At 30.7% G+C, this 57,671-nt stretch carries 58 protein-coding genes, 1 tRNA gene and 4 pseudogenes (2 of these 63 running past the window's edge); 13 read left to right on the top strand and 50 right to left on the bottom strand.

Going from position 1 to position 57,671, the window contains the following annotated elements; translation table 11 throughout:
• The 14 genes from B8869_RS01995 to B8869_RS01930 form a co-directional block, all read right to left on the bottom strand.
• Positions 1 to 1,052: the 5' portion of an ATP-dependent Clp protease ATP-binding subunit gene (locus B8869_RS01995; protein WP_084230079.1), read on the bottom strand. The gene continues 1,396 nt to the left of window position 1, outside the view; 1,052 of the gene's 2,448 nt are visible here — the first part of the coding sequence; its start codon is at positions 1,050 to 1,052; its stop codon lies beyond the left edge, outside the window.
• 2 nt (positions 1,053 to 1,054) lie between these two features.
• Positions 1,055 to 2,026, bottom strand: a complete 972-nt coding sequence (locus tag B8869_RS01990) for an ATP--guanido phosphotransferase (protein ID WP_084230078.1) — start codon at positions 2,024 to 2,026, stop codon at positions 1,055 to 1,057.
• Positions 2,023 to 2,523, bottom strand: coding sequence for a UvrB/UvrC motif-containing protein (locus B8869_RS01985; protein ID WP_084230077.1), 501 nt, complete (start codon positions 2,521 to 2,523; stop codon positions 2,023 to 2,025). Before B8869_RS01985 ends, B8869_RS01990 begins: the two co-directional genes overlap by 4 nt.
• A 10-nt stretch (positions 2,524 to 2,533) precedes the next feature.
• Positions 2,534 to 2,989, bottom strand: coding sequence for a CtsR family transcriptional regulator (locus B8869_RS01980; protein WP_084230076.1), 456 nt, complete (start codon positions 2,987 to 2,989; stop codon positions 2,534 to 2,536).
• A gap of 156 nt (positions 2,990 to 3,145) precedes the next feature.
• A complete protein-coding gene (locus B8869_RS01975) occupies positions 3,146 to 4,189 on the bottom strand; it encodes an ABC transporter substrate-binding protein (RefSeq protein ID WP_084230075.1) in 1,044 nt (347 codons plus the stop codon).
• 10 nt (positions 4,190 to 4,199) lie between these two features.
• Positions 4,200 to 4,979 (bottom strand): ABC transporter permease, encoded by a 780-nt coding sequence (locus B8869_RS01970; protein ID WP_084230074.1) that lies wholly within the window; start codon positions 4,977 to 4,979, stop codon positions 4,200 to 4,202.
• The gene (locus B8869_RS01965) at positions 4,976 to 5,803 is read right to left on the bottom strand and encodes an ABC transporter permease (RefSeq protein WP_084230073.1); all 828 of its coding nucleotides are present in this window, start codon (positions 5,801 to 5,803) and stop codon (positions 4,976 to 4,978) included. Before B8869_RS01965 ends, B8869_RS01970 begins: the two co-directional genes overlap by 4 nt.
• Positions 5,800 to 6,831, bottom strand: a complete 1,032-nt coding sequence (locus B8869_RS01960; RefSeq protein ID WP_084230072.1) for an ABC transporter ATP-binding protein — start codon at positions 6,829 to 6,831, stop codon at positions 5,800 to 5,802. The genes B8869_RS01965 and B8869_RS01960 overlap by 4 nt, the downstream gene beginning before the upstream one ends.
• A gap of 9 nt (positions 6,832 to 6,840) precedes the next feature.
• Entirely contained in the window at positions 6,841 to 7,371 is a 531-nt protein-coding gene (locus B8869_RS01955; RefSeq protein WP_084230071.1) for a helix-turn-helix domain-containing protein, read from the bottom strand.
• Between the two features lie 175 nt (positions 7,372 to 7,546).
• Positions 7,547 to 8,224: a DNA alkylation repair protein gene (locus B8869_RS01950; RefSeq protein WP_084230070.1), complete on the bottom strand. Its 678-nt coding sequence runs from the start codon at positions 8,222 to 8,224 to the stop codon at positions 7,547 to 7,549.
• Between the two features lie 88 nt (positions 8,225 to 8,312).
• Positions 8,313 to 9,143, bottom strand: a complete 831-nt coding sequence (locus B8869_RS01945) for a TPM domain-containing protein (protein ID WP_084230069.1) — start codon at positions 9,141 to 9,143, stop codon at positions 8,313 to 8,315.
• A gap of 11 nt (positions 9,144 to 9,154) precedes the next feature.
• Entirely contained in the window at positions 9,155 to 9,709 is a 555-nt protein-coding gene (locus B8869_RS01940) for a LemA family protein (protein ID WP_084230068.1), read from the bottom strand.
• 3 nt (positions 9,710 to 9,712) lie between these two features.
• On the bottom strand, positions 9,713 to 10,882 hold the full coding sequence (gene thiI, locus B8869_RS01935; protein ID WP_084230067.1) for a tRNA uracil 4-sulfurtransferase ThiI: 1,170 nt from the start codon (positions 10,880 to 10,882) through the stop codon (positions 9,713 to 9,715).
• Positions 10,882 to 12,027, bottom strand: coding sequence for a cysteine desulfurase family protein (locus B8869_RS01930; protein ID WP_084230066.1), 1,146 nt, complete (start codon positions 12,025 to 12,027; stop codon positions 10,882 to 10,884). Before B8869_RS01930 ends, thiI begins: the two co-directional genes overlap by 1 nt.
• Before the next feature lie 72 nt (positions 12,028 to 12,099).
• Here B8869_RS01930 and B8869_RS01925 point away from each other — a divergent pair, with 72 nt between their 5' ends.
• Positions 12,100 to 13,005 carry a ribonuclease H-like domain-containing protein gene (locus B8869_RS01925; protein WP_084230065.1) on the top strand — a complete coding sequence of 302 codons (906 nt, stop codon included), beginning with the start codon at positions 12,100 to 12,102 and terminating at the stop codon, positions 13,003 to 13,005.
• Here B8869_RS01925 and B8869_RS01920 read toward each other — a convergent pair.
• Positions 12,998 to 14,227, bottom strand: coding sequence for an aminopeptidase (locus tag B8869_RS01920; RefSeq protein ID WP_084230064.1), 1,230 nt, complete (start codon positions 14,225 to 14,227; stop codon positions 12,998 to 13,000). The two genes, B8869_RS01925 and B8869_RS01920, sit on opposite strands and share 8 nt — an antisense overlap.
• 78 nt (positions 14,228 to 14,305) lie before the next feature.
• On the opposite strand from B8869_RS01920, the gene deoD reads away from it, so the two are divergent.
• From deoD to B8869_RS01905, 3 genes are all read left to right on the top strand, one after another.
• Positions 14,306 to 15,001: a purine-nucleoside phosphorylase gene (gene deoD, locus B8869_RS01915; protein ID WP_084230063.1), complete on the top strand. Its 696-nt coding sequence runs from the start codon at positions 14,306 to 14,308 to the stop codon at positions 14,999 to 15,001.
• An 8-nt stretch (positions 15,002 to 15,009) separates the two neighbouring features.
• A complete protein-coding gene (locus B8869_RS01910) occupies positions 15,010 to 15,588 on the top strand; it encodes a helix-hairpin-helix domain-containing protein (protein ID WP_084230062.1) in 579 nt (192 codons plus the stop codon).
• A 101-nt stretch (positions 15,589 to 15,689) separates the two neighbouring features.
• A tRNA-His gene (locus B8869_RS01905) sits at positions 15,690 to 15,766 on the top strand.
• A gap of 229 nt (positions 15,767 to 15,995) precedes the next feature.
• Here B8869_RS01905 and B8869_RS01900 read toward each other — a convergent pair.
• The gene (locus B8869_RS01900) at positions 15,996 to 16,868 is read right to left on the bottom strand and encodes a LysR family transcriptional regulator (protein WP_159445224.1); all 873 of its coding nucleotides are present in this window, start codon (positions 16,866 to 16,868) and stop codon (positions 15,996 to 15,998) included.
• A 110-nt stretch (positions 16,869 to 16,978) separates the two neighbouring features.
• Here B8869_RS01900 and B8869_RS01895 point away from each other — a divergent pair, with 110 nt between their 5' ends.
• Both B8869_RS01895 and B8869_RS01890 read left to right on the top strand, forming a co-directional pair.
• Positions 16,979 to 17,986: a YeiH family protein gene (locus tag B8869_RS01895; protein WP_084230060.1), complete on the top strand. Its 1,008-nt coding sequence runs from the start codon at positions 16,979 to 16,981 to the stop codon at positions 17,984 to 17,986.
• Between the two features lie 73 nt (positions 17,987 to 18,059).
• Positions 18,060 to 18,860 carry a bifunctional 5,10-methylenetetrahydrofolate dehydrogenase/5,10-methenyltetrahydrofolate cyclohydrolase gene (locus B8869_RS01890; RefSeq protein ID WP_084230059.1) on the top strand — a complete coding sequence of 267 codons (801 nt, stop codon included), beginning with the start codon at positions 18,060 to 18,062 and terminating at the stop codon, positions 18,858 to 18,860.
• A gap of 20 nt (positions 18,861 to 18,880) precedes the next feature.
• On the opposite strand, the gene B8869_RS01885 is transcribed toward B8869_RS01890, so the two are convergent.
• From B8869_RS01885 to B8869_RS01850, 8 genes are all read right to left on the bottom strand, one after another.
• Positions 18,881 to 20,485, bottom strand: a complete 1,605-nt coding sequence (locus tag B8869_RS01885; RefSeq protein ID WP_084230058.1) for a potassium/proton antiporter — start codon at positions 20,483 to 20,485, stop codon at positions 18,881 to 18,883.
• Position 20,486: 1 nt separating this feature from the next.
• Positions 20,487 to 21,233 (bottom strand): metallophosphoesterase, encoded by a 747-nt coding sequence (locus B8869_RS01880; RefSeq protein WP_084230057.1) that lies wholly within the window; start codon positions 21,231 to 21,233, stop codon positions 20,487 to 20,489.
• 40 nt (positions 21,234 to 21,273) lie between these two features.
• Entirely contained in the window at positions 21,274 to 22,011 is a 738-nt protein-coding gene (gene lgt / locus B8869_RS01875) for a prolipoprotein diacylglyceryl transferase (protein WP_084230056.1), read from the bottom strand.
• A complete protein-coding gene (gene deoC, locus B8869_RS01870; RefSeq protein WP_084230055.1) occupies positions 22,001 to 22,660 on the bottom strand; it encodes a deoxyribose-phosphate aldolase in 660 nt (219 codons plus the stop codon). Before deoC ends, lgt begins: the two co-directional genes overlap by 11 nt.
• A 149-nt stretch (positions 22,661 to 22,809) precedes the next feature.
• A complete protein-coding gene (locus B8869_RS01865; RefSeq protein ID WP_084230054.1) occupies positions 22,810 to 23,544 on the bottom strand; it encodes a YebC/PmpR family DNA-binding transcriptional regulator in 735 nt (244 codons plus the stop codon).
• Positions 23,545 to 23,673: 129 nt separating this feature from the next.
• Complete coding sequence (gene rpmF / locus B8869_RS01860; RefSeq protein WP_084230053.1) at positions 23,674 to 23,853, bottom strand: 50S ribosomal protein L32; 180 nt, start codon at positions 23,851 to 23,853, stop codon at positions 23,674 to 23,676.
• A 2-nt stretch (positions 23,854 to 23,855) separates the two neighbouring features.
• Positions 23,856 to 24,371, bottom strand: a complete 516-nt coding sequence (locus tag B8869_RS01855; RefSeq protein WP_084230052.1) for a YceD family protein — start codon at positions 24,369 to 24,371, stop codon at positions 23,856 to 23,858.
• Positions 24,372 to 24,505: 134 nt separating this feature from the next.
• Positions 24,506 to 25,708 (bottom strand): acetate kinase, encoded by a 1,203-nt coding sequence (locus B8869_RS01850; RefSeq protein ID WP_084230051.1) that lies wholly within the window; start codon positions 25,706 to 25,708, stop codon positions 24,506 to 24,508.
• Positions 25,709 to 25,808: 100 nt separating this feature from the next.
• On the opposite strand from B8869_RS01850, the gene B8869_RS01845 reads away from it, so the two are divergent.
• Positions 25,809 to 26,966: a tRNA(Met) cytidine acetate ligase gene (locus B8869_RS01845; protein WP_084230050.1), complete on the top strand. Its 1,158-nt coding sequence runs from the start codon at positions 25,809 to 25,811 to the stop codon at positions 26,964 to 26,966.
• A gap of 50 nt (positions 26,967 to 27,016) precedes the next feature.
• Here the strand turns inward: B8869_RS01845 and gloA are convergent, their stop codons facing one another.
• From gloA to queD, 3 genes are read right to left on the bottom strand one after another with little or no spacing between them, the layout of a single operon-like run.
• Entirely contained in the window at positions 27,017 to 27,385 is a 369-nt protein-coding gene (gloA, locus tag B8869_RS01840) for a lactoylglutathione lyase (protein WP_084230049.1), read from the bottom strand.
• A 16-nt stretch (positions 27,386 to 27,401) separates the two neighbouring features.
• A complete protein-coding gene (locus B8869_RS01835) occupies positions 27,402 to 28,034 on the bottom strand; it encodes a 7-carboxy-7-deazaguanine synthase QueE (protein WP_084230048.1) in 633 nt (210 codons plus the stop codon).
• Positions 28,024 to 28,356 (bottom strand): 6-carboxytetrahydropterin synthase QueD, encoded by a 333-nt coding sequence (gene queD, locus B8869_RS01830; protein WP_084230047.1) that lies wholly within the window; start codon positions 28,354 to 28,356, stop codon positions 28,024 to 28,026. Before queD ends, B8869_RS01835 begins: the two co-directional genes overlap by 11 nt.
• A gap of 184 nt (positions 28,357 to 28,540) precedes the next feature.
• Here queD and B8869_RS12610 point away from each other — a divergent pair.
• Positions 28,541 to 29,527: pseudogene (locus B8869_RS12610) on the top strand (IS30 family transposase).
• A gap of 65 nt (positions 29,528 to 29,592) precedes the next feature.
• On the opposite strand, the gene B8869_RS12410 reads toward B8869_RS12610, so the two are convergent.
• The 23 genes and pseudogenes from B8869_RS12410 to B8869_RS01710 all read right to left on the bottom strand — a co-directional run bounded on the left by B8869_RS12410 (position 29,593) and on the right by B8869_RS01710 (position 54,058).
• A complete protein-coding gene (locus B8869_RS12410) occupies positions 29,593 to 29,901 on the bottom strand; it encodes a TnpV protein (protein ID WP_353963049.1) in 309 nt (102 codons plus the stop codon).
• Positions 29,902 to 31,080: 1,179 nt separating this feature from the next.
• Positions 31,081 to 31,641, bottom strand: coding sequence for a type III toxin-antitoxin system ToxN/AbiQ family toxin (locus B8869_RS01815; RefSeq protein WP_002838915.1), 561 nt, complete (start codon positions 31,639 to 31,641; stop codon positions 31,081 to 31,083).
• 300 nt (positions 31,642 to 31,941) lie between these two features.
• Positions 31,942 to 32,928: pseudogene (locus B8869_RS12605) on the bottom strand (IS30 family transposase).
• 112 nt (positions 32,929 to 33,040) lie between these two features.
• Positions 33,041 to 34,747 (bottom strand): DNA topoisomerase 3, encoded by a 1,707-nt coding sequence (locus B8869_RS01805; RefSeq protein ID WP_084230045.1) that lies wholly within the window; start codon positions 34,745 to 34,747, stop codon positions 33,041 to 33,043.
• 62 nt (positions 34,748 to 34,809) lie between these two features.
• On the bottom strand, positions 34,810 to 35,676 hold the full coding sequence (locus B8869_RS01800; RefSeq protein WP_084230044.1) for a CD1107 family mobile element protein: 867 nt from the start codon (positions 35,674 to 35,676) through the stop codon (positions 34,810 to 34,812).
• A 15-nt stretch (positions 35,677 to 35,691) separates the two neighbouring features.
• Positions 35,692 to 38,046, bottom strand: a complete 2,355-nt coding sequence (locus B8869_RS01795; RefSeq protein WP_084230043.1) for a leucine-rich repeat protein — start codon at positions 38,044 to 38,046, stop codon at positions 35,692 to 35,694.
• A complete protein-coding gene (locus tag B8869_RS01790; protein WP_001035536.1) occupies positions 38,043 to 38,300 on the bottom strand; it encodes a hypothetical protein in 258 nt (85 codons plus the stop codon). Before B8869_RS01790 ends, B8869_RS01795 begins: the two co-directional genes overlap by 4 nt.
• A 19-nt stretch (positions 38,301 to 38,319) precedes the next feature.
• A pseudogene (locus B8869_RS12390) lies at positions 38,320 to 41,284 on the bottom strand (C40 family peptidase).
• 9 nt (positions 41,285 to 41,293) lie between these two features.
• A complete protein-coding gene (locus B8869_RS01780) occupies positions 41,294 to 42,259 on the bottom strand; it encodes a DNA-methyltransferase (RefSeq protein WP_004828995.1) in 966 nt (321 codons plus the stop codon).
• Positions 42,231 to 44,726, bottom strand: a complete 2,496-nt coding sequence (locus tag B8869_RS01775) for a VirB4-like conjugal transfer ATPase, CD1110 family (RefSeq protein WP_084230042.1) — start codon at positions 44,724 to 44,726, stop codon at positions 42,231 to 42,233. Before B8869_RS01775 ends, B8869_RS01780 begins: the two co-directional genes overlap by 29 nt.
• Entirely contained in the window at positions 44,723 to 45,061 is a 339-nt protein-coding gene (locus B8869_RS01770) for a PrgI family protein (protein ID WP_002838958.1), read from the bottom strand. The genes B8869_RS01775 and B8869_RS01770 overlap by 4 nt, the downstream gene beginning before the upstream one ends.
• Complete coding sequence (locus tag B8869_RS01765) at positions 45,061 to 45,318, bottom strand: hypothetical protein (RefSeq protein WP_084230041.1); 258 nt, start codon at positions 45,316 to 45,318, stop codon at positions 45,061 to 45,063. Before B8869_RS01765 ends, B8869_RS01770 begins: the two co-directional genes overlap by 1 nt.
• A gap of 17 nt (positions 45,319 to 45,335) precedes the next feature.
• A complete protein-coding gene (locus B8869_RS01760) occupies positions 45,336 to 46,199 on the bottom strand; it encodes a VirB6/TrbL-like conjugal transfer protein, CD1112 family (RefSeq protein ID WP_035110169.1) in 864 nt (287 codons plus the stop codon).
• Position 46,200: 1 nt separating this feature from the next.
• Positions 46,201 to 46,416, bottom strand: coding sequence for a Maff2 family mobile element protein (locus tag B8869_RS01755; protein WP_002838961.1), 216 nt, complete (start codon positions 46,414 to 46,416; stop codon positions 46,201 to 46,203).
• On the bottom strand, positions 46,417 to 46,740 hold the full coding sequence (locus B8869_RS01750) for a hypothetical protein (RefSeq protein ID WP_002838912.1): 324 nt from the start codon (positions 46,738 to 46,740) through the stop codon (positions 46,417 to 46,419).
• A 51-nt stretch (positions 46,741 to 46,791) separates the two neighbouring features.
• On the bottom strand, positions 46,792 to 47,778 hold the full coding sequence (locus B8869_RS01745; protein WP_084229742.1) for an IS30 family transposase: 987 nt from the start codon (positions 47,776 to 47,778) through the stop codon (positions 46,792 to 46,794).
• A gap of 273 nt (positions 47,779 to 48,051) precedes the next feature.
• Complete coding sequence (locus tag B8869_RS01740; protein ID WP_084230040.1) at positions 48,052 to 48,918, bottom strand: Abi family protein; 867 nt, start codon at positions 48,916 to 48,918, stop codon at positions 48,052 to 48,054.
• A 156-nt stretch (positions 48,919 to 49,074) separates the two neighbouring features.
• Positions 49,075 to 50,877, bottom strand: coding sequence for a VirD4-like conjugal transfer protein, CD1115 family (locus B8869_RS01735; RefSeq protein WP_084230039.1), 1,803 nt, complete (start codon positions 50,875 to 50,877; stop codon positions 49,075 to 49,077).
• Positions 50,878 to 50,921: 44 nt separating this feature from the next.
• Entirely contained in the window at positions 50,922 to 51,128 is a 207-nt protein-coding gene (locus tag B8869_RS01730; RefSeq protein WP_049555303.1) for a hypothetical protein, read from the bottom strand.
• A gap of 197 nt (positions 51,129 to 51,325) precedes the next feature.
• Positions 51,326 to 51,817, bottom strand: coding sequence for a PcfB family protein (locus tag B8869_RS01725; protein ID WP_048949727.1), 492 nt, complete (start codon positions 51,815 to 51,817; stop codon positions 51,326 to 51,328).
• 14 nt (positions 51,818 to 51,831) lie between these two features.
• Positions 51,832 to 52,689 carry an ATP-binding protein gene (locus B8869_RS01720; RefSeq protein ID WP_084230038.1) on the bottom strand — a complete coding sequence of 286 codons (858 nt, stop codon included), beginning with the start codon at positions 52,687 to 52,689 and terminating at the stop codon, positions 51,832 to 51,834.
• A gap of 14 nt (positions 52,690 to 52,703) precedes the next feature.
• The gene (locus tag B8869_RS01715; protein WP_084230037.1) at positions 52,704 to 53,681 is read right to left on the bottom strand and encodes a replication initiator protein A; all 978 of its coding nucleotides are present in this window, start codon (positions 53,679 to 53,681) and stop codon (positions 52,704 to 52,706) included.
• Between the two features lie 86 nt (positions 53,682 to 53,767).
• On the bottom strand, positions 53,768 to 54,058 hold the full coding sequence (locus tag B8869_RS01710) for a CD1845 family protein (protein WP_084230036.1): 291 nt from the start codon (positions 54,056 to 54,058) through the stop codon (positions 53,768 to 53,770).
• A 627-nt stretch (positions 54,059 to 54,685) separates the two neighbouring features.
• On the opposite strand from B8869_RS01710, the gene B8869_RS01700 reads away from it, so the two are divergent.
• From B8869_RS01700 to B8869_RS01680, 5 genes and pseudogenes are all read left to right on the top strand, one after another.
• Entirely contained in the window at positions 54,686 to 54,928 is a 243-nt protein-coding gene (locus tag B8869_RS01700; RefSeq protein WP_084230034.1) for a hypothetical protein, read from the top strand.
• A gap of 87 nt (positions 54,929 to 55,015) precedes the next feature.
• A pseudogene (locus B8869_RS12600) lies at positions 55,016 to 56,006 on the top strand (IS30 family transposase).
• 106 nt (positions 56,007 to 56,112) lie between these two features.
• A complete protein-coding gene (locus B8869_RS01690) occupies positions 56,113 to 56,484 on the top strand; it encodes a hypothetical protein (RefSeq protein ID WP_084230033.1) in 372 nt (123 codons plus the stop codon).
• A gap of 218 nt (positions 56,485 to 56,702) precedes the next feature.
• Positions 56,703 to 56,996, top strand: a complete 294-nt coding sequence (locus B8869_RS01685; protein WP_084230032.1) for a transposase family protein — start codon at positions 56,703 to 56,705, stop codon at positions 56,994 to 56,996.
• Positions 56,993 to 57,671, top strand: the 5' portion of a protein-coding gene (locus tag B8869_RS01680) for an ISL3 family transposase (protein ID WP_084230031.1). It continues 227 nt past the right edge of the window; the window shows 679 of its 906 coding nt (coding positions 1-679); the start codon lies at positions 56,993 to 56,995; the stop codon falls past the right edge of the window. Before B8869_RS01685 ends, B8869_RS01680 begins: the two co-directional genes overlap by 4 nt.

Raw genomic sequence — 57,671 nt, 5'->3', positions numbered from 1 at the left:
AATCCGGTGATGATTTTAATTGAATCTTCTATTGAAGGCTCATTTACGCTAATTGGCATAAGCCTTCTTTCGAATGCAGTGTCTTTTTCTATATGCTTTCTATACTCATTTATAGTAGTTGCCCCTATTATTTGTAGCTCACCTCTTGTCAACATAGGCTTTAGTATATTTGATGCATCCATAGCGCCCTCTGCTGCTCCCGCTCCTATAATAACGTGCAACTCATCTATAAATAGAATTGTATTTTTATCCTCTATAGCTTCATTTACTACATTTTTAAGTCTTTCTTCAAAATCTCCTCTGTACTTTGCTCCGGCGATAAGACCGGAAACATCTAAAGTTCTTATGATTTTGTTTGCCATTATTTCAGGTACTTTGCCCTCGTTTATCTTTTGTGCCAATCCCTCTGCTATAGCAGTTTTACCTACTCCAGGCTCACCAATTAAGACAGGATTGTTTTTCTTTCTTCTAGATAAGACTTGTACCACTCTTCTTATTTCAGCTTCTCTGCCTATCACAGGGTCTATTTTACCCTCTTCAGACTTTTTGTTAAGATTTGTAGTATATTTATTTAATGCTGACTCGTTGTCTTCATTTTCATCTAAGTCTTCATCCTCTATTTCAGTGTTTAAAATACTTTCTTCTAATAGTTTAGCATCTATACCGAGTCTTTTTAAAACTAAAACCGCTATACCTTGTCCTTCTCTTAAAATCCCAAGTAGTATGTGTTCTGTACCTATATTCTCAAGTTCATCTTCTTTTGCAGCTTGGTATGATAACTCAAAAATTTTCTTAGTTCTAGGAGTGTATATTAAATTTCCCGTAACTACTTCATTTCCCTTTGTCACTATCTCATAAGTTGCCAACTTTACATTTTCGTACGTCAACCCCAAGCCCTTTAGAATCCTGGCTCCTGTTCCCGTACCTTCTTTTATTATTCCAAGCATTAGATGCTCTGACCCAACATAATTAAGTCTTGCATCCCTAGCTTCATTTTGTGCAAATAATATGGCCTTTTGACTTTTTTCAGTGAATTTTCCAAATATATTCATCTTTAAAAGACCTCCTTCATCATCTTTCTTACTTCTTTAGCTCGTAGTATATTCCTAGATTTCATATCTAAAAGAGAACCACTTTGAATTTGTAGTCTCCCATTCTTAAACTTAGCTATAGTATCAGCTAAATTTAAATCTATCTTTGGTTTTATTATAGATAACTCTATACCCATAAATAAATCAGATAGTTTCTCTATTACTTCTGTTTCACTTATCATTCTACAATAAGATAGAGTACCAAAAGCTCTATTGACTATATCCTCTAATTCTATTGAATGGTCTAGATAAAGTCTCTTTCTGTTTTGTTCCTCCATATCCACAATTTCTTTAGTTATATTATTAAGTTTAGTTATATATTCTGATTCAGTTACGCCTATAGTTCTATCCGGTGATAATTTAAGTATTGAATTTATCATCCCTCTATCACTATTTAACTTACTTACTCTGTATCCAAGGCGCTCCAAACTTCCTATTAAAGAATCATTTCCAAAATATGCAGTAGCCGGCAAATGTAAAGTAACACTTGCATTCATCCCGTTACCACATATATTGGGATTGGATGTTAAAAATCCAAATTTTTCAGAATATGCAAAATTGATTTTCTCAGATAAAAAATCATCTAATTTATCCACATTGTCATATAATCTTTCCAAATTGAGTTCATTTGAAACACTTTGAATTACAATATGGTCCGAATCATTTAGAAAAACTGTAGGTTTCCCATGGCTAGTATATATTCCGGAAATCATTTCATTTTTAAAAAGATCTCCTGTTGCATAATTGACTTCATATAACTTGAGTTTGTCGAGAGAATTCATATTTTTAGTCTTATTGAATTCATATTCAAGAGGATTTAAAGCATCGGTCACTTCTGTCTCTATTTGTTCTGCTGAATCTGAATCCAATTTATCTACAAAATTAAAACCACTTATATTTCTAAAAATTTTAACTTCTGTTTTTAGAACTATCATCTATTCTCCCTTATCTCTTTTAATCTATCTCTATAAATCGCAGCTTTTTCATATTCTTCTCTCTCTACAGCTTCTGCCAAATTTATTTCCAACTCTTCTTCTTCTCTTCTAATCAAGATAGAACTGTCAGCTGACTTTGGTATCTTGCCCTTGTGTTTTGAAGTATATTTTAAGCTGTTTAACATACTTGAAAGCTCTGCGCTAAAAGTTTCATAGCACTCTTCACATCCTAAATGATTCTTTTCAAGTTCATCGAAGGTTGTTCCACACTTTTTACAAGCTTTCTTTACTGCTTCCTTGTCAAAATTACCGGTCAACTTAAAAAGTTCTTTTAAAAATGAATCCACTTGACTGCTTATAGCTTGATTAAATATCAAATCTTCCTTCATCTTCTTTTCAGCGCAAGTTGCACACAAATGAACTTCTTCTACATTGTTGCCAGACATTTTAGTATATGAAATTATAGCTTCATTCTCTTTACAGTTATCACAAAGCATAGATTACCCCCTAACTAAACACAACAAGTACCATATTCTTTAAAATACTTGCTCTGACTTCATTTTTAAAATCTCCACTCATTCCAAGCGACCTATCACTTATGCCGACTTTAATAATTTCGTATTCTCTTCTGTTGATGTATTCTCTCTTTAAAAGTTCATCAATTAATTGGTCGGCCTTGTCCTTTGTTATAGAATCTCCTATCTCTTCTATAAAGACTTGTAGCGTAGATTTCGGATTTTCAACTTGAACCCTTACAATCCGTATATAACCTCCACCACCACGTCTTGACTCGACATAGTAACCTTTGTATGGTGTAAATCGAGTAGTTAGAACATAGTTTATTTGAGATGGAGCACAATTAAACCTATCTGCGATTAAAGCTCTTTGTATTTCAAGAGTTCCATCGCCATCTTCCAATAATGTATTTATAAATTCTTCAATTGAATTTGATAGTTTTGCCATTTTATCATCCTTTGACCATCTTTGCCTTTTTGATTAAAAAAATTTTTACCCATTTTTAATTGTTTAAATATCATAGCACTAAACTATGGATTTGTAAAGTTATCTACTGTTCTAATACATTAAAAAGACCAACTTATCAAAGTTGGTCTTAGATATTTATTTGCTCATTGTAGCTGAAACTTCAGTCCATACTCTATCGTATAAATCTACTGCATCTCCTAAATCTCTGAAAGTTTCCAACTTAGGAAGCTTTGAGTAATCTGGATAAGCTACTTCTGATTTTGAAAGTTCTTCAGGTAAGAATTCTTTAACCCCATCAACTGGTGATGTGTATCCAAGTAAATATTCTGCATTTTTAGCTGAGATTTCTGGTCTAGACATAAAGTCGATAAATTTTTCAGCTGCTTCTTTGTGTTCTGTTCCCTTAGGAATTACAAATGCATCTACCCAAAGATTTGAACCTTCAGATGGAACAACATAGTCTAAATCTGGATTTTCACTTATCATAAGAGCGGCATCTCCTGAGTACATAACTGACATAGCTGCTTCACCTTGCACAACAACATCTCTAGCATTATCTGTTAGATATGCTGAAACAAGAGGTTTTTGTTCTATTAAGGCTTTTTTAGCTGCTTCTAATTCTTCAGGCTTTGTAGAGTTTAAAGAGTATCCTAATTTTGCAAGTGCAACTGCTATAGAATCTCTTTGAGAATCATACATGATTATTTGTCCCTTGTTTGACACATCCCAAAGATCTGACCAAGAAGTTACTGGCTTAGCCACCATAGTCTTGTTATAAACTATCCCTACTGTTCCTGAAAAATAAGGAACACTATATTCATTTGTTGCATCATATTCAGGATTTTTAAATTGAAGATTTATTTTTTCTGAATTAGGTATCTTTGAAAAATCTATTTTTTCAAGTCTATCTTCTTTTATTAAACGTTCTATCATATAGTCAGATGGAACTACAACATCGTATTGATCCGCACCTTGAGTAAGCTTTACATATAAGTCTTCATTTGATGCAAATGTATCATATACAACTTTAATTCCAGTTTCTTTTTCAAACATCTTTATTGTTTCAGGATTAATATACTCTCCTGCATTGTAAACATTGATGGATTCTTTAGTCTCTCCACCACATGCCACTAACAACATCATAGCCATCATTGATAGCAATACCAAAATCTTTTTCATTTAACACTCCTTAAAAATTCATATCTTCCCTGTTTCCGGGATTTCTGTTTATTATTAATAACAATATCAACAAAGCTATAAACATTATTGTAGACATTGCATTAATTGACGGATTTATACCTTTACGTGCCATAGAGTATATAGTTATTGAAAGATTAGACACTCCATGTCCCGTATTAAAATAACTTACCACAAAATCATCTAATGATAGTGTAAATGCCATTAAAGCTCCTGTTATTATCCCAGGTTTTATTTGAGGAATTATAACCTTTGTTACAACTTGTGCCGGTTTAGCCCCTAAATCAAGTGCCGCTTCCACAGTATTCTTATCCATCTGTCCGAGTTTAGGTAACACAGATAAAATTACATAAGGTGTACAAAAAACAATATGCGAAATTGTCATTGTCAAAAGGCCAAATTTTAAATTTAAAAATCCAAATAAACCCATAAGTGAAACAGCTGTAACTATATCAGGATTTAAAACCGGTAAATAGTTCACATCTAAAAGTACACTCTTTTTTAAACCTCTTAACTCATTTATACCTATTGCCGCCATAGTTCCCAATACTGTTGCAACCACTGTCGCTATTAAGGCAACTATTAAAGTGTTTTTTAAAGCTTCTAAAATAACTGGGTCTGAAAATAAATTTTTGTACCATTTCAATGTAAATCCGGCCCACTTACCTTTCAACTTTGAATTGTTAAAAGAAAATACCATCAAAGTCACTATTGGAGCATATAAAAATATAAAAATTAGAACAAGATAAAACTTATCTATTATTTTTCTCAAAATATATTACCTCCTTCGTGATCTTTATCAAACACTTTATTAATTCCCATAATTATAAGGAGAATAAATATAAGTATCATTGAAACCGCTGAACCGAATCCCCAATTCCCAGTGAATGAAAATTGTTGGTCTATCAAGTTTCCAACAAGGTATATATTGTGTCCTCCAAGCAAATTTGAAATTACAAATGTTGATATAGCAGGTATGAACACCATTGTTATACCAGTGTATACTCCCGGTAGAGATAGAGGGAATATTACTTTTGTAAATACTTTAAATTTGTTAGCTCCCAAATCACTTGCAGCATCTAAAAGATTTTTGTCTATTTTTAATAAAATTGTATAGATAGGAAGTACCATAAAAGGCAAGAAGTTATAAATCATACCTATCATTACCGCATTCATGTTATACATTAAATCAAATGGCCCAAGCCCTATCAGTGCAAAAGCTCTGTTTAAAAGTCCATTATTTCCTAAAATTGTAAGCCATGCATAAGTTCTCAATAGGAAATTCATCCACATAGGAATTATAAATAGCAGTATTACATTTTGTCTTACACTCGGTTTTAAACCGGCTATTATATAGGCTACAGGATAACCTATTAAAAGGCATACTATTGTGGAGATGAATGCAACTCCAACAGATATTCCCAAAATCTTTAAATATAATGGTTCGAAGAAATTCTTGTAATTTATAAATGAAAACTCAAAGTTTTCAAATCCCATAGAAGAACTTCCGTTAAATGAATACATAAATATTAAAACTATTGGGAAAACTATAAACATTGCCGCCCATAGTGCGTATATATATGAATATTTTTTCATTTTTCACCCATTACATGTATCAAATCAGGGTCAACGCTTATTCCAACTCTTGAGCCTATCTCTCTGCTATCTGTAGATTGAACAAGCATTATATAATCTCCAACTTGAACTTCTATATCATAGTGAACACCTTTAAATACTTGAGAGATAACAGTTCCATATATCATTCCTGTCTCTGCAAGGTCTATATCTTCAGGTCTCACAACAACTTCTACCGATTGATTCTTTGAAAATCCCATGTCCACACAGTCAAATACATTTCCTAAAAATTCAACTTTATAATCATCTTTCATCACCGCAGAAATTATATTACTTTCTCCAATAAAGTCAGCTACAAAAGCATTTTTAGGCTCATTGTATATATCTATAGGAGTGCCGTATTGCTCAATCCTTCCTTCATTCATTACCACAATTTTGTCGGACATTGAAAGAGCTTCCTCTTGGTCATGAGTTACATATATAAAAGTTATGGCAACTTCTTGTTGTATCTTTTTAAGCTCAACTTGCATCTCTTGTCTCAGTTTTAAATCAAGCGCTCCCAAAGGTTCGTCTAACAATATGACTTCAGGTTCATTTACAAGAGCTCTTGCAATGGCAATTCTCTGTTGTTGCCCCCCGCTAAGTGAAGTAATTTTTCTCTTTGAGAAGTTTGCAAGATTCACAATCTTTAATGTTGCTTCAACTTTCTTTTTTATTTCGTCTTCCGGCATCTTCTTAATTCTCAAACCGAAAGCTACATTATCAAACACATTTAAATGAGGAAATAATGCATAGTTTTGAAATACAGTATTTATATTTCTTTGGTACGGTTCAAGATTAGTTATATCTTTTCCCTCAAATATAACCTGTCCGGACTCCGGAGTTTCAAACCCACCAATTATTCTAAGAGTTGTGGTCTTTCCACACCCACTTGGCCCAAGTAGTGTCAAAAATTCACCTTTTACAACTTGTAAATTGAAATCCTTTAAAATCTGTACATCGCCGTAACTCTTATTGATATTTTTTAAATTTATTACGTATTCGCTCATGAATCCTCCTTAAAAATGTGGCGGAGAACTTACCATTAGTATCTTTGCTAAAGCGTCTCCATTTTCAATATAAAATTCACTATCTGCCTTAAAATAAAAAGTATCGCCTCTCTTTAGCTTATACTTTTTATCTCCAAATATTAATTTAACTTTGCCCTTTTCAACATATCCAAATACTTCACCTTCAAAAGGAGGATTTTTCTTTGACTCCGCTCCCTTTTCAAGTTCTATTACCAATGGTTCCATTAAATTTTTCTGCGCATTTGGAACTACCCAATTAATAATATAATCTTCCTTTTCACTCACAAATTGATCGTCAGCCGTAAAAACAATTTTTTCCTCTTTATCCGAAGAAAAAAATTCAATCGGCGTTGTTCCCAGCGCTTCAAGAATATCAATTAATGTGGCTACTGAGGGAGAAGTCAAATTTCTCTCAAGTTGAGAAATAAAACCTTTTGTAAGTTCAGATCTGTCCGCAAGTTCTTCTTGTGTCAGCTCTTGTTGAACTCTTAAATTCTTTATTTTACTTCCTATATCCATGTACACCACCACTAAACTTTTTACTTATTTTATTAAATTCACACAACCTTGATTATAATTAATATGGATTTTAAAGTCAATGAAATTTAAAAAATTAATTAAAGAGTTTTATAAATTAAACTCAAAATAAAATCATGTACTCTTTTTAATTAGCACATGACTTTTATTCAGCTCATTACTTAATTTTTAATTCTCTTAAATAAACTTTCTGCTCCTTTGTTATCCTAAAACTTTCGCAAGCTTTTTGAATTGTTTTATTATGAACCCAAATACTTAAAGATTTATTTTCTATCAACAATATTGTGCTATCCCATTGTTTAGCTAATGACGTTGCGAATAGCCAAGCTATCATCATATTTACATAGTATTCTTCTGAATGAATAGCTAGTGGAATCTTCAAATATTCTTCTTTAAAATCTTCATCCATAAAGTGTTTCATAATCATCTCAAGACCAAATCTGCAAGTATATACCTTTTTTGAGCTTGACCACTGTCTAATCTTATCCATTAACTCAATTTTATGTTTTGAAAAAGACTTTGGAGATAAACTATCACACACCGCCCAGTTATCTACATACGGCAAAAATTTTTCTACCAACTCTAAACACAAATCATAATCTTTAAGCTCAGATAGAATTATGGAATGCAACATATTTTCATCATAGTATCTATGTGGCAATTCATTTAGGAATTCAAGATGATTTTCGCCATTTATAATTTCTTTGGCAAGCTTTCTAAGCACAGGCACTCTAACTCCTATAAAAAGTTCTCTATCTATTGTTGGCACTAATTTACTTTGAAACTCTGCATATTCTAAATCTTGTAACCCAAACAATTTCTTCGTTATATCCATTGTCATCTCCCTAAAATTATTATTGTATTCATTATAAAGAAAAAGTGGTAAAAATCTCTACCACTTTTCATATTTCATATTTAGTTTTTTACCAACTTCCGCTTGAGCCTCCGCCTCCGGAAGAGCCTCCGCCACCTCTAAATCCTCCACCGAATCCACCGGAACCTCCAAAGCCACCTGAGCTTCCGCCGAATCCGCCAAAGCCTCCACCAGTAAATGGTCCAAAATATGGTGGGAAGTATATTCCTCTTCTACGTCTTCCACCTCTTCCTCCGTCTGAGAAAATAGAGGTTATTATCATGACTATTATGATGATTCTTATTATTTCGCCTATGCTAAATCCATTATCTTCTTCTATTCTCTGTTGCGGTCTATTAGCACTTGAAATTTTAACATCATATTCTTTTTCGTAATATGATATGACTTGATTATATCCTTCTAAAATACCCATTTGATATTGGTTAGACTCAAAGCTGTCTCTAGGAAAATAAGATGTCATTATATTTATAATTTGTCTTGCATATATATCAGGGATAAATCCCTCTGAACCATATCCCGTTTCAATTCTCAGTTGTCTATCTTCAATTGCAAATAGCATTAGAGTTCCATTCATCTTGTTTTTATCTCCAATGCTCAATTGCTTAAACAACTCAACAGAGTAATCTTCAACTGTAGTATCTCCAAGGCTCTTTACTATTACAACAGCTATTTGTCCGCCTGTTTTAGCCTCCAAATCACTATTGGTATTATTTATATATCTAATGTCGTCTTCGTCTAAAATTCCAACTTCATCATAAACATATCCTTTAAACTGACTTGCCTTAGGTAACTCACTATATGCACTCACATCATTTGTAAATACACAAGTAGCCAAGAAAAGAATAAAGAGTAAAACTTTCACTCCAACTCTTCTTTTCATACAATCACCTCTTAAAATGATACTTCTGGAGCGTTTTGTTCTGCTGGTGCAGCTTTAAAATAATCTTTTTGTGAGAATCCCAACATTCCAGCGAATAAATTCATAGGGAATTGTCTAACTGCTAAGTTGAATTCTTTTACAGCGCCATTATATCTTTGTCTTTCTACAGCAATTCTATTTTCCGTTCCTTCTAATTGAGCTTGTAGGTTTAAAAAGTTTTGATCCGCTTTTAATTGAGGATAAGCTTCAACTACAACATTTATGCCGCCTATTGCCTTTGTCAAATTTTGTTCAGCTTCAGCAAGCTCTTTTGGTGTGTTAGCTGAATTCACTTGATTTCTCGCTTGAATTACTTTTTCAAGAGTTTCTTGCTCATGCTTTGCATATCCCTTAACTGTATTCACTAAATTAGGTATTAAATCCGCTCTTCTTTTAATCACAACTTGTACTTGTGAAAATGCTGAATCAACATTGTTTTCAAGTGCAACCAATCTATTGTACTTAGGCACTGCCAATAACCCAACTGCAACCACCAACAGTACTAATATTCCAACTATTTTTTTCATTGATTAATCCTCCTGCTTTATAGTAATTATTTCTAATTCACTCATAGCTTCTTTGACAAGCTCTTCAACTTGTAGTTTTGACTCCGATTTTTCTACACCTTTACGTGTTGGTCTAAGCTTAGGATGTTTTGGTAAGAAAACACTACAGCAATCTTCAAATGGCATTATAGAAGTTTCATAAGTGCCTATGCTTTCAGCTATTTCTATTATGTCTACCTTATCCATTCCTATAAGAGGTCTGAATACTACTCTATCTGGTATTGCATTGGTAACATTTAATCCTCCTATTGTTTGAGAAGCAACTTGTCCCAAGTTTTCACCAGTTATTATAGAATCATATTCATATTGCTTAGAAATTTCTTCAGCAATTCTCATCATAAATCTACGTGATAAAATTGTCATCTCATCTTCTGGACAATTTTTATTTATAGCTTTTTGTATATTTAAAAGATTGCAAGAATACATTCTGATTGTGCCTGTATATTGTCCCAATATTTTAGCAAGCTTTTGTACCTTTTCTTCTGCTCTTTCAGATGTAAATGGATATGAATGGAAATGCACTGCATCTACGCATATACCTCTCTTTGCCATCATATATCCAGCAACTGGTGAGTCTATTCCACCAGATAGAAGAAGTAGTCCTCTGCCATTTGTTCCAAGTGGCAATCCACCTGTTCCCTTAAATCTCTCTGAATATAGATAGATGTGTTCCTTTACATCACAGTAAATATAAAAATCAGGATTGTGAACATCAACTTTGTATTCTGTATTCTTTAAAACTATACCACCTATCATTTGATTTAGATCTGCTGATTGAATTTCAAATCTCTTGTCTGATCTCTTAGCTTTAGCCTTAAAAGTCTTATACCCTTTTTCTGCTTGAGCCTTCGCTACTGCTAACACAGCTTCTTCGAAATTTTCCATATTTCTATCTATTTTCCAAGTCGGCGTAATATATACTATCCCAAATATATTTTTTACTTTCTTTATAACTTCGTCTATATCTTCTTCGTGACAATTTATATATATTTTCCCGAAATCTCGATACACAGATATATCTTGAAAATTTTTGCTTATCTTCTTTACTTGTCCTATTATCTTATTTATAAAAGTTTTACGATTGTCTCCCTTTAACATTACTTCGCCAAGGGATAAGCTTATCAATTTTTCCATTATCTCACCATTATTTCTCTTAATTCTTCTACATATTCTTTGAATTTATCAAAAAACTCATCAATTTCTTCCACTGTATTATCTTTAGAAAAACAAATTCTAACTGTTCCTTCAACATATTTTTGTTCTAACTTTATCGCATCTAACACATGGCTCTTACCTGTTCCGTTAGAAGTACAAGCCGAAGCAACCGAAATATATATATTATCTCTCTCCAAAGAGTGTAACAAAACTTCTCCCCTTGTGTTTAAAACTGAAATAGAAAGTATGTTGTTTACACCTTTGTCTGTAGAATTTATCTTTACATCATCAATTTCTTGTAATCTTTCTAATAATCTATCTCTGCAAGCTTTTATGGACTCTTGTTCTGATTTAAAATTCTTCACAACCATTTCAGCTGCCACTCCAAACCCAAGAATTCCCGGCACGTTTTCTGTTCCACTTCTCATGCCATTTTCTTGCCCACCGCCAATTACCAATGGGTCAATTTTCACTCCATTTTTTAAATACAGAGCTCCTATACCCTTAGGGCCATAAATTTTGTGAGCTGAAATAGAGTAGCTGTCGCAACCTATATCGTGTAAATTAACTTCCAACTTACCAACAGCTTGCACTCCATCCACGTGGACCATAATCTCTCTGTTAATTTTTTTTATCTTTGAAATCAAGTCCTTTACAGGATTTATAGAACCTATCTCATTGTTTACATGGAACAAACTAACTAAAAAAGTATCTTCATCTATCGCAGCTAAAAGTTCTTTTTCGTCGACTACACCATTTGTATCCACTCCAACCTCAACCACTTCTATTCCCAACTCTTTCATCTTTCTAAATTGAAATAGTACTGATGAATGTTCAAGTTTTGTAGTTATTACTTTTTTATGTCTCTTTATATTCTTTTTAATAAACCCTTGAATTGCTATATTACTGCTCTCAGTTCCACCAGAAGTAAAATAAATTTCAGATTCATCTGCTCCAAATGCATCTGCAACTTTTTTTCTAGCTACATTCACTTCTTTTTCCATTTTAAGTCCAAAACTATGTAAGCTTGATGGATTTGCATAGTCTTGTGTAAGAGCTCTAACCATAACCTCTACGACTTCTTCTCTTGGTTTAGTGGTAGCACAATTGTCCAAATATATCATAAACACACTTCCTATAAATTTTATCTTGTATTATTATATGATATATGTAATGTAATTAAAAGGATGGAACTAATGAATACTTACACTGAAACGATTAAAATTTCTGATTATACAAAAAAACATTTCAAAGACCATACACTTTTAAAAATAGAAACCACAGGTCTGTCTAAATTCACCGACTCTGTATTTATATTGGCAACTTTAGAAGTGAATACAGGTCTATTAACTATAAAGTACCTTTCAAACCTAAAAGATGAATTCGAACTAATATCCTCTCTCCCAACTACAAATTTAATCACTTTTAATGGAGATTTCGACATGTCATTTCTAAGAGAAAAATTTAAATTCTATAAAATAGATTTTTCAGTTGAAAGCTTTTCTCTGCATAAGTATCTGAAAAATTTTAATTTTATATTAAATCTTTCATCTTTAAAACAAAAAGAAATCGAAAAATACTTGGGCTTAGTGCGTCCAAAATACATTTCAGGTTTCAAGATTGCAAACTCAATCAAAAAGTATTTGATTTCTAAAGAAGAGGACAATATTTGTGATGTAATAACTCATGCAAAGGACAGTTTGGTCTATCTTGATAAGTCACTTAAGATAATAGAAGAAATTGAACCCCTTATAAATTTTAAAATAAATGAATACAATTTTAGAGTTGAAAAATTCAACTTTAAAAATAATTTTCTAACCATTCAAGGCCAAACAGAACTCGAAAGTGAACTTGAAATAAATTCATTTTACCACTCCCTTAGAGTGTCTGAAAAAACTTTTAAATTACAACTTGAAATTAAAGAGGGAAAATATTCAGATGATGAATTAGTTTTCTATGTCTTAAATAAAAATGGCGAACTCACTAATCATTCAAACATAGCAAGTCCGCATCAAATTCATTTGTTATATTATAAAAACCCTATTTGGGAAAATATCTTAGAACTGACTAAGAATCATCTTTCCAAACTATTTGTTATATGACAAAATTTCCATCCTTAAAGATTTGTACCTTATTCTCTCCCTTATAAGCAACTATTTCAGTAGTCGCATCTCCTATCATAAAATCAACATGCACAAGAGAGTCATTAGCTCCGGCCTTTACAAGCTCTTCATCGCTCATTTCATCTCCGCCCTTTATGCTTGTAGGATATGCCTTTCCAAGTGCTAAATGGCAAGCCGCATTCTCATCATAAAGAGTTTCAAAGAACAATAATCCTGAATTCGAAATTGGAGAATCAAAAGGAACCAATGCAACCTCTCCAATTCTTGAAGCCCCTTCATCAGTTTCTAAAAGATTTTTTAAAGTTTCATATCCCTCTTTAGCATCAAATTCTACAACTTTTCCATTTTCAAATTTCAAATAGAATTCATCAATTAAATTTCCATTATAGTTAAGAGGTTTTGTAGAATACACTATTCCATCCACTCCCTCTCTATGAGGTAGAGAAAATACTTCTTCAGTTGGTATATTGGCAATAAATTCATCGCCAGTTTTTGCATACTCACTTGCTCCTGCAAATATATATCCCTTAGGAAGCTTTACTTTTAAATCAGTTCCCTTTTCAGATTTGAAGTGTAGCATTTCAAATTCATTTTCATTTAAGAAATCTGACCACTTCTTTAAATTGTTTACATGTTCATCCCATGCAGCTTCCGGATCATCTAAATCTACCCTTGTTGTTTTAAATATTGCATCCCATAGCTTTTCAACAGCTTCTTCGTCGCTCAATTCAGGATAGACAGATTTAGCCCACTCAACAGTAGGCGCTCCAACCACAATCCAAGATGTTTCGCTGTTCATCATTCTCTTATTAACTTCTTTTAAAGCCTTTGAACGAGCCATAATAGCTTTTTGAAGTTTGTCAGAATCAACGCCCTTTAATCCGTTTGGATCCGAACCTATTACCTTTACATACTTAGCCTTGTTATCAAGTAAGTACAACTGCTCATCTATAGTATACTCAGGTACATTTGTAAGCACTTCAAGTGGAGAATTTTGATATTTTAACTTGTTGAATTTTTGATCGTTGTAATGGATTTTTACATCATGCGCTCCAGCTGCGTAGGCTTCTTCAGCTATGTATCTTAAAAATTCATAGTTCACAACTTCGCCCGCAATTGAAACCATATCTCCTTCTTTAACTTTTATTCCAGTATTTATTATTAACTTTGCATATTTTGCCAAATTTTGTTCGAAATTCATAAAATCACCTCTCAAAAATTATACCATATTGCCTCTATTACTTTAATATTATAAAATACAATTTAAGGAGATGATTTTATGACACCACATATAAACGCAAAAGAAAATGCATTCGCAAAAACTGTCTTAATGCCAGGAGATCCTCTACGTGCAAAATTTATTGCCGAAAATTATTTAGAAAATGTATCTTTAGTAACAGACGTTAGAAATATGTATGGATATACAGGCGAATACAAAGGTAAGAAAATTTCTGTAATGGGTAGTGGAATGGGTATCCCCTCAATAAGTATATATGCTTATGAACTATTCAATTTCTACGGAGTTGAGAATATTATAAGAGTTGGCTCTTGCGGAGCTTATTCAGATAAACTTGATTTATATGACATAGTTCTTGCACAAGGAGCTTGTACCAACTCATCATTTCAAGAAAACTACCACATCCCCGGTACATTTAGTGCCATAGCAGACTTTGACCTACTACTTAAAGCATATAACAATGCAAAAGACTTGGGAATAGAACCTCACGTTGGAAACGTATTGTCATCTGACGTATTCTATCAAGATGATGTCAATGCTTGGAAAAAATGGCAATCAATGGATGTATTAGCCGTAGAAATGGAATCTTATGCACTTTACACAATTGCTGCCAACTTAGGTAAAAAAGCTCTTACAATTTTAACTGTTTCAGACTCACTTGTTACACAAAAAGAAACAACAGCTGAAGAAAGACAAAATTCATTTACAAAAATGATGGAAATAGCACTTAACCTATAGGTGTTGCTATGGACTTTAAGAAAAATAAAATTTTGATAGGTGTATTTGTAGTAATTGCTATGTTTTTGGCTAAAATTTATGTCGATATGACAGAAGTTAAATCAGAACCAAAGCTTTCATTAGAAAGTTCTAACCAAATTTCTGAATCCGACAGCAAATTACTTTTAGAAGATGAACCTGAAGAAATTTATGTGCATGTTGCAGGACGTGTGAAAAGTCCAGGCCTTGTTAAACTTCCATCCGGCTCAAGAGTTATAGATGCAGTAAACGCGTGTGGCGGAATGTTCGAAGACGCAGACATGAACAATATAAACTTAGCTAAGAAATTAGCCGACGAAGACAGAGTTTATATTCCTTACGTTGGCGAAGTTGCTAAGTCATCTGGTGGCGAAGAACTCTCAAAAATAAATATAAACTCAGCAACCAAAGAAGATTTGATGAAACTTCCAAATGTTGGCGAAAAAACTGCCCAAAGTATTATTAAATATAGAGAAAAAACTCAATTTAAGAAAATAGAAGATATTATGAATGTGCCAGGCATTGGTGAAAAAACTTTTGAATCGTTGGAAGACTCTATTTCAGTTTAATTAAAGCTCTCTTAAACATGGAGGGCTTTAATTATTAAATTTAAATAAAAAAACATTTGACATGGTTATCAAATTTTGGTAATATATTGGTATCGGTTTTGGTGGATATGGCCTAGTTGGTTAGGGCGCGAGTTTGTGGCACTTGAGATCGTGGGTTCGAATCCCACTATCCACCCCATTAAAATTAAGGAACAGTTTTTATGACTGTTCCTTTTTTATTTGTCTTTTTATAATTATTATTTGTAGGGGACGCACAAACATCGTGAGACCGTACCGCCGTAGGGGCGACGAGCAACGCGAAGCCCGCCCGTTACAATTCGTGGATAATGAAATACATAATTTTTAAAATATTTTTTGGTTATAAATTTCAACACAAATGTGCCGCCCCTGCATAATTCTTTCAAAATCTATTCTCTCATCATCTCAAATAACTCTTCATAATACTTTGAATAAAAACTTCCCTCTTTCCATAAAAATGTGAAATCATGTGTCGCCTCGAAATCATTTAATTTTATCTCTCTTAAAATTCCATCTTCTATTTCTTTGGCAACTACGGATTCATACATAAATGATATTCCAAGTCCGTTCTCAACCAAACTTTTAATGGCGTTCAAATTTCCTATCTCAGATATGTTTTTAAAATCATCTGTCGAATAGTTCATTCCTCTAAGAGTCCTATCTAAAACCTCTCTAGTTCCAGAACCCTCTTCTCTGACAAAAATCCAGTTGTCAAAAATTTCTTCTATTCTCACATTGTCTTTTATATCGTAATCGCTTGAACATACCGGAATTAATCTGTCTTTTTTCAACACCTTGCTCTGATAAGAGTGTCTTTTAAAATATCCCTCTACAATCGCAAAATCTATCTTCCCCGTGTCCAATAGTTCCAAAAGTTTTTTCGTATTCTCAACTACCATTCTCAATGACAATTGAGATTCTTTTGAGATTATTTTAGTTAAAATAGGAGACATTATATATTCTCCTATCGAGAGTGTGGTTCCAAAATTCAATCTCACCTTGCTTCTGTTATGTGATAAATAGTCCTTAAAATGCTCTATATCATTTGTCATGGAACTTATCAAATTCAAAAGTAGCTTTCCCTCTTCAGTTAAAATAACTTTTTTACCTTGGAACTTAAAAAGATCGATTCCATATTCTTCTTCAATTGCTTTTATATGGTTTGAAACTGCCGGTTGAGTTATATTTAACTCTCTCGCTGCTTGAGTAAAATTTAATGTCTTGCACACAACTATAAAAGTTTTCATTCTGTAATCTATCATCTTGCACCTACTATAAATATTTCTTATGAAAGTATAACATATTATAATTTTATTTTTAATCAATTTCTTTGTATAATACATTTGAATTAAATAAGATAGGAGTTGTATAAATGAAAAATAAATTTCCTGGTATGTTATTGTGCTTTGTAATAACACTTTTTTGTACTTTCTTAGGAAGTAGATTCCCACTTGTCGGCGGAGCTGTATTTGCAATATTAGTTGGTATGTTGATCAGTCTCTTTTATAAAGATAAGAGCTTAACTCAAAACGGAATTAAATTCACTTCTAAGTACATTCTTCAACTTGCTGTTGTGTTCCTCGGCTTTGGGATGAATTTATCTGATGTAATTAAAGTGGGGGCGACTTCTCTGCCTATAATTATTTCTACTATTCTAACATCACTAATCGTGGCTTATGTTTTACAAAAAGTTCTAAACATTCAATCCAACACAGCCATCTTAGTTGGCGTTGGTTCATCAATCTGCGGTGGCTCTGCCATAGCTGCTACTGCACCAGTTATCGAAGCCGAAGATGAAGAAGTTGCAAAAGCTATTTCTGTAATATTTCTATTTAACATATTGGCAGCACTAATCTTCCCAAGCTTTGGAGAATACTTAGGTCTATCTAACACAGGCTTTGGTCTGTTTGCAGGCACTGCAATAAACGACACCTCATCTGTTACAGCGGCAGCAACTGTCTGGGACGGAATACACTCCGGAGCAAATGCTCTTGAGACTGCCACAATAGTTAAATTGACCAGAACTTTAGCCATCATACCAATAGTGCTAACTTTGGCATTTATAAGATTGAAAAAAGAAAAGACTTCAAACAACAATGTGAGTATAAAAAAGATTTTTCCATACTTTATACTATTTTTCTTAATTGCAAGTATAGTAACCACTGTTTCAATACAGTTAGGAGCTTCTCCAGCTATCTTCAAGCCACTTAAAACTCTTTCTAAGTTTTTTATAACTATGGCTATGGCTGGTATCGGACTTAGCACTGACATTGTAAATATTATAAAAACTGGTGGCAAGGCAATAATCTTAGGATTCTGCTGTTGGGTTTCAATCACCACAGTAAGTCTTTTAATTCAAAGTCTTATGCACTTATCTTAATCCTTCTTCTACGAAGGATTTTTTTATTGACAGAAATCAATTGCTTTGGAACAATAGTATGTAGAGGTGACTAATGACTAAAATATTATATTCAAAACCTCTTTATGAGGAAAAACTTAAAAATTTAAAAAAGTATTCTACTGCAAATAGTAAATTAGCCATTTTAAGATTAGAGAAAAATTTTGGAAATAGCGCTTATTTAAAAGGTCTAACTTCAACTGCAAACAAAGTTGATTTAGAAGTTGTAGTTATAGATACTACTCCGGAAAATGCCTATTCAGATTTACAAAAGCTCAACGAAGATGATTCTGTAACAGGTATTTTAATCTTTAGACCTATCCCAGATGGCGTTGATGAAGATGAATTAGATCGTTTAATATCTCCTGAAAAAGATGTTGATTGTATGAATCCAATTAACAAAGCTAAATTATATTCAGGTGATACTTCTGGATTTATTCCACTTGCCCCAAAAGCTTCTATAGAACTTCTGGACTATTATGGAATAGATGTAGAGTCTAAAAACTGCTTAATAATAAATCACTCAAACGTAGTCGGAAAACCTCTTGCAATGTTACTTTTAAATAGATTTGCAACCGTTGAAATAGCTCATATAAAAACCAAAAATTTAAGAGAACATAGCTTAAGAGCTGACATTATATTCACTGCCGTTGGTGAAAGTGAATTTTTAGATTCGAGCTATTTTAGTGAAGATGCTATAGTAATAGATATTGCCATTACTAGAAATGAAGATGGTCGATTTACAGGCGATTTAAACTCTGCAGACATACAAGATAAAATTAAAGCTTACTCTCCTGTTCCAAATGGAGTTGGCGGGCTTACTAATCTACTTTTAATCGAAAGTGTTATTAAATAATTTCAAATAAAAAACTCAGACTATTTTTTAATCTGAGTTTTCTTTCTGTTCTGTTTTAAAATAACTACCTTATCCCCTTCATATAGATAAGTTTCTCCGTTTGGCACTATTATTTTATTATCAATAGTTTGTAGCATTACGATTAACTGCTTTTCTTTAAATTCTAAATCCTTTATCTTTTTACCTACCCATTTATGTCCATTAGAAAGAGTCATCTCTATTAAGTTAGAACCTGTAGTATCAAAATAGCTTTGACCTCCAAGCACTATAATGTCGCCCTCTCTTATCAGAGTCTCTCCATTCGGAACTATGGTCTTGCCTTGTCTTTCAATTTTCGCAACTATTAAATTAAAAGTTAGATTAAAATCCTTAAGAGGCACATTGTCCCATCTAGATCCTTTTTCTATTTTAGTTTGAATAAAACCTATGTCCGACTTATCTTGATAGAAATTGAAATTCTTAAGTACAGTGTCACTCTCTTCTAACATATTTAGCTTTTTTGACAAAATTGGCATAATTGAACCTTGAATAAATGAAGATAAAAGACATATTAAAAATACTATGTGGAATATATCAATCGTCACTTTCACTTTGCTATTCACTACCATTATTGCAAATGCAATTGCAGCAGCTCCTCTAAGCCCCGCTATAGAAATTATGCTAAGTTGATTATTTTTTAATTTAAAAGGTTTCATAAGCATAAACACACTAAACGGCCTTGCAATCAATGTTATAAATAACATCACTACCAAAGCAACTGGAAATACGCCTATTAAACGCTGTACATTACACAACAAACCAAGTAAAAAGAATAGCCCAATTTGAACTAAGCCTCCCAATCCATCATAGAAAAATACAACATCCCTCTTCCTTGAGAACTCTTGATTTCCCAAATATATTCCATATAAGTAAATTGCAAGATATCCATTTCCCTCTATCAAAATAGCTATAGAATATGTAGCAATCATAGTAGCCGCTATAAAAACTGTAAACAATCCATCTTCATCAAAGTGTATGTTTTTGATTAAGTGCTTTACTATCACTCCCATCCCAAAACCTATCAAAATTCCAAAACCAACTTGTTTTAAAACTAAAATAGGAACAGAGATACTCTCTCCCGCCAATAGCGAAATAAATACAAAAGTCATAGTATAAGCTGTAGGGTCATTTGAACCACTTTCAAGTTCCAACAGAGGCGCAGTTGAATATTTAAAGTTCAAATTTTTCGAAACCAAAATCGAAGATACACTCGCATAGTCTGTAGACGCTATGACAGATCCCAAAAGCATGGATTCTAACAACTTAAATCTAAGCACATAGTGACAAAATGCACCTGTTAAAATTGCAGTAAAGAATACTCCAAATGTGCTTAGTATTGCACTCTCTTTCCAAACAGGCTTTCCCATGCTCCAATTGGTGCTAAATCCACCGTAAAACATAATTATCATAAGAGCCAAAGTTGCTATACTGTTTGACACTTCAAAATCATAAAATTCAAATCCCATTAAATTAAATGCTATTCCGAGAAATATAAACAGAAGTAATGATGGAATTCCCGAAAAATCTGCTATTCTAACTGCAAATAATGCAAGCATTAAAACTATCGCAACCAATAAAAGACTAATACTAATCCCCTCCTTTTATTATCCCTTGAGTGTACGAAACTCTATCGAATAATCTAATATATAAACTCTGACCCAAACCAGAGTCTATATACAATAAAGTATTTTTTACATTGTATAATCCCATAGAATACTTAGGGAAAAACTTCGGCCCATGGTCTATTATCTGCCCTATAAAAGGGACTCTTACCTGACCGCCATGTTTATGACCGCTAAGCACTAAATCATAAGGTTTAAAATTGTTTAAAAATTGCTCAGGACTGTGTACCAACAAAATATTGTAGTCCGCATATTGATAGTCCGAATTACTCCCTCTGAACTCTTCTCCAAATACTTTAATATTTAAGTCACTACTCTTAATTAAATAAGAATCATTTTTTAAATTTTTAATACCATATTTTTCTAAGATTAAATTTATATCAATCATATTGTTTTCAAATTCATGATTACCCATAACAAAAAACGTCTGATATCTAGATACAATTTTTAATAGCCTCTCTACTCTATCCAATTTATTTGTATCCCTAGATATAATATCTCCCGTTAAAAAAACTGCATCTGGTTCAAATTTTTCTATATTCTCTTCTATCTTATTTAGATCTATCAAAACATTGTTGTGATAATCTGAAATTTGTACAAATCTAAAATTTTTTATCTTCCCATTAGTTATATTTATAGTCTTAACTTTTACAACTGCAAGTTGAAAATATAAATACAATACTAACGCTAACACAAATAAAATTGTCTTCATACTATCTATTATACCATTTCAATATAAAAAAAGAGAAAGGTCACTTCGCCTTTCTCTTTGAATACATAATAAATGATGCTGATACCAATACTATAAGTAAACTCACAATTTGAGAAACTCTCATCCCACCAAAGTAAAGAGAATCTGTTCTCATTCCCTCTATTACAAATCTACCTAAGCCATAAATCATTCCATAAGTTGCAAAAATTTGTCCTTCAAATTTCTTTTTATTGTATAAGAAGAAATATAAAAAGATAAAAATTCCAACGTCTAATATGGACTCATATAAGAATGTAGGATGAACCTTAACCCCATCTATCATAATACCCCACGTAACGTCTGTAGGCGCTCCATGAGCCTCTTGATTTACAAAGTTACCCCATCTACCAATCCCTTGTGCAAGAGCTAGTCCTGGAGCAATTACATCAGCCAATTTGAAAAATTTTATACCTTTTATTTTGGTATAGACTATTCCAACTATAACTCCAGTTATTATCCCGCCATAAATTGCCAAGCCACCATTTCTAATAGCTAAAATTTCTGAAGTATGTTGCATATAATAGTCTAAATTAAAAATCACATAGTATGCCCTAGCTCCAACCACTCCTAGTAGCAGAGCTATCATTGCATAGTCATAAATTATGTCTTCTTTAAAACCTTCTCTTTTACCTAATTTATTTGCTATAGTTATTGCAGATAAGGCCCCTATTGCTATCAATATGCCATACCACATAACCTCTATTCCAAATATTGTAAAAGCTACTGGATTAATTTGCATTTCTTGCCTTGTATTCTTCTATAATTTGAATTCCGGCACTAACCCCAAGTCTGTCAGCTCCAGCTTCAATCATTTTTAAAGCTGTATCTAAATCTCTTATACCACCTGAAGCCTTAACTAACATTTCACCTACAGTTTCCTTCATAAGCTTAACATCTTCAACAGTTGCTCCACCTGAATTAAATCCTGTAGAAGTCTTTACAAAATCTGCTCCCGCTTCTTTTGATAATTGACAAACTTTCACTATTTCTTCATCAGTCAACAAGCAAGTTTCTATGATAACTTTAACAATTTTTCCATTAGCTGCTTTAACAACTTCAGCAATATCTTCTTTAACTAAATCATATTCTTTTGACTTTAAGAACCCTACGTTGATTACCATATCAACTTCGTCCGCACCATTTTCAACTGCATTAGCTGTTTCAAATGCCTTTGAAGCCGTTGTAGTTGCACCTAAATCAAATCCAATTACAGTACAAACTTTAACATCAGTATCTTTAAGTTCTTTAGCTGCTAAAGACACCCATGCAGGATTTATACACACTGAACAAAAATCATATTGTTTAGCTTCATCAATCAACTTTAAAATTGCTTCTTTTGTTGCTTCCGGTTTTAATAATGTGTGGTCAATATACTTGTTTAAATTCATAATTTCCTCCATATTCTTAAACACTCGACGTACTTAAACTATTAAATCTATAAATAGCTATAAATTTTAAAAGCTATTAATGTATTAAATAAATTGGACTATCTATATAATAGCTATACCCAATTATATTAACTAACACTTTAGCTTGATTAGTCCTCTTCAGGTCTATCCCAGTTAGTATAAACCTCTTGTACATCATCATTATCTTCTAAAACATCTATCATCTTTTCCATATTTTTTATATCATCTGGATCTGTCAGTGTAGTGTAATTTTGTGGTATATAAGTTATATCAGATTGAACAAATTCATATCCTGATTCTTCAAGAGCTTGTCTAACTTTGTGGTAATCTTCAACCGCTGTTATAACTTCGTATGCATCTTCTGCTTCGATAACATCTTCAGCCCCAGCATCTATTGCCACCATCATCAACTCGTCTCCATCTATTCCATCAGATAGCACAACGATTTGTCCTTTTTTATCAAACATAAAAGATACACTACCTGGAGTTCCCAAGTTTCCGCCGTATTTATCAAACGCATGTCTAACGTCTGGAGCTGTTCTATTTCTATTATCAGTCAAACAGTTAACTAAAACAGCTATACCACTTGGTCCATATCCTTCGTATGTTATTTCTTCAAAACTATCAGCACTATCTTCTCCAGCACCTTTTTTAATAGCTCTTTCTATATTGTCATTAGGCATGTTTTCAGCTTTTGCTTTATCTATTGCAACTTTTAGCTGTGGATTATAGTCAGGATCCGGACCACCTTCCTTAACTGCTACCATTATATATTTACCAAGTTTAGTAAATATTCTGCCTCTTTTGGCATCTTCTTTACCTTTTTTTTGCTTTATGTTATGCCATTTAGAATGTCCTGACATTTTTTCCCTCCTTAGTTTATTATTTTAATTTTACCACATATTATTAATAGATTTAATAAAAGAATATCCTAATTATTACTACATAAATAAAAAACTCCCCTGTACAGGGAAGTTTCTTTATCATGATTATTACTCTGTTACAAGCACTTCTTTTCCGTCATAATATCCACAGCTTGGACAAACTCTGTGCGGCATCTTTGCCTCGTGACAGTTTGGACATTCTACTATAGTTACTTTATTTAATCTATAAGAAGATGCTCTTCTCTTGTTTCTTCTTTGCTTTGAAGTTTTTCTCTTAGGTACTGCCATTTTTACACCTCCTCATCATTAAATAAATTTAGCAGTTTTTCAAATCTTAAATCTATCTGTTCATCTTGCGAACAATCGCATTGATGTTCATTTAGATCTACTCCACAATTTGGACACAGTCCTTTACAATCCTCTTTACATAGGCTCTTTAAAGGAATCGAAGTTATAACTTGGGAAATAACTAAGTCATCCAAATATATTTCGTCATTTTCAACTTGAAAAGACTGTGAATCAGATTCGTCTATAAAGTTTTCTTCAAATGAATAAGCTTCAAGACTTGAATCCATAATTTCTTTCATTGGTTTTAGGCATCTGTCACAATTGGTATCAAATGAATAACTAACGTTAAGATCTAATTTTAAATTATCTCCCAGCTTAGTCACTATTCCCCTATAACCTATCGGAAAATTTATATTTAAACCATCTATGACATATTCTGTTTCGTTTTTTTCTATTTGCCCTTCAAAGTTTAAATTTTGATCCGGACTTTTGAGAAAATCTTTTAAATTAAGCCTCATAAATCACCTCAAAATTTCATACAGGTAATTATATCTTGAAAATCCAATTTAGTCAAGACTAATTTAGACCAAATCATTGATAATTACACATAAAATCTAAATAAATTATTCTTTTTTAAAGTAATTTATCCTACTTATTTTACAAGAGCTTCAGTATCTCTTGCTATCATAAGTTCTTCATTTGTTGGGATCGCTATTACTCTAATTTTAGAGTTTAGAGTAGAAACTATTTTTTCTTCCCCTCTCATCTTATTTTCTTTCTTGTCTATTTCGACTCCGAAAACTGCTAATTTTTCAGAAACATGTTCTCTAGTTTCTGGAGAATTTTCTCCAAGACCTGCTGTAAACACTATTCCGTCTATGCTTTCTAATGAATCAAAATGGCTCATATAAGATGCTATAAATTTAGCAACACTTGTTTCGTATATTTCAAGTGCTAATTTAGCTCTTTCATTTCCTGAATCAGCTGCTTCTTCTATATCTCTAAAGTCTGAAGAAACTCCACTAATTCCAAGAACTCCTGATTGCTTATTTAAAAGATTGTCAATTTCTGCAACTGAAAGATTTTTCTTAGTCATTAAGAAAGTTTCTATAGCAGGGTCTATATTACCACTTCTTGTTCCCATTGGAAGTCCTTCAAGTGGTGTGAATCCCATAGTTGTATCATAGCTCTTACCATTCTTTACCGCTGTAATACTAGCTCCGTTACCAAGATGGCAAGTGATTAAGTTTATTTCATCAACGCTCTTTCCTAACATTTCTGCAGCTCTTTGAGTTACATATTTATGAGAAGTTCCGTGGAAACCATATCTTCTAATTTTATATGTTTCATAATTTTCATAAGGAATAGCATATATATAGTTTTTAGCTGGCATTGTTTGATGGAATGCTGTATCAAAAACAGCTACTTGTTTAACTTCTGGAAGTAATGCAGATACCGCTTCAATTCCCATTATATTTGGAGGATTGTGAAGAGGCGCTACCTCAACATTAGCTTCTATAGCTTTTATAACTTCATCAGTTATAACTACAGATTCTGCAAAGTCTTCTCCACCGTGTACTACTCTGTGTCCAACTGCTCCAATTTCGTCTAATGATTTTATAGCTCCATAGTTTTCATTAATTATTGCATCCATAACAATTTTAAGAGCATCTTTGTGATCTTTTAATGGTTGTTCTATAACTTCTTTGTCTTTACCTATTGTCTCATGTTTAACTCTAGAACCTTCGATACCAATTCTTTCTACAAGACCTTTTGCCATTAATTTTTCTCCATCCATATCAATTAATTGATACTTTAATGAAGATGATCCACAATTTATTACTAAGATTTTCATTTTTTCCTCCTGAAATATAATATCTTTGTACATTTGACTCAATTTATTATATCATAGATTAAAAGATTCTGACGATACTTATTAAAGAAAGGTCAAATTTATGTCTATAAATGCAATCATAGCTGAATATAACCCATTTCATAATGGGCATCTACACCAAATAAATTCAATAAATTCTGATTATACAGTCATTATAATGAGCTCATCCTTCACTCAAAGAGGCACTCCTGCAATACTAAATAAATTTACAAGAGCAAGGCTCGCCATAGAAAATGGTGCAGATTTGGTCTTAGAACTTCCTGCAGTATATTGCACATCAAATGCTCAAATTTTTTCAGAAGGAGCAGTATCTATTCTAAATAGTCTTGGAGCTATAGATAATTTGTGCTTTGGTGCAGAAGATACTCTGCAATCCATAATTAATCTAGTAGATAAGACTAAAACCATTGATAAAAATTTACTAGCCATTAATTTATCAAAAGGATATTCATTTATACAGGCAAAACAACTTTCCTATCCAAACATTTCAGAAGAAGAGTTGCTCATAATGAATAAACCAAACAACATATTGGCCATTGAATATGTAAAAGCTCTGAATAAATTCAATTCAAATATAAAACCATTTTCAATTCCACGTAAAAAGGTTGAACACTCTTCTGATTTAATAGTTGATGGATTCGCATCTGCAAGCACAATCAGAAAATTATGTTACGAAGAGAAATTCGATAAGTTAAAAAGTTTAGTTCCTGAGAATACTTACTTAGAGTTAAAAAACAATTATATAAATACCTCACATGAGTTCTTTAAAATCTTTAAATACAAATTGATGCTTGGAAATATAAATTTCTCAGATTATATGGATTATGAACTTGGTTTAGAAAATAGATTGTATGACAACTTAGATATAACTGATTACGATGATTATATAGATGCTATATCAACCAAAAGATATACTAAGTCAAGAATAAGAAGACTTTTAATTCAGATAACATTTGATTTAAAAAGAGAATTTATTTTAGAGTCTCTATATAATTCTTATATCAGAGTACTGGCTGTAAATGCAAAAGGAACCACTATCCTAAATAAGATAAAAAATAATAATATTAATTACATCACAAAATTTTCAGAAACAGCTAACTTGTCTGAATTTACAAAAGAAATTATAAAAAAGGAAATTTTGATTACAAATACTTATAATATGATGTCTGGAGCTCCGCTAAATCAAGATTTTAAAAATAATCCATTTATAAAAATGTAGCACGATTATATTAAAAAAGAGAAGGATAAATTCAATCCTTCTCTTTCTATTTAACACTTAATAATTTCAATTTTATATCCATCAGGATCCTTCACAAAAAAGTAATTAGCTGTATCTGTAAGTCCTTTTAACTCGGTTACATCATATCCTTCATTTCTTAAGCGCTCATGTAGTTCAATAAAATTCTCACATCCAAGAGCTATATGACCATACCCATTACCTAGATCATATTCCCCATTTCCATAGTTATATGTCAGTTCAAGTTCTTGATCATCACCTGGTAATTTTAAATATACCAAAGTAAATTTATATTCTGGAAAATCTCTAACTCTACTTTCTTCATAACCTAAGGCATTTTTGTAAAACTCTAAAGATTTTTCCAAATCTTTTACTCTTATCATTGTATGCAAAGTTTTCATTTTATAACTCCTTTATCTATACACCTTTCATATTAGGGTCCCATATATACTTGTGAATTTGTAACTGTAGTCTAACTTCCAATCTATGTTCTTTAATATATTCAACTATTTTGTCTATATTACAGCCATAGATAGGTGAAATAAAAATTTTAGCACTCGTATAATACTTTTGAATAATATTTAAAACAAAGTCCATATCATTCTCACTAGCCACAAATTTAACTACATCATTAGGTCTAAGTTTAGACAGATTTTCATAGAGATTAAACTTTTCCATCTTAGATGATGGTGTTTTAATATCAAGTATTATATTTACATTTTCAAGCAAGTATTTTCTTATATCTAAGCTACCATTGGTCTCTATATCAATTTCATATTCTAAACTTAATAGACGACTTATAAGAGGTTTTAAATCATGTTCTAATGGTTCTCCCCCAGTTATAGTTACACTCTTAATTCCATAAGATTCCACTTGCTCAACTATTTCTTCTAAAGTATAAAAATTATCTTTTCTACCAAGTGCATAACCTGTGTCACAATACACACATCGTAAGTTACAGTAATTAAGTCTTATAAATACACTTAACTTCCCACTATTAGGTCCTTCGCCATCTATGCTATAAAAAATTTCATTTATATCATACTTCATATATAGCTACATTTCCTTCACTTTCTTGAACTTCCACCATATAACATTTTTCACCTATCTCTTCTGCTATCCACTTTGCTATATTTTCTGCAGTTGGATTATAAGGGATAATATCATTTATATAAGTATGATCTAATCTCTTGTGAATTTTATTTTTTATATGAGTAAAATCATATACCATTCCATTTTCATCTAATTCTTCTGATTTGCAATAAATTGTTATTATCCAATTATGTCCATGTAAATTTTGACATTTACTTTCATAGTTTAAATTCAATTTATGTGCAGCACTAATCTCCAAAGTTTTCTTTATCTTAAACATCACAATTACCTCAGTTTTTATTATATTTTTAGGCTCTATAATATCTGTTGGGGAGTAAATCTCTAACAGATATTTTTATGCAGATAATTTATCATAACAAGTGCAACATAAATAAACTCATAGCTAATCAGCTGTGTTAATATGTAAGTGACCAAACAAAACATATTAAAAGGAGTGATTAACTATGAGCTATAACCATCTTACCATAGAAGAAAGATCTTGTATTTACCAATTTTTAAATTTAGGAATGAGTATAAGGAAAATTGCACAAGCACTTAAAAGGTCACCTAGTACAATATCTAGAGAAATTAAAAGAAATTCATCTAAGATAAAAGTTAGTAGGGGAAGTTACACTAAGTACTTTCCGATAAAGGCAAATGATAAATATATTGATAGAAGAAAAGACTGCCATAGAAAAGTAAATTTTCTAAAGATGTTATTGATTATTTAACTGTAAAGATTAACGAACATTGGTCCCCTGAACAAATATCAAATAGAAACACAAATGAGATTCATGAATTACCATCTACATCAACGATATATAGAATGATACACGCCAAAAAGCTGACCAAAAACTAGTATGAAAAATTTGAGAAGAAAAGCTAAATTTAAAAGGCCAGCAAGAAAAAAGAGGAAAATTCAATGATAAAGGTAGAACAATTAAGAAAAGACCTAAAGAGATATACAGAAGGCAAGAATTAGGCCACTGGGAAGCAGATACAGTGGAATCAGGCAGATTAGATCATAAAAGGAAAAGTAGATGTTGTTTCGTAACTTTAGCAGAAAGAAAATCTAGATATTATATAGCAATCCTAGTTGAAAATAGAAAGTCGGAAAGCGTAACACCAGCAATAATAAATGCATTAAAAGATTATCCAAAAGAATTAGTAAAAACAATAACCTTTGATAGAGGTAAAGAATTTTCAGAATTTGAGAAAATAGAAAAAGAATTAGGATGCAAAACTTATTTTTGTGATCCCTATTGTGCATGGCAAAAAGGTACAAATGAAAATAGTAACGGACTTTTGAGGGAGTTTTATCCTAAGGGTATGGATTTATCAGAAGTGAATATTGATGAATTAAATTATAACTTAAGTTTAATGAATAATAGACCTAGAAATGTATAAAATATAAAACACCTAAAGAAGAACTTTTTGGTCTCTTACCATAGGTGTTGCATTTGATTTGACAATTCGTCAGCAGAAAAAAAGGAAGTAGACTCTACTTCCTCATTTTTTAGATTAAGATTATCTCCCTTTCCCCTATTTCTTGCAGGGTCATATCCATGTTCTTCTTCAATCTCAGATATTTCAGATAGTCCTCTTCTTTCAGTTCTTCTGTCAGCCCCCAAGTTTCCATCATTTTGACTTCTTCCCTCGTGATAAAGTCCTCTATCTCTTTTTCCTTTGATAGAAGATGATCCATCAATATCCCTTGCAAATACATTATCTGATAATCCTCTTCTTTGTTCTCCTTGAGAAAGTTCAATCTCATCCTTCCCCATCTGTTGAGTTTCTTTAAATCTATTTCCTTGGGAATTGCCATATTGGGTATTAGGACTTCCATGCCTTCCTCCAATTCTTCCATCTTGTATGTCCCTCCCTGTCTCTCGAAGGAATTCTCCTTGACGATTGGTGTGTAAATCCCCTCCTCCATGAGGTATTCCTTGCCTGCCAATGTTAATTTCTCTTTCATCTTCCAAGCCTCCTTTAAAATTTATTTCACCGTTTATATCAGAACTTAATTTATTATAACGCTCCTTAAGCTCTTTTGTCTGCTCCAAATCTTTTCTTTCTTGAATTTTCTCTAAAATTTCTAATCTTTTTATTTCCCTTCCTAAATCAAGTAAGATATCTTTACTTATGTTAGAGCTTATACTTAATACTTTGTCTATGTCCGAACTTGATATTTTAGATAGTAAAGATAAGTTTTCTTCTTTTAGCCGATATGAGACCTCCATTCTCTCGCTTATGGAAATTTTTACGGATTCTTTTAACAAATTAAAAAGGTCTACCTTTTGAATGCTTTTTAAACTTTCATCAGATAGACTTTCTAAAATTTTATTGAATTTTCCTCTAACATTACTTTCTACTAAGGCATCAATTTTATCTTCTTGGCTTAATAGAAGCTTACTATCTTTTTCTTTAAACTTATCTATCAGTTCATCTAGTAAGTCTAAATGCTTTTTGCTATCATATTTCCATAACTTTACCTCAGAAATATTATGATTAATACTTACTGTTTGCCTTATGTCGAAGATATATTTTATCCTTCCACTATCTATATCTAAAAGTGGTATTCCTTTTTCGCCTCTTTTAACGCTTCTACCTATACTTTTCCAATAATCAAATTCTGCACAGGCTGTTGCTTTTGGATCCATATTGTATATAGATATTTGATGTATATATGGATACTTATAGTTATTGCCTGATACCTTTAAATATTCCTCATATTTTTTTATATCTTTCTTAAATTCTTCTTTTGCAAGATAGATTGTTCTGCTTAAATCTACTATATCATATCTTGGCATTTTATCCCTCCTCATTATAGTGATAAAAATGAACTAAATTTTTATATATTTATTTATTAAACTTTATTTCTTTCTATTTTTTTAATTTCTGTAAGCAAAAGATAACTTTAAAATGTCATTTACGCTATCTTTTTATTGCAATAAAAAAACGATTGAAATTTTTTACTTTTCAAATCGCTCTAACTGCCTTTATTCTATTGCTTCCAATCCAACATTGCCTTTTCTAACTTTGAAAAATTGCAATTTGCTCTTCTTATAATTCCTGTTTTCTTTTGCTTTTGGTATATTTTTTCTACCTTTATCAAGACCTTTGTTTTTACCTTTAAACAAAAAGCGTATTCTTTTTGAAATAAGTCTTTATATCTGATATCCTCAAGCTCATTAAATTCAATTCTTTCATAACAATCAGCCGGTACAGGAATCATTTTCTTAATATCCAATATAGATAATATGTGCATTTTTTCTTTATCAGAATAATATTTGTAAATATCTCCATCTATAGTAATACTATTATCGATCACTTCATAAATTAAAAAATGCTCATCAGAAACATTCTTCCATTTTTTGTGTTTTTCCTTTGCAGAAGAAATTGGAATAAAATAATTATAATTATCTATACCAACAATAATTCCAACAAATGGTTTTATACTGTTTCTATACGATGGGTTGTAATAAACTTCTGAATCTACTTTATTTAGATATTCAAGGTAATCGGAGTTTACAGTATAAAATCCATATTTTATAACTTCTACCATTGTTTTCTCCTAAAAAAACAGAGAGGTTTTATCCTCTCTGTTTGCTTTAATGTTTCACCTTTGGGATATAGGTAGTGAGACACCTTCTTTAATGCTCCACCTTTAACGGTAGCGGGACACCATCTTTATCTGACAAGAGTATAACATATATTTATAGTAATGTCAAATCAGTAAATTTCCTAATTGCTACTCTTTTATCATTTACATTATACCCTTTTTCTTTCAAAATTCACTCCTTTCTGCATTCCTATAATTTTATTCAATTTTTTTATAGACGAATTGTCAAATCAAATGCAACACCTATGGTAAGAGACCAAAAAGTTCTTCTTTAGGTGTTTTATATTTTATACATTTTCTAGGTCTATTATTCATTAAACTTAAGTTATAATTTAATTCATCAATATTCACTTCTGATAAATCCATACCCTTAGGATAAAACTCCCTCAAAAGTCCGTTACTATTTTCATTTGTACCTTTTTGCCATGCACAATAGGGATCACAAAAATAAGTTTCGCATCCTAATTCTTTTTCTATTTTCTCAAATTCTGAAAATTCTTTACCTCTATCAAAGGTTATTGTTTTTACTAATTCTTTTGGATAATCTTTTAATGCATTTATTATTGCTGGTGTTACGCTTTCCGACTTTCTATTTTCAACTAGGATTGCTATATAATATCTAGATTTTCTTTCTGCTAAAGTTACGAAACAACATCTACTTTTCCTTTTATTGATCTAATCTGCCTGATTCCACTGTATCTGCTTCCCAGTGGCCTAATTCTTGCCTTCTGTATATCTCTTTAGGTCTTTTCTTAATTGTTCTACCTTTATCATTGAATTTTCCTCTTTTTCTTGCTGGCCTTTTAAATTTAGCTTTTCTTCTCAAATTTTTCATACTAGTTTTTGGCAGCTTTTTGGCGTGTATCATTCTATATATCGTTGATGTAGATGGTAATTCATGAATCTCATTTGTGTTTCTATTTGATATTTGTTCAGGGGACCAATGTTCGTTAATCTTTACAGTTAAATAATCAATAACATCTTTAGAAAATTTACTTTTTCTATGGCAGTCTTTTCTTCTATCAATATATTTATCATTTGCCTTTATCGGAAGTACTTAGTGTAACTTCCCCTACTAACTTTTATCTTAGATGAATTTCTTTTAATTTCTCTAGATATTGTACTAGGTGACCTTTTAAGTGCTTGTGCAATTTTCCTTATACTCATTCCTAAATTTAAAAATTGGTAAATACAAGATCTTTCTTCTATGGTAAGATGGTTATAGCTCATAGTTAATCACTCCTTTTAATATGTTTTGTTTGGTCACTTACATATTAACACAGCTGATTAGCTATGAGTTTATTTATGTTGCACTTGTTATGATAAATTATCTATAATAAATTTACTTATAATATTTACCTATGGTGTTTTTTATTTCTTCTTCAATTTCTTTTAAAAAATTCTCTTTATCTTCCTTACCCTTTGCTATATCACTTAATCTCATTTCCCATTTTGCTGTTGTCTTTGGAGATTTAAACTCATCTATTACTATAGTCACTAGGTTTAATCCTTTTCTAGTTGATATTAAGTTTTTCTTTTCTCTTTTTATATAACCTTTGTATATCAAATTTTCTATTATTCCCGCTCTTGTAGCAGGAGTACCAAGTCCTTTTCTCTCAACTTCAACATCCTTAACTAATTCATCATTCCCAGCTATTTCCATTGCTTTTAAGAGTGTGTCTTCAGTGAAGTGTTTAGGTGGATTTGTATACTTCTCTTTTATATCTTTATTTTCAATATATAAAAAATCTCCTATTTTTACATCAGGAAGTTGTATATCTTCTTTCTTCTTTGATTTATATTCTTCTAAATATTTTGTAAATCCTTCTTCAGCAATTATTTTATAAGTGTTTATAAATTCAAACCCGTCAAATTCAGCCACTATCTTTGTTGTATTTTCTACAAGAGGATATCCAAAACTTGCATAGAGTTTATTTGTTATAAGTCTATATACTTTGGCTTCACTTTCCGGGAGATTTGAAATATCCTTATTTAATGAACTTATCGTTGGAATTATTGCATGATGATCTGTAACTTTTTCAGAATTAAAAACTACCTTAATTCTTTCTGTGTCAAAATCATTTTTCCCTATAATATTATTTACAGTGCTTTCTATCATGTCTACTGTCAAATATCTTGAATCTGTTCGTGGATAGGTAATATACTTCTTTTCATACAGGTTTTGGGCATAATCTAGGGTTTGTTTTGCACTGTATCCAAAATACTTATTACATTCTCTTTGAAGTGTTGTTAGATCAAAGGGCAGATTAGGCTTTGTAATCTTTTCTTTTTTAATTACATCGGTTATTTCAATTTTTTCTCCGATTAAATTTTTAAGCTGCTCTGCCACTATCTTGTCATCAATTCTATCTGTCGACAGTGTAAATCCATTCATAGAAATCTCCACTGTATAATATTTTTCTTTTTTAAAACTATTTATCTCATCATCTCTATTCACAATCATTGATAAAGTTGGTGTTTGTACTCTGCCTACACTATAATTTTCATTATATAGACAGGAGTAAAGTCTACTTATGTTCATTCCAACAAGCCAATCAGCTATGGCACGAGCCTTAGCTGAATCAAAAAGATTATCATAGTTACTTCCATCTTTTAAGTTGCTAAATCCTTCTTTTATGGAAGAATCTTCCATTGAGGAAATCCAAAGACGTTTCATTTTCTTTTTACAATTTGCCATCATATATACAAGTCTAAAAATAGCTTCTCCTTCTCTACCAGCATCACAAGCATTAATAATGGTATCAACTTCATTACTATTCATTAGCCTTTTAAGAATATTAAACTGTTTTTTAGTTGCCTTCGTTACCTCATACTTGTATTCTTTTGGGATAATAGGTAAATCTTCAATTCTCCACTTCTTATATCTTTCATTATACACATCAGGATTTGCCATTTGTACTAAATGTCCAACACACCATGAAACAATATATCCGTTTCCCTCATAATATCCATTATTTCTATTTTTTGCTCCTATAACTTTTGCTATTGATGCTGCAACACTTGGTTTTTCTGCGATTACTAATTTCATTTTTCCTCCTTTAGTTTTTTAATAATGTTGTCCTCAATCTACTGCTTAAATTATTGAAAAGATTAAAATTCATCTTCATCTGGAATAACTTCTGTATCTTCCTTATCTTCAAGATTATAATCCTCCCCTTCAAATTCATAATCATCTTCTAATTCATTATAATCTTGCTCATCTTCAAAACTTGCCTCTTCATTTTTCTTATAGATTTTGAAGTAATATCCTGCACCCATTACACCAACAATAATTAAACCCATAAATAAATAGAGTCCTATCCCTGATTTCTTTTCTTCCTTCTCCTCTTTCTTCGGTTTTTCCTCCACCGGTTCTTCTTTTTTTACTACTTCTTCTTTTGGCTTTGCTTCACTTTCTCCTTCAATCATATTTAGTAGATCTTGTTCTCCAACTTCTGTTAGTAATTGTACATTTTCTTGATTTTCCGAATGATCTACAATGAGGTGCATAGTTTTTCCACTCTTTGTTTGAAAGGTTAAAAATTGTCTTACATCTACTGGATTTTCTTTATCTTTTTCTGTATCTCCACTTGGTGTAATATCCTGTCCATTTTTATCTACATTTTCAATAACTGTTCCTCTTGCCTTATTTTCTTTTGTGGCTAATGGATTAATTGCTTTAGTATTGCCACCTTTAACAAGTTTAGATGGCTTTTCTTTTTTATCTACTTGCTCATTTTTTATGTTATTTTCTTGTATTTTTGGCACTTCCTGATAAGGAATTTTTTGACTCTCATTAGATGGTTTATATACATCTTCATCAAATAAGCTCTCTAATTCTTTACTTTTTTCTGGCAAATAAATATCATTTGAGTGATTTTTTATTTCATTTTCATTGCTTTTAGCTATGGATATGCTTGGCATACTTAATAGTAAAAGGAGTAGCACTAAGGCTACCCCTAATCTTTTTTTCTTCATAATTCTCTCCTTTTCTTACTTTATATTCTTAAAGACATAAACTGCCTTTCTGCTATTATCCCATTCTATGCTTTGATCTTTTTCATCTCTTATATCCCCACAGCTTGCATTAAAAGCTTTAGCTATATTGGAAATAGATGCGTGAATTCTTCCATTTATAATTACAGGTTTAGTGTCAGAATGATAAATGTTTCCTTGACTATCTTTCATAACACCAGTATCTATATTTAATCTTAGAGTTTTTTTAGGTAAGGCTGTATTTTCTTTATTTGAAAAGATAGCCTCTCTCTTACTATCATCATATTCTACATTAAACCCAAGAGTATAGGCTGCATATCTAACAGGTAACATAATGCGATTATCCTTAATATATGCTTTTACATCCATATACACAGTAGTTTTCTTTCCATCTTTTATAATGTTATAGAAGTTTTTGTCTACTTGGAAAACTGCAAATTCTTTTTCATCTTTAACTTGTTTTTTGGATTGTTGTACCTCTTGCTTTTTCATCTTGTTAAGATCAAATTGATTTAGGATATTCTTGTCATCAGCTTTCAAAAGTTCGTCCCACTTCTTATCTTGAGATTTCTTATCTTCTTTCTTCTCTTTGTTTTCTTTTTGAAGTTTTAGAAGTTCATCTAATTTCTTAGATAAGTCTTGGTTTAGGTTTTTGTCTTTTTCATCTTTAGCTTGTTTTTCAAGTTCTTCTTTCGATTTTTTATTTGCTTCCTCGATTAACTTCTTTGCTTCTTCAATTTTCTTATCTAATTCTTCTTTTAGCTTTTTAATTTCTTCTTCAGAAGCTTTTTGTTTTTCTTCTAGTTTTTTAATTTTCTCTTCTAATTCTTTTTTTGTATTTTCAGAAGATTCTTTTAAACTATCAATAGCCTTTTGAAGCTCTTCAATTTTCTTACAGCATTCTGACTTAGTCTTTTCTGTTTCTTTCTTTTTATTCTCTAATTCTTTTATCTTAGTATCTTTTTCATCAAGAGCTTTTTCCAAGTCCTTAATTTTATTATCTTTATCCTCAATTTCTTTAGTCTTCTTTGCAAGTTCTCCTTCTAAAGACTCGAGCTCTTCTTGCATTTCTTTGATTTTATTTTCGTTTTTATCAGCCTTTTCTTTCTCAGCTTCTAACTCCCATTTTGTAGATGAATAATTTTCTTTAAGTTTTGCATTTTCATCTTGTAATCTTTTTAACTCATCTTTAAGCTGAGTAATTTCTGCTATTAGTTCATCATTATTAGAATTTTTAAGATTCTCAATTTCTTTATTCAATTGAGTAATCTTATTATCTTTATCTCTAATCTCTTCTTCTAGCTTAGACTTTTCTTGTTTTAGTTTTTCTCCATTATCTTTGCAAGATTCTAACTTTTTCTTTAATTCATCTATCTTTGATTGGTCTTCTTGTTTCTTATCATTTAAGTCTTTGATCTGATTTTCTAAGTCCTTAATATTTTTAGTTAAATCATCAATCTTATTGTCCTTTTCATCAATATCTTGACCTGTTAAATCTGTTTGAGTATCAATGGAATATTTATTTGGATTGTAAATAGTCATCTTTCCTTGATACATATCATTGTTATAATCAAATTCAAGTTCTACACTATCTACATTCTTATCAAAGACAAACTCTCCATTTTCAAACCTTAATCCATTAGGAATAGATTTGAATCCTTGATTTCCGTTGAAACCAAAATGATTTTCGTAAAATGGATTTTGTTTTGGTCTATACTCAACTTCTTGATTATGGAATACTCCCTTACTGTTAATATTTGGATTACCTAATACTTTTATAGTGTGCAATTTATTTCTTGAAAAAGCATACTGTTCAATTGTCTTCACAGACTTCGGTATAGTTATTTCTTGGAGGTTATTTCTTTCAAAAGCATTATGTTCAATATTTACTAGAGTATCAGGTAAAGTCACTTCTCTAAGTCCACAATTGAAAAATGCTAAACCACCAAGATAAGTTAGACTATTTGATAGTTTTACCTCATCTATACTTGCTTCGTAAAAGGCAGCATAACCTAAATGCTTGACAGAATCAGGAATAATTACTTTATCCCAATGTTTACCGCGTCCAAATTCTCTTTTATATCTAAGTTCATCGTTTGAATGACTTAAAGAATAATTTCCATTTATAGATTTCGTTCCTTCAGGAAATACTAAAATATTTGTCTTTTCTTTCTTTTCTAAGCCTTTATCACTAAAGGCAATTATATTTCCCTCAGAGGAATACATAAAATCATCTTCCGTCCACTCTACCTTATAATCTGTACTTGCATATACAGGACTTACAGCCACTATATTCACTAAACTTACAAGTAGCATTATCACAGCTAAAATTCCACTGGTTATTTTTTTCATAAATTTTCCTCACTTTCATTTGTATCTTTTCTTTTAAGTTCTTGTCTTTCTCTATTTTCTTCTTCCTTATTTTTTCTAACAATAAATAAAAATTCATCAAGAGATATTTTTCGACTTCGAAATTCCTTGATGACCTCTAAATTTTCTATTTCTTCTTGTTCCTCTACTAATAACTGAAGTTCTATTTCAATTTCTTCTTTTTTCTTTCTTAAATTCTTCTGTTTTTCTATGTTTCTGATTAATTTTTTATTCATAGATTTTTACTCCTTCCCCTTATTTTGGTCTACCAAAGGAATAAAAGTGATTTTTCCAATACCTTGAGTTTATACTGGCATATTGGATAGGATCTCCTGCATGGAGCATCATTCCATTTCCGGCATATATCCCTACGTGAGAAATTGGCGTACCCGAATTATATGTGCCTTTAAAGAAAATAATATCCCCAGGTTTTGCCTCGCTTGGAGATATTGGATTACAATAGTTTTTATAAATAAGCCAAGCTGTAGTTCTTGGCATTCTTTTTACACCAGACTTTGTATAAGACCAACATACAAATCCTGAACAGTCAAAATTACTAGGTCCGCTTGCGCCAAACACATATCTTTTCCCTATGTGTTTTTCTGCTTCACTAAATAATTGTTTTACTGTAACATCATCAAATTCAATTCCTGGATTTCCAAAGTCGGGATTGTCTATAATCTCTCCCAAGTTCCCATAGCTTGATCCAAAATATCCACTCATATTTCCCTGACTATCAAGTAAAGCTAAATAATGAGCCATATTTGTTTCATAGTTTGCAAATTCTTCTCTTGCTATTTCATCAATGCTTTTCTTTTTTATAGTTAAGGTTAGAATTCTATAGGTATATGGATTTCCTTCACTGTCATATTTTGTAATAGACTTTGAAGTATATTTTTTCTCATACATTTGATTAAATAGTTTTTTTAATTCCTTTTGTATCTCTTCAGCTGACTTAATCTCTCCATATCTTGCTGTTAAATAGCTAAAAAGCTCGTGTAGATCATGACCAACAGAATCTCCTTTTATATGATATTCATCATAATTTGGATAATTTTCTTTAATACTATCTATTTCATCTTGTAATGCATATTCATAACTTGTAAATTCATTATTAATATCCATTAAAACTTCTTCTTTTGATAGATAGCTTGTAGCTATAACATTACTTGTTAATCCTGAAGTAAGACTTCCAACATTACTAATTCCTTGAAATAGCATAAAAAAAAGTCCTAAAATACAAAGGGCAATTAAAATTTGCTTATATCCTTTGTTTTTTAAAACTTCCAATGTTTTCTTTCCAATATTAGCGAAAGATTTCTTTATTCTATTTACTAAACCTTCCCCTTGTTTTTTCCTAAAATCTCTCTGAAACTTCTTTTTCATAAAAAATCGATTCAGTTTATTAGAGTTTTGATAAGCTTTAGTCTTCTTCAATTCTTCAAAATTTCTTTGAAATAGAAGTTTACTTTCTTTCTTATAAATTTTTCCTTCTAAAGATTTTATTTTTCTTTGAGTTTTTAAAGTTTTTTTTCTTCTAAGATGGCTAATTTCTCTGCCAATAGCTTCGGTATTTCTACTAAGCTTATAAGCAGCGTTAACACCTGCATTATCATCTTTCCCACTATATAGATAGTTTGCCGTCATAGCACTTGCAAAAGTAATCGGTTTTTCTAAACCTGCTTTTTTCGACTTTTTCTTATCCTTAATTAACTCTTTTTCCTTTTTATTCTTTTTCTCATATAGTTTTGATATTTTATCTTCCTTTTTATAAAACTTATCTTTTTCACTTTTGTTATCTTTTTTAGAATGGAATTTAGTTTTATTTTTTGTATCTACCTTATTTTCTTCAGATACATTTTTAGAATCCTGTACTTCTTTTTTTGTCCTGGTGTATTCTTTCTTTGGATCAAAGTTACTTTTCTTTATAGTATTATCAAAAGCGTCTTTTATTTGTCTTTTCTTTCCCTTGTTTTTATTAGAAATTCCACTATGATTTAAATCAAGTTCATCTACTTCAAGATTCTCATTTTTTATTACGTTTTTTTCCTGTTTGAAGATTTCTTTTTTCGTGCCTATTTTTTCTTGATTCTTTTTTATTTATATTATATTTATCTTTATTTTTTTCAGATTCACTTTTAAATCCTTCAAATAGGCTATCCAGTCTAAATTTCCCACTAGAAACCCTACCCATTAGCATATTTTTTTCTTCTAAATTTCTAACTTTGCCTTTGAAATATTTGCTATTTTGTTTTTTATTAGTATTCAGATCTTGAATTATTTTTTTATCTTCTTCATTTGCCTTATATGATAAGTCTTTTCTTCTAAACTTCCCATTTAAAGATTTTAATTCTGCTTTTTCCCCTTTGTCCTTAAACTGACTTTGAGATTGATAAAGTTTTTTTAAGGTGTTTTTTTGAAAACTTTCTTTCCTATTCTTACCAAGAATAGAAAACCCATCCCAATTGTTTCTTTGCACATCAGAAGATGGTAAATACTTATAGTCATCTCTTGTGTCCCTATATGATACATTGCTATCACTAAAGTTCATGTCATAGCGATCTATGACGCCATCATTATCTGAGTCCTGCGATAAGGGATCATATGTTGAACTTACCTCTATATTAAAATTCTTATCTTCTTTTCTAAATCTCCTTATTTTTTTCTCTTGCACGCCATTAAAACTTTCACTCTCAACGTTTTTCTTCCATTTTAAATTACTATTCCCCTTGTAATTTTTTTGGGGAGAAGTGCTACTTTTTAAATTAGAGCTAGTTGAATTTGGTCTATCATTAAAATCTTCTTTAAAGTTACTTAGCCTGTATTCTGTTTCTTGCCCGTAATATTCACCATATCTACTTTCCTCATTTTCTTCCATTTTTCTATGCTGCTGTTGCGAATATTCTGGCTGATATTCATTATGATAGAAAGTTTCTGAAAATTTTTCCTCATGGATTTTTCTTTGTCTTCTTCCTCTATTTGACTTATCTTTTTCCTTGAATAACTCCCGACTATTTTCTTGCATATGAGATGAATAATATTTAAAGTTTTCAGCATTATTGTCTATGTTGTTCTTGCTTTTTTCTTTATTAATTTCTTTTTTTGAAAAATCTGATGGTCTCTCTGTACTACTGGATTTTTCATTGCTTTCTCCTTTCTTTTCTGATATAAGCTTGGTCTTTGGTACATCTCTTGGGTTTACTTTCCCTTTCTTTTTCATATATACCTCCTATTTCATATTTTTCTCTATCCTTTCTTTAGCTATTTGACAGTAGTCTTTGTTTATGTCAATTCCAATATATTCTCTGTCCATCCTAATAGCTACCATTCCAACAGTTCCTGAACCCATAAAAGGATCAAGAATTAAGCCTTTTTTAGGACATCCTGCTTTTATACAAAGTTCTACCAGTTTTGGTGGAAATACCGCATAGTGTTTTCCTTTAAACGCACTGGTGTTAATAGTCCAAATATCTCTATTGTTTCTAAACTTAGGGACATTATCTCCTATATATTCTCCATACTCTCTTGCTTCATTTATGCTCTGTCTTTTAGCTCCTGTGCCTTCTTGTAAATACTTATTATTATTTCCCCTTGCCCTCATATATCTTTTTTTGCTTATTTCTTTTATTGGTTCTTTCATAGCGTCAAAGTTATAGAAATACTTTCTTGCTTTTGATAATAGGAAGATATGTTCATAGGATCTTGATGGTCTATCTCTACAAGACTCAGGCATGGCATTTTCCTTATGCCAAATAATATCACTTCTTAAATACCAACCGTCCTCTCTTAATTTTAAAGCTAGTTGCCAAGGTATCCCCATTAAGTCTTTTGCCTTGTAGCCACTGAGTTTTTCTGTAATAGACTCTTTTTGACCACTTCTTCCTTCTATGTTTTTAGGATCTTTATATTCTTTTTTGCTTCTTGTGCCTGCATAAGAATCTCCAATAACTATCCAAAGTGTTCCTTCTTTTTTTAATACTCTTTTTACTTCTCTAAAGACTTCAATTAATTTATTTAAATATTCCTCCGGACTTTCTTCTCTTCCAATTTGTCCTTCTGCTTTATAATCTCTAAGTCCATAATATGGAGGAGATGTAATACAGCAATCAAATGTTTTATCTGGAAATTCCTTTAGAGCAGAAATTGCATCTAAATTAATAATATAGTTAGTTTTTAACTTCTCTCTGTCTATCAATTTCTATCCCTTCCTTTAATTCTTCTGGTTTAGTTGTCATTAACTTATACAATTTTGTATCTTTAGGGAATCTATCTACAAAAGGTACTATTGTGTTTCCGTAGAATAGTAATCCCTCTCCCTCATTGGAATTTGTTACGTAGGATAACTGATAAAGAGATATATTTAACTTGTTCGCTAAAATTTCCCTATCACCACTAGCTTGATTAAGCATTAAGATAAAATCTGTGTTATCAAATATATTTTCTATTTCAGGACTGGCTAAAAGGTCCTTTACATTTTGTGTTAATCCTGTTGGAATCCCACCCCATTTTCTAAATCTTTTCCAGATTTCTATGGAATATGAGGCTGTTTGTTCTTCTCTTAAAAGCAAATGGAATTCGTCACAGAAATATCTGGTTTCCTTCTTATTCCTATTAATAGTTACTCTGTTCCATACTTGATCTTGAACAATTAACATACCTATTTTTCTAAGTTGCTTTCCTAATTCCTTAATGTCATAGCAAAGAATTCTATTGCCTGTATCTACATTAGTCCTATGGTTAAATACATTAAGACTACCTTTGACATAAATTTCCATTTCTACTGCTAATTTTTTCCCTACCTTTTCTTCTTGTTTTAAAAGTAAATTATATAAATCTTCTAAAATTGGCATATTTTCAGGAATAGGATTGTCGAAGTAATTCTTATATAATATTGGAAGGCATCTATCAATTACTGAAGTTTCTTCTGCACTTAACCCTTCCTTTCCTACTACAAGTTCAAACAGTGAAAGAATAAAGTCAGACTTTAAAGATAAGGGATTGTCTTCATCGGCATAGTCTACATTTATATCCAACGGGTTTATATAATCCTTACTTGTTGGCGATATTTTTATAACTTCTCCACCTAGTGCCTTAGTTAAATTTCCATACTCCCCTTCCGGATCACATATAATGATGTCATCTTGTGTGATTAAAAAAGCATTGGTAATTTCTCTTTTAGCCGAAAAAGATTTACCACTACCAGGCGTTCCAAGTATTAAACCGTTTGGATTCTTTAAAAGCTTTCTATCTGTCATAATAATGTTACGACTTAAAGCATTTAATCCGTAGTATAAGCTCTCTCCTTCTAAGCACAGCTCTTCTGTTGTAAAAGGAATAAAGACTGCTGTAGAGCTAGTTGTAAGTCCTCTTTTTATTTCGATTTCATTTTTTCCAAGTGGCAGGGAGGAAATTAGTCCTTGTTCCTGTCTATAGTTAAGATTTTTCAATACACAATTATGTCTACCTGCTATTGAATTTAGTTGAAAAATTATATTACTCAATTTCTTTCTACTTTTTTCCATATTTGTAAACAAAATAGTTATGACAAACATTCTCTCATTATGATTTTGAAGTTCTACTAACAGTTTCTTAGCATCATTACCATAGGTAATTAAATCGCTTGGAAGAATATCAATATCATATCCTGATCTTATAGCCTTCTTATTTTCTTCAATTTTCATTTTATCCAAGTCCGTTATTTTTCTTTTAATCATCTTTATAGCTTCTGTTTGATCAATGGAATTTATATGAAATGTTACAATCATATTTTCTTCAACCCCTAAAAATTCTGATAATAATCTATCTGATAATTCAGGTGCTAGAATTTGCAGAAAGTTTACTTCTCCAAAGTATTCTCCAATTTTAAATTGATTGTGAGATGAAAAGTTAAATGATGCTGGTACTATATAATCCTTAGTAGATAGTCCACTATATTTTAGGTCTTCAAAGGAAAAAACAAAATTCTTATTCGGATTTAAGATATCGTGAATGACCTTCAACCTTTCATATCCACTTAATACATAAGCTTTTACTCCCATCTGCTTAAAGTTATTTAATATATCCATTTCCATTCTTTCAAGTCTTGTAGTTGCCTCTTTTAAATCTTGTGCTTGTAAGCTAAAGGTTATATACATATATTTAGTAAGTCCATTATTTCCTTTTTGACTCTGATTTTTTAGCATTTCCCTGTACTCTTTTCGTATTTCATTATATGAATCGTTTCTATCCGGAACATTGATGTTTTTTTCTACTTCTTCATTTTTTCCTATGCGATTAATATATGAAAGTTCTATATCAACACTTGGATCAAAATAGTTTAAAAAACTTGAAAATTCATTAAATATACTTTCCTTATCTTCTTCTGTTGAAAGCTGGTAGTTAATATCTAAAAAACGTATCATTTTATTAAATTTGTTCTTCTCAACTTGGCAAATCCCATTTCTCAACATTCTTAAATAAGGGATTGTTTCCTGAACGCTCTTTTTCTTCTTCCCACCAAAAAAGGAAAGCTTCTTTTTGGGCTTTCCTTTTTCTTTAGAAATATTTGCTTTTTTCATCTTTTTTTGACTTATACTAATGCTTTTTAAATCTTCTTTTTGTTTTTTTAAATTTCTTTTTTCTTGATTTAATTTTTTCTGTTGTTTTTTCTGTATTTGATTCATTTACTCCTTTCCTTTCTTTGTTTCTTTATATCATAAATACATTCTGTCTTGTATATCCTTATACTTGTCTGTCTTTTCTTATCTATAATATACTTTAAATATTTTTCAAAATAGATCCCGTCCTTTTCATAAAGAGTTGCAAATATTATAGGAAAAGACACACCTATCATAATTAACATAGATAGGTCATTAGGCAGCACTTTTTTTACCATTAAATATACTGGAAAGCCTATTAGACCTGCAATTGTAAAGCCAATTAATTGTCTTTTTGTTAGATTTAGAGCTACCTTTGTTTTTACTTTTGTTAAGTCCTTTGGGACATTTACATAAGCCATTATTCTAAACCCTCTAAGTAAAAGCCATATATGTCTTCTCTGTTCAGATCTTCTAATGATTTTCCCATATTCACTGCTATTTCTAAGACTTTTTCATTCGTTTCTTCTCTATTATCTAAAACTTCCGATGTTTTTCTTATAATCATTCTATTTTGTATTTCTCTTGTAATATATCCCCCTATTAAAAGTATTGGGAGTCCTATTGTTCCAAGTGTTTTTAAATTAATTTTATTGTCTTTTTTTCTTCTAATTTTCATCATCTTCTCCTTTTTTATTAATGAGCATTTAAAATTGATTTTGCAATACTTCCTGATTTCATCATAGTTATACCAAGTATTAAGGTGTATCCTAGTAATTCAAAAATACTTTTGTGTATGTCTGATATATTTAAAGTCTTAACAAGTACGGCATAAATTCCTACGCATATAAGTAAGAATAAACCTTGCAAGCCAAGTGCGAAGAGCCCTCTTATATAGTTTGTTCCAATACTTCCCCATTCTTTATTACCCATTGTGGCAAAAGGTATGGCGCAAACTGAAGTATAAATATATATTTCTATCATCCTGCCGTATAGAATAACTGTAATGAGTATTGATATTCCTTGAATTATCATCTTTACAATTGCTGTCTCTAGTACTATAGTCATTAATTTTCCTATTGACTCTCCTTTTAGGCTATCTACCATATTAGCTATATCACCTGGAGAAACTTTTGCACTAGCATTTGCCACACCTGCTGCCTTTCCTATTAAATTCTGTGCCACATCAAAGACCGCCATTGAAAACTCAAAAGCATGAGATACTAACCATACAGCAATCCACATCTTGATGATGTACTTAAAAAATTCAAAGGTATCCGTATCATGCATATTATTTTTGTTCATTACCATTTGAATTAATTCAATACATAGTACAGCCGTTATGATAAGACCTGCTATGGGAAGTATAACATTTTCTGAAATGGATTTTATGAAGTGAAAAACCTCCGAGTTCCATCCACTCGGAGTCTTTCCTACCTCATTTGCTATCGTTGATACTTTATCATTTATATCAAGGAGCATTCCGCTTAAATTTTCCTTGATCATATCAATAAGTATCTCCGAAAAAAACTCTTTGATCTTATCTACTATATTAAACATTTTATTTTAACACGTTTGCTAATAGCGGTATTAGTTTTAAACCTATGAGTACAATTCCCCCTCCAGCCATAAGCTGCTTAATACCTTGAGATTTAGCACCAGGGTTGTCATTCCCATAACCTTCCATCAGGTTGATAACACCCCATGCTCCAAGCCCTGCACCAATTGCTGTAACTAATATTTTTAATACATTTACTGCTTGTGTAAAAAATTCCATTTATATTTCCTCCTCTTTTTCTTCTTTTTCAATTTTATTTATGTGCTTTACGATAAAATTTTTAAATGTCTTATCTTCTTTTTTTGTTTCCTTAAAATATCCAAAAATATGGATGTATTCTCCACTTTTAAATTCCTTCACACTTTTTGCCTTTTCCCCGTAGAGATTACAGTAGATATATTCTTTTTTAACCTTTCCTTCTTCTTTGTTCTTTCTAACTATTGTGAAGTTAGCTACCTCTTTTTCTCCTTCCTTTGTATCTATTGCAGTTGTTTTTATTTCTCCTACTAGATTTCCATTAATATTTAGCATTTCTCTTTCCATTTGTTCTATCTCCTTTATTCCATAGACGAATTGTCAAATCAAATGCAACACCTATGGTAAGAGACCAAAAAGTTCTTCTTTAGGTGTTTTATATTTTATACATTTTCTAGGTCTATTATTCATTAAACTTAAGTTATAATTTAATTCATCAATATTCACTTCTGATAAATCCATACCCTTAGGATAAAACTCCCTCAAAAGTCCGTTACTATTTTCATTTGTACCTTTTTGCCATGCACAATAGGGATCACAAAAATAAGTTTTGCATCCTAATTCTTTTTCTATTTTCTCAAATTCTGAAAATTCTTTACCTCTATCAAAGGTTATTGTTTTTACTAATTCTTTTGGATAATCTTTTAATGCATTTATTATTGCTGGTGTTACGCTTTCCGACTTTCTATTTTCAACTAGGATTGCTATATAATATCTAGATTTTCTTTCTGCTAAAGTTACGAAACAACATCTACTTTTCCTTTTATGATCTAATCTGCCTGATTCCACTGTATCTGCTTCCCAGTGGCCTAATTCTTGCCTTCTGTATATCTCTTTAGGTCTTTTCTTAATTGTTCTACCTTTATCATTGAATTTTCCTCTTTTTTCTGCTGGCCTTTTAAATTTAGCTTTTCTTCTCAAATTTTTCATACTAGTTTTTGGCAGCTTTTTGGCGTGTATCATTCTATATATCGTTGATGTAGATGGTAATTCATGAATCTCATTTGTGTTTCTATTTGATATTTGTTCAGGGGACCAATGTTCGTTAATCTTTACAGTTAAATAATCAATAACATCTTTAGAAAATTTACTTTTTCTATGGCAGTCTTTTCTTCTATCAATATATTTATCATTTGCCTTTATCGGAAAGTACTTAGTGTAACTTCCCCTACTAACTTTTATCTTAGATGAATTTCTTTTAATTTCTCTAGATATTGTACTAGGTGACCTTTTAAGTGCTTGTGCAATTTTCCTTATACTCATTCCTAAATTTAAAAATTGGTAAATACAAGATCTTTCTTCTATGGTAAGATGGTTATAGCTCATAGTTAATCACTCCTTTTAATATGTTTTGTTTGGTCACTTACATATTAACACAGCTGATTAGCTATGAGTTTATTTATGTTGCACTTGTTATGATAAATTATCCATAAAAAAAGCGATAGTTTTCTCTATCGCTTCTACTTCTAATTCATTAATATTTCATTTTTCTCTGTATCTTATTTTTTCGGCTCATCTCGTATATATTTCATTCTTCCTCCTTTGGGCATAAAAAAACACCGAAATGTTTTTTTTCGGTGTAAATTTCTCTATTTAATTTTATGGTTTTAGTAATTCTTTCCAGTTTTCTATAAAGCCAACATGCCTTAGTTCAATATTTTCATATCTTGCTATTAGTTCCGTTAGATCATGATAAAATTTTTTGTAATTTTCTTCTTCAGAAACTATTTTAAGATTTACTAATGTAGCAAATATTGTGTTGTTTGAAATATTCTTTTTTAAATATTCTTTATATAGCTTTGGTGATTTTGTAAGCTTTGCTCCATATAGCCTGCCATAATGGGCACATATATTTCTTATATAGGCAAAATTTTCTATCCAAGATTCAAAGTAATGGTAGTCTGTATGAAAGACTTTTGCAATTTTACTTTTATCTTCATTTTTCATATTCTTATACATTTTAGATAAAGTTCCAAAACTTGCTACTTCTATCACTGCATATAGCGGAATTTCTCCACCTTCATAATTGTCTTTAAAGTTTTTTATAAATGGTGAGCGTCTATTTCTTTTTGTTTCTCTTTTTAAATCATTTAATGCTTCTTTATATCTGTTTTTATATTTTCCCACATTTGACAAATCTTTGTAACCAAAATTCCCATATTTTAAAGAAAAATAGTTTGTGATAACTGCTCTTAAAGAAACTTCAATATGTTCTATTATTTCAAATATGAGTTGTCTAAGTTCTCTATCAAATTTATATAAACTTACAATATCTTCAAAACTTATTCCTGATATATATCTTCCATCTTTTTTTAATGTGATACTGTAAGCTTTAATTAGCCTGTAATAGGATATTCTTCCAAGAATTTTCTTAGCATAAGTTTTATCTTTTACTAAAAGTCCTAAGTCTATTAAGTTTTTTACTTGATTTTCTATAGTAATCGGTTCTTGGTGGATTTTTTTCATTTTTTCTCCTAAAATCAAATGACCCGACTTGGTCCGCATTGTTAAGAGGCGTGTCGGGTGCTGTTGAAATTATTATATGTTATAAAATATTTTTTGTCAAGTATTTTCTTTTAATCTTTCCTAAATATCTATCTTACTTCTTATTTAATTTTAAATTTATTCATCTAATATTTCAACTACCATACTCTCTTTTAACTTAACCTCATCTTTTCTCTGTAGGTATTTCTCTATGTCAAATATATTTCTCTTATCATAATCTTCAAGGAACTTATAATTCTTATGTTTTGTAATATCAAACTTATCAGATAAGAAAGGTCTTACTCCTCTTAGCTGGTATATACACTTACCACCGTCCATTACAGTTATTTCATCTTGACTCATAAGTTCCTTCCCAGTTTTTTGATAATTTAGTCCAAAACTCTTTTGATTCGATCTTGTTTCTGATGTGTTATATAGGTCTATGGTTTCTTTGCCTAGGCTTTCAGATAATTCTTTTAATGTTGTTCTTTCTTTGCCTCCTAAAAATAATGTAGAATCACAATTGCCAACTATGGTATCTGCATTATCTTTATAGATACTTTTTAGTTGTGATTGTGCTTGTAATATTATACAAGCTGATATTTCTCTACTTCTAATAGTTGCTATCAGCTTTTCAAATTTAGGAATTAAGCCGATATTTGCGAATTCATCAAGTAGGCATCTCACATGAACAGGAAGTCTTCCGCCATATTCATCATCTGCTTTATCACATAATAGATTAAATAATTGTGAGTACATTATTGATACTACAAAGTTAAATGTATCATCTGTATCCGATATTATTACGAATAAAGCTGTTTTCTTTTCTCCAAGTGTATCAAGCTCCAGTTCATCTTCTTTCATTAAGTCCCTAAGTTCCTGAATATCAAATGGAGCAAGCCTTGCTCCACAGGATATAAGGATTGATTTGGCAGTTTTTCCTGCTGCAAGTTTGTATTTCTTATATTGTTTTACTGCGAAATGGTTTGGCTTTTCTTTTTCTAATGCTTCAAACATATAGTCTACTGCATTTTTAAAATTTTCATCTTCTTCTCTTACCTCACTTGCATCTATCATAGCAAGTAGAGTTGTAAAGTTCTGTTCTTCTTTAGGAGCTTCATAAAAAATATATCCAATTAAGGCTGTATAGTAGAGTTTTTCAGCTTTTACCCAGAAATCCTCAGTTGATTTTTCTCCTTCTCCCTTAGTATTTGCAATTATTGTTTGTACTAATTTCAAAATATCTTTTTCACTTTTCAAGTATGCAAAGGGATTATATCTCATGGATTTTTTAAAGTTTATTGTATTTAGTATTTTTATCTCATATCCATTTCTTTCCAACATTTTTCCGCATTCCAAGACTAATGTTCCTTTTGGATCGGTCACTACATATGAAGAGTGCATTTGCATGAGATTCGGCTTTACAAAGAACCTTGTTTTACCACTTCCAGAACCTCCAATTACCAATACATTTTTATTCCTAGCATATTTTGGATTTTTAGGTCTATTGTTCATGGTAAGTCTTTCAGTTTGAGTTAGTAGCACATTGTTTTCAAACTTCTTGTCAATGTATGGCTCAATATCTTTTTCATTTCCCCATCTTGCCGATCCATATTCTCTGCCCTCTCTAAACTTTTTTGCTTTTTTCTTTTTCTGTATAAGGATTAACTTGATAACTACTGATAGAATTAGACCGGGTATCAGGTTTTTTATTTTTAATGATGGAATATATTTTAAAGTATCTATTTGACTAAAAGCCACTAGAATTCTATCTATTATATCTCCTCCTACATAAGAGTTGACATGGCTTGCAAAGATATTTCCTATATAAAAAAATAAGAGGTAAGGAAAATTTTCTAATACAAATTTCTTCTTATCTCTTATCTTAAAAACATTTTTTATATCTTTTATTATTTCATTTAGTATTTTCGAATTAATCACTTCCTCTCCATAAAAAAGAGTAGATTTCTCTACCCATTAGTATCTTATTTATCTTTTTTATATCTTATTACTGGAACTTGTTTTATTTTTTTACCTATCTTTTTTCTTTCCAAGACAAACATCATATTTTCATTTCTTTTAAAATATCCTAAATCTTTATGATAGCTTATACCACACTTGCAATGTAATAGACCTATAAACTGTTGTCTCATCTTTGAGTTACATATGGGACATATTTTTTTATTTGTCATTTTGAACCACCATTATACTTATATTTTACTTTCAAAGGTATTTTTTAGTTTCTTTCCTAATGCTTCTGCTCTCATTTTTTATCTATAGATAAGAGAAATTCTTCTACTGGATGATTCCAATCTTCTTTTTCATAGTATTCAACAATAAAGCTATTCATGCCTTCTCATCATATATATTATATATCCAAGTGTTTTTATTATAAACTTTGTTCCTGATGCTTATGTTTAACCTTATCTCTGTCAATAGTATCTTTGACTTTATCCTTGAAGTTATTAAGCCTTTCTATTACAGATTTCCTTTTTCTTGACTTATCTTTAGTAAATTTCTGGACTGTCTTTTTAAAAGCTTGTTCCATTACTTTTATATCTTTTGCTTGAAAAAAGATAATGTTGTTTCCATTTTCTAAATCTTTCTTTATAGAAAATTTCACCCCATATCTTTTTAATTCTTTTTTCAATGCTTTTAAGTCTATGTCATTTAATTCTAAGGTTTCTACTTTACCTTTTTTTACAAGGTCTTTTACTTTTACTTTTTTAAATTTTTCTAAGGGTCTTGACTGTTCTGTCTGCGCTTTATGTTTATTTATTTCTAATATTTTCTTCATCAAATTTATAACTTGCTTGGCTGTTACTATACTTGCTTTTTTTACTATGGCTATTGTTCTGCTATTTATATCATCATTTTGCATTAACTCACCTACTTTCATTCTTTTTTTAATATTTCATAGGCTAATTTTGATTTCTCCTTCATTTTTTCTATTCTTCTATTTTCTCCTGTAAATATAATGGGACTGCATATTTCAAGTATCCTTGAGTAAATTCTTTTATCTTTTATAGTTTCAGGATTAGTTAAAGCTGATATATTTAAGTTTGTTGTTATAATTAGAGGTTTCCCACTTCTATATCTACTATCTATTATGTTAAAGATATGCTCAGCTGCAAAATCTGTATCTCTTTCCATTCCAAAATCATCAATAATTAATAGTTTCTTATGATTTAGGTTATCTATATACTTACTCTTATCAATCTCAAAGTTAGTCATATCATTTAAAATTACTGAAAAATTTGTCATTTTGACTAATATTTCTTTTTCTAGTAAAGCATTTGCTATAGCACTTGCAAGATATGTTTTTCCACATCCCACATTCCCTGTGAGAATTAATCCTATATTATTTTCATATATTTCATCAAATTTTTCCACATAGTTTTTTGCTACTTTTTCATGCTCACTATCTTTGTCCATATTTTTAAAATTCCAATTTAATAGGATAGGATCGGAAAAACACTCTTTTTTTAAGTGTTCAATTTTTAAAAGCCTTTTATTTTCTTTTCTTTTTTCTTCCTCTAATTTTTGTCTTTCTTTTTCACATTGACATAAAATACCAACTTTTTTTATTTCTCCAAAGAAGTCTATTTCTTTTTCAATTGGTGTTTTACATTTTGCACAATATTTTAATCCTGTTTCTTGATCTATATAACTCCTATTTTCTTCATCTTTTGATGAACTATTTGTTTCTACATTTTTTATTTTCTGTTCTAAGATTTCTTTTATTAATTCCATATGCTCCTCTCCTATCAAGTATTTAAAAATTCTCTCCAGATATCCTCATCATTACTATAGTCATAATTTTCTCTTTTCTGATCTTCTCTCTTTATGACTTCTATGTTTCTAATATTTTCATCTGCATTGTATAAGAGAGTCAGTAGATAGGCATTAATGTTTTTAATATCCTTTGGAGCATTTTCTCTTAGGTATTTCAAAACATAGTCTATGTGTTTATAGTTAAGACTTAGAAATCTTTCTTTAAAATTTTCATTGGATATATGCCTCCCTCCTATTTTAATCTTTGTAAAGCTAGTTAAGGCTTTTACAAGTACATTTATCATTACATCTACTTGCTTCTTTTCTTCTATTCTTACTTTTTCAAAGGTTTCATAAGATATATTCTTTTTTATAGTTTCTTTTAATTCTTCCTCCTCCAAAATTTTTTTTGATTTTTCTCCTAGCTTTTCTAAGGGGGATATGGGGGTGGTATTATTAAAATCAGTATTATTAGTTTCAGTATTATTAATATTAGTATTATTAGAGTCCTCTTTTGAAACTTCTTGAGGTTTGTTTTCTAAACTTCCTGAAGTTTGTTTTTTAAACTTCTTGAGGTTTGCTTTTGAAACTTCTGTAGTTTTATTATTTTCTGTGTAAATAAAGTTCTTTACATAAAGTAAATTTGGCTTTCCAAGTCCTAACCTCTTTTTTTCTAATAATCCTATCTCTTCAATTTCTTTCATTACTTTGACCGACTTATTTCTTCCCCAGTTTAATACTTCCATAATTTCTTCTATGGTATAGATGATGTATACCTTGTTTTCTTCATCTAACCATTTATTCTTAATTGACAAGCTCATTCTATCGAGTAGGATTCCATAAAGAATTTTTGCTTCTACGGATAGTTTTTTAAAATTTAAGTCTGTGAATAAAGTTTTGGGAATCCTAAAAAATGAATATTGTTCTGCTTCATTGCCATAATAGTATTCAAATTTAACTATTTCTTTCATCATAACCCCCTTTCTTTTCATATAAAAAGAGATAGCTTTGATTTTGCTATCTCTTTTTCATCGTTTTAATCTATTTATTTTTATATTTAAATTACTTTTATTTTTTCATTCACCCCTTCTATCACTTCTATAATAAAATATCCTAGCACTGGTAAACCATAAGGACTAAAAAGATATGCTAGTATAATTGCCTCTATAGCAAGTGCTTTTTCTCCATGATAAACAGATCCCAAAAATCCCATAATAGCGATAAATGAAATCAGTTTAAAAAATATTGTACTGAGTCCTAATACAAACGTTAAAAATAGAGTGATGATACTCAACGCTATACTAATAGGAAATAATATGATTTTGAAAAAAACTCTAAATATCATCATATTCTCTTCAATCCTTATTACTTATGTTTTCTTTTCTTTTTTGTTAATTTAATAAAAAAGATGACAGACTTAATCCTAAATCGTCTTGTTTAAAAGTTTTGTGGAAGCCTTTAAACTTTGATTTTAATGGATTTATTGTATCTGTCATCATTATATCACTGTCCCCCCCGAACCATTGCCACCATATAGAATAGTTATAGGTGCAAACTCAAGAAAAGTCAGACGATTTTTTATAAAGACTTGAAACGGATAGTACGTATCGTAGCACGTTCTTCTCAACTTACTTAAAAAATCTGATTCCGTTTCCATATCAGGAAAAATAAATTTTTGTAAATAAAGCATATACCACCTCTCAAACTACCTTAAATTGATTATATATTTAAAAAAACTTTTTTACAAACATATAAAAGCCGGGTTCCCGACTTTAAATAAATTATTTTATCACTTTTTAAATTCGAAAAAATTCTGCTAAATATTAAAAAAATTTTTCCACACTTTTGCCACAATTATACACTCAATTCATTCAATTTTAAGGAGATTTTACTCAACCATTTTTTATAAAATAATGACAGATAGAAAAACTATATATCTTATAAAAATGAACTTGAATTTAAGGAGTGAATTATAATGAAAAAACTAAGTACATTATTACTAACTGGAGTTGTTTTAGGTGGAACTATGCTAACAAATCTTATGCCTGTAACAGCTAAAGTTATGGAAAAAGAACCTACACGTTTAGAGTGTTCAACATATTGTTGTGCCGCTACTAAAGTAGATACAGAAAAAAGTTTTATAGATAGTATTAAAAACTCTAAAAACATTTCAGATAAAGAAAAACAACAACTTTTAAATACAGATAATTTATCATAACAAGTGCAACATAAATAAACTCATAGCTAATCAGCTGTGTTAATATGTAAGTGACCAAACAAAACATATTAAAAGGAGTGATTAACTATGAGCTATAACCATCTTACCATAGAAGAAAGATCTTGTATTTACCAATTTTTAAATTTAGGAATGAGTATAAGGAAAATTGCACAAGCACTTAAAAGGTCACCTAGTACAATATCTAGAGAAATTAAAAGAAATTCATCTAAGATAAAAGTTAGTAGGGGAAGTTACACTAAGTACTTTCCGATAAAGGCAAATGATAAATATATTGATAGAAGAAAAGACTGCCATAGAAAAGTAAATTTTCTAAAGATGTTATTGATTATTTAACTGTAAAGATTAACGAACATTGGTCCCCTGAACAAATATCAAATAGAAACACAAATGAGATTCATGAATTACCATCTACCTCAACGATATATAGAATGATACACGCCAAAAAGCTGCCAAAAACTAGTATGAAAAATTTAGAGAAGAAAAGACTAAATTTAAAAGGCCAGCAAGAAAAAAGAGGAAAATTCAATGATAAAGGTAGAACAATTAAGAAAAGACCTAAAGAGATATACAGAAGGCAAGAATTAGGCCACTGGGAAGCAGATACAGTGGAATCAGGCAGATTAGATCATAAAAGGAAAAGTAGATGTTGTTTCGTAACTTTAGCAGAAAGAAAATCTAGATATTATATAGCAATCCTAGTTAGAAAATAGAAAGTCGGAAAGCGTAACACCAGCAATAATAAATGCATTAAAAGATTATCCAAAAGAATTAGTAAAAACAATAACCTTTGATAGAGGTAAAGAATTTTCAGAATTTGAGAAAATAGAAAAAGAATTAGGATGCAAAACTTATTTTTTGTGATCCCTATTGTGCATGGCAAAAAGGTACAAATGAAAATAGTAACGGACTTTTGAGGGAGTTTTATCCTAAGGGTATGGATTTATCAGAAGTGAATATTGATGAATTAAATTATAACTTAAGTTTAATGAATAATAGACCTAGAAAATGTATAAAATATAAAACACCTAAAGAAGAACTTTTTGGTCTCTTACCATAGGTGTTGCATTTGATTTGACAATTCGTCTACAGAAAAAGAATTAAAACCTACTAAAGATAAAATCAAATCTTTAGAAAATAAATTAAATGCAGCACATGAAAAACTTATGGATCCAATCTTTAAAAAGTTTGAAGAAATCTATTCTACACATGAAGACTTATGGGATAAATTTTATAGCGATCCTAAATTAGATGAAAGTAAAAAAGATATTATTTCAGAAATTGAAAGTTCAACTGTGTTAAATAAAAAAGAAAAAAATATTCTAAAAGAAGATCAAAAGAAATTAGATGCTTTAAATTTAGAATTAGAAAATATAGAAAATAGACTAAACAAAGAAACAAAACCTATAACAGATGAACTTAACAAACTATACGATATAGTAGATAAAGCAAACGAAAAAAATCAAAAATTACTGGATAAAGTCTTTCCTCCTATAGCACTATCTGAGAACTCTTGTGGAGCAGATTGTGTTAAATAGTTAAAATAAAAAATTTCTTAAAGTTACCTTCCTCTAAAACTTCCTTAGAATTCTTGTCTAAGGAAGTTTTTTTCTGCTCAATTCAAAATAAAAAGGCTCTATAATATCTGTTGGGGAGTAAATCCCTAACAGATATTTTTATGCAAAAAAATTGCACTTATACGCTTTTAAGTCCTAAACTTTAAGTAATCAACAACAAAGCTTGGAGGTGCATATAAGTGCAAGATAATAATATCATGAATTTGTTTGGTTTTAAAGATGTAGTTTTTGATAGTGTTGATGAGAGTAATAATTTTGTTAATGTTCACGCTTCTGTTTCTAAGATGTCTATTTGTCCTCATTGTGGTTCTAAAAAGATTTGGGTTCATGATCATAGGATTCAAAAGATTAGGGATACTCACATCCGAGGTAAGAAATCTTTGATTTTCTTAAAGAAAACTAGATATGATTGTAAGTCTTGTGGTTCTCGTTTGAGAGGAATCTTGATTTTATTGCCAAAGGTCATACTATGACCAATAGACTTGTTTTTGATATTGTTTCTGAGTTTGATGAGCTTTATTCTATATCTTCTATTGCTAATAGGTATAATGTTTCTTCAAACACAGTATTAAGAATTTTAAATTGTTTAAGTGCTTCTAGAGATAGGCTATCAGAAGTATTATGTATAGACGAATTTAAAGGTGATAGTGGTAATAACAGGTATCAGACTTCTCTTCTTGATGGATCTAAACACTCTATCATAGATATCTTACCATCAAGAGATAAGAATACATTGTATGGGTACTTTGAAAAGATACCAAACAAAGAAAGAAACGAAGTAAAATTTTTTGTAAGTGATATGTCTAAAACATTTAAATCAGTTAAGAAATCATTCTTTAAAAACGCAATACATATCATAGATAGGTACCACTTCATAAGACAAGTATCCTGGGCATTAGAAAATGTTAGAAAGAGAATACAAAAGGATGTATCATCAAAGCTTAGGAAATATTTTAAAAGAAGTAAGAGTTTAATTACAAAACCTGCCTCTAAGCTAACTTCAGAACAAGCTAATGAAGTATCACTTATGATTGAACTTAACAAGGAATTAAAGGAAGCATACAAGTTAAAAGAATTGTTCTACTGTGTGCCCTGTGGGTACCAGTATGTACTTAGTCAGCCAAACAAAACTAGAGCTAAAAAAGCTT

The organism is Peptoniphilus asaccharolyticus DSM 20463 (genome assembly GCF_900176115.1).
Lineage (GTDB): Bacteria > Bacillota > Clostridia > Tissierellales > Peptoniphilaceae > Peptoniphilus > Peptoniphilus asaccharolyticus.
Note: the sequence above shows the minus strand (reverse complement) of the source record. Positions and strands in the feature narration are given on the sequence as shown.

Coding starts and splice junctions, on each gene's coding strand:
- B8869_RS01990 (WP_084230078.1), bottom strand. CDS start 2,026: ATGATAGTTCTAAAAACAGAAGTTAAAATTTTTAGAAATATAAGTGGT.
- B8869_RS01985 (WP_084230077.1), bottom strand. CDS start 2,523: ATGCTTTGTGATAACTGTAAAGAGAATGAAGCTATAATTTCATATACT.
- B8869_RS01980 (WP_084230076.1), bottom strand. CDS start 2,989: ATGGCAAAACTATCAAATTCAATTGAAGAATTTATAAATACATTATTG.
- B8869_RS01975 (WP_084230075.1), bottom strand. CDS start 4,189: ATGAAAAAGATTTTGGTATTGCTATCAATGATGGCTATGATGTTGTTA.
- B8869_RS01965 (WP_084230073.1), bottom strand. CDS start 5,803: ATGAAAAAATATTCATATATATACGCACTATGGGCGGCAATGTTTATA.
- B8869_RS01960 (WP_084230072.1), bottom strand. CDS start 6,831: ATGAGCGAATACGTAATAAATTTAAAAAATATCAATAAGAGTTACGGC.
- B8869_RS01955 (WP_084230071.1), bottom strand. CDS start 7,371: ATGGATATAGGAAGTAAAATAAAGAATTTAAGAGTTCAACAAGAGCTG.
- B8869_RS01950 (WP_084230070.1), bottom strand. CDS start 8,224: ATGGATATAACGAAGAAATTGTTTGGGTTACAAGATTTAGAATATGCA.
- B8869_RS01945 (WP_084230069.1), bottom strand. CDS start 9,143: ATGAAAAGAAGAGTTGGAGTGAAAGTTTTACTCTTTATTCTTTTCTTG.
- B8869_RS01940 (WP_084230068.1), bottom strand. CDS start 9,709: ATGAAAAAAATAGTTGGAATATTAGTACTGTTGGTGGTTGCAGTTGGG.
- thiI (WP_084230067.1), bottom strand. CDS start 10,882: ATGGAAAAATTGATAAGCTTATCCCTTGGCGAAGTAATGTTAAAGGGA.
- B8869_RS01930 (WP_084230066.1), bottom strand. CDS start 12,027: ATGATATATTTGGACAATTGTGCTACCACTAAACCAAGAGAAGAAGTC.
- B8869_RS01925 (WP_084230065.1), top strand. CDS start 12,100: ATGAATACTTACACTGAAACGATTAAAATTTCTGATTATACAAAAAAA.
- B8869_RS01920 (WP_084230064.1), bottom strand. CDS start 14,227: ATGAATTTCGAACAAAATTTGGCAAAATATGCAAAGTTAATAATAAAT.
- deoD (WP_084230063.1), top strand. CDS start 14,306: ATGACACCACATATAAACGCAAAAGAAAATGCATTCGCAAAAACTGTC.
- B8869_RS01910 (WP_084230062.1), top strand. CDS start 15,010: ATGGACTTTAAGAAAAATAAAATTTTGATAGGTGTATTTGTAGTAATT.
- B8869_RS01900 (WP_159445224.1), bottom strand. CDS start 16,868: ATGATAGATTACAGAATGAAAACTTTTATAGTTGTGTGCAAGACATTA.
- B8869_RS01895 (WP_084230060.1), top strand. CDS start 16,979: ATGAAAAATAAATTTCCTGGTATGTTATTGTGCTTTGTAATAACACTT.
- B8869_RS01890 (WP_084230059.1), top strand. CDS start 18,060: ATGACTAAAATATTATATTCAAAACCTCTTTATGAGGAAAAACTTAAA.
- B8869_RS01880 (WP_084230057.1), bottom strand. CDS start 21,233: ATGAAGACAATTTTATTTGTGTTAGCGTTAGTATTGTATTTATATTTT.
- lgt (WP_084230056.1), bottom strand. CDS start 22,011: ATGCAAATTAATCCAGTAGCTTTTACAATATTTGGAATAGAGGTTATG.
- deoC (WP_084230055.1), bottom strand. CDS start 22,660: ATGAATTTAAACAAGTATATTGACCACACATTATTAAAACCGGAAGCA.
- B8869_RS01865 (WP_084230054.1), bottom strand. CDS start 23,544: ATGTCAGGACATTCTAAATGGCATAACATAAAGCAAAAAAAAGGTAAA.
- rpmF (WP_084230053.1), bottom strand. CDS start 23,853: ATGGCAGTACCTAAGAGAAAAACTTCAAAGCAAAGAAGAAACAAGAGA.
- B8869_RS01855 (WP_084230052.1), bottom strand. CDS start 24,371: ATGAGGCTTAATTTAAAAGATTTTCTCAAAAGTCCGGATCAAAATTTA.
- B8869_RS01850 (WP_084230051.1), bottom strand. CDS start 25,708: ATGAAAATCTTAGTAATAAATTGTGGATCATCTTCATTAAAGTATCAA.
- B8869_RS01845 (WP_084230050.1), top strand. CDS start 25,809: ATGTCTATAAATGCAATCATAGCTGAATATAACCCATTTCATAATGGG.
- gloA (WP_084230049.1), bottom strand. CDS start 27,385: ATGAAAACTTTGCATACAATGATAAGAGTAAAAGATTTGGAAAAATCT.
- B8869_RS01835 (WP_084230048.1), bottom strand. CDS start 28,034: ATGAAGTATGATATAAATGAAATTTTTTATAGCATAGATGGCGAAGGA.
- queD (WP_084230047.1), bottom strand. CDS start 28,356: ATGTTTAAGATAAAGAAAACTTTGGAGATTAGTGCTGCACATAAATTG.
- B8869_RS12410 (WP_353963049.1), bottom strand. CDS start 29,901: ATGGCAATTCCCAAGGAAATAGATTTAAAGAAACTCAACAGATGGGGA.
- B8869_RS01815 (WP_002838915.1), bottom strand. CDS start 31,641: ATGGTAGAAGTTATAAAATATGGATTTTATACTGTAAACTCCGATTAC.
- B8869_RS01805 (WP_084230045.1), bottom strand. CDS start 34,747: ATGAAATTAGTAATCGCAGAAAAACCAAGTGTTGCAGCATCAATAGCA.
- B8869_RS01800 (WP_084230044.1), bottom strand. CDS start 35,676: ATGAAGAAAAAAAGATTAGGGGTAGCCTTAGTGCTACTCCTTTTACTA.
- B8869_RS01795 (WP_084230043.1), bottom strand. CDS start 38,046: ATGAAAAAAATAACCAGTGGAATTTTAGCTGTGATAATGCTACTTGTA.
- B8869_RS01790 (WP_001035536.1), bottom strand. CDS start 38,300: ATGAATAAAAAATTAATCAGAAACATAGAAAAACAGAAGAATTTAAGA.
- B8869_RS01775 (WP_084230042.1), bottom strand. CDS start 44,726: ATGAATCAAATACAGAAAAAACAACAGAAAAAATTAAATCAAGAAAAA.
- B8869_RS01770 (WP_002838958.1), bottom strand. CDS start 45,061: ATGGCTTATGTAAATGTCCCAAAGGACTTAACAAAAGTAAAAACAAAG.
- B8869_RS01765 (WP_084230041.1), bottom strand. CDS start 45,318: ATGAAAATTAGAAGAAAAAAAGACAATAAAATTAATTTAAAAACACTT.
- B8869_RS01760 (WP_035110169.1), bottom strand. CDS start 46,199: ATGTTTAATATAGTAGATAAGATCAAAGAGTTTTTTTCGGAGATACTT.
- B8869_RS01755 (WP_002838961.1), bottom strand. CDS start 46,416: ATGGAATTTTTTACACAAGCAGTAAATGTATTAAAAATATTAGTTACA.
- B8869_RS01750 (WP_002838912.1), bottom strand. CDS start 46,740: ATGGAAAGAGAAATGCTAAATATTAATGGAAATCTAGTAGGAGAAATA.
- B8869_RS01745 (WP_084229742.1), bottom strand. CDS start 47,778: ATGAGCTATAACCATCTTACCATAGAAGAAAGATCTTGTATTTACCAA.
- B8869_RS01740 (WP_084230040.1), bottom strand. CDS start 48,918: ATGAAAAAAATCCACCAAGAACCGATTACTATAGAAAATCAAGTAAAA.
- B8869_RS01730 (WP_049555303.1), bottom strand. CDS start 51,128: ATGACAAATAAAAAAATATGTCCCATATGTAACTCAAAGATGAGACAA.
- B8869_RS01725 (WP_048949727.1), bottom strand. CDS start 51,817: ATGCAAAATGATGATATAAATAGCAGAACAATAGCCATAGTAAAAAAA.
- B8869_RS01720 (WP_084230038.1), bottom strand. CDS start 52,689: ATGGAATTAATAAAAGAAATCTTAGAACAGAAAATAAAAAATGTAGAA.
- B8869_RS01715 (WP_084230037.1), bottom strand. CDS start 53,681: ATGAAAGAAATAGTTAAATTTGAATACTATTATGGCAATGAAGCAGAA.
- B8869_RS01710 (WP_084230036.1), bottom strand. CDS start 54,058: ATGATGATATTTAGAGTTTTTTTCAAAATCATATTATTTCCTATTAGT.
- B8869_RS01700 (WP_084230034.1), top strand. CDS start 54,686: ATGAAAAAACTAAGTACATTATTACTAACTGGAGTTGTTTTAGGTGGA.
- B8869_RS01690 (WP_084230033.1), top strand. CDS start 56,113: ATGGATCCAATCTTTAAAAAGTTTGAAGAAATCTATTCTACACATGAA.